General features: G+C 62.7%; 40 protein-coding genes and 1 pseudogene. 14 read left to right on the forward strand and 27 right to left on the reverse strand.

From position 1 onward, the window contains the following. A pseudogene (locus tag BBIA_RS09645) lies at positions 1-548 on the reverse strand (sugar ABC transporter permease); the annotation flags it as partial. 653 nt (positions 549-1,201) lie between these two features. Beyond that, a complete protein-coding gene (locus tag BBIA_RS09650) occupies positions 1,202-2,836 on the reverse strand; it encodes a type 2 periplasmic-binding domain-containing protein (protein ID WP_051923956.1) in 1,635 nt (544 codons plus the stop codon). 366 nt (positions 2,837-3,202) lie between these two features. Between BBIA_RS09650 and BBIA_RS09655 the strand changes: the two genes are divergently transcribed. Continuing rightward, positions 3,203-4,366: a LacI family DNA-binding transcriptional regulator gene (locus BBIA_RS09655; protein WP_033494442.1), complete on the forward strand. Its 1,164-nt coding sequence runs from the start codon at positions 3,203-3,205 to the stop codon at positions 4,364-4,366. Positions 4,367-4,391: 25 nt separating this feature from the next. Here BBIA_RS09655 and nth read toward each other — a convergent pair whose 3' ends face one another. Then, positions 4,392-5,057: an endonuclease III gene (nth, locus tag BBIA_RS09660; protein WP_033494443.1), complete on the reverse strand. Its 666-nt coding sequence runs from the start codon at positions 5,055-5,057 to the stop codon at positions 4,392-4,394. A 6-nt stretch (positions 5,058-5,063) separates the two neighbouring features. Next, positions 5,064-5,843 (reverse strand): winged helix-turn-helix transcriptional regulator, encoded by a 780-nt coding sequence (locus BBIA_RS09665; RefSeq protein ID WP_033494444.1) that lies wholly within the window; start codon positions 5,841-5,843, stop codon positions 5,064-5,066. Between the two features lie 427 nt (positions 5,844-6,270). On the opposite strand from BBIA_RS09665, the gene BBIA_RS13460 reads away from it, so the two are divergent. Genes BBIA_RS13460 through valS form a run of 3 tightly spaced genes read left to right on the forward strand, consistent with a single transcriptional unit; the run spans position 6,271 to position 11,447 of the window. Then, positions 6,271-7,038 (forward strand): hypothetical protein, encoded by a 768-nt coding sequence (locus BBIA_RS13460; RefSeq protein ID WP_152600576.1) that lies wholly within the window; start codon positions 6,271-6,273, stop codon positions 7,036-7,038. Positions 7,039-7,097: 59 nt separating this feature from the next. After that, complete coding sequence (locus BBIA_RS09675; protein WP_033494445.1) at positions 7,098-8,630, forward strand: ABC transporter substrate-binding protein; 1,533 nt, start codon at positions 7,098-7,100, stop codon at positions 8,628-8,630. Positions 8,631-8,678: 48 nt separating this feature from the next. Then, positions 8,679-11,447, forward strand: a complete 2,769-nt coding sequence (gene valS, locus BBIA_RS09680; RefSeq protein ID WP_033494446.1) for a valine--tRNA ligase — start codon at positions 8,679-8,681, stop codon at positions 11,445-11,447. A 475-nt stretch (positions 11,448-11,922) separates the two neighbouring features. Here the strand turns inward: valS and BBIA_RS09685 are convergent, their stop codons facing one another. After that, positions 11,923-13,074 carry an MFS transporter gene (locus tag BBIA_RS09685; RefSeq protein WP_033494447.1) on the reverse strand — a complete coding sequence of 384 codons (1,152 nt, stop codon included), beginning with the start codon at positions 13,072-13,074 and terminating at the stop codon, positions 11,923-11,925. Between the two features lie 174 nt (positions 13,075-13,248). Here BBIA_RS09685 and BBIA_RS09690 point away from each other — a divergent pair, with 174 nt between their 5' ends. From BBIA_RS09690 to BBIA_RS09695, 3 genes are all read left to right on the forward strand, one after another. Beyond that, positions 13,249-13,548: a hypothetical protein gene (locus tag BBIA_RS09690; RefSeq protein ID WP_156103692.1), complete on the forward strand. Its 300-nt coding sequence runs from the start codon at positions 13,249-13,251 to the stop codon at positions 13,546-13,548. A 29-nt stretch (positions 13,549-13,577) separates the two neighbouring features. Beyond that, positions 13,578-13,712, forward strand: coding sequence for a DUF2087 domain-containing protein (locus tag BBIA_RS13895; RefSeq protein WP_156103693.1), 135 nt, complete (start codon positions 13,578-13,580; stop codon positions 13,710-13,712). Between the two features lie 79 nt (positions 13,713-13,791). Further along, positions 13,792-14,244: a hypothetical protein gene (locus tag BBIA_RS09695; RefSeq protein WP_162179170.1), complete on the forward strand. Its 453-nt coding sequence runs from the start codon at positions 13,792-13,794 to the stop codon at positions 14,242-14,244. A 10-nt stretch (positions 14,245-14,254) separates the two neighbouring features. On the opposite strand, the gene BBIA_RS09700 is transcribed toward BBIA_RS09695, so the two are convergent. From BBIA_RS09700 to BBIA_RS09710, 3 genes are all read right to left on the reverse strand, one after another. Continuing rightward, positions 14,255-16,648, reverse strand: a complete 2,394-nt coding sequence (locus BBIA_RS09700) for a hypothetical protein (protein WP_051923958.1) — start codon at positions 16,646-16,648, stop codon at positions 14,255-14,257. A gap of 163 nt (positions 16,649-16,811) precedes the next feature. Next, positions 16,812-17,252 (reverse strand): chorismate mutase, encoded by a 441-nt coding sequence (locus tag BBIA_RS09705; protein ID WP_033494450.1) that lies wholly within the window; start codon positions 17,250-17,252, stop codon positions 16,812-16,814. 129 nt (positions 17,253-17,381) lie between these two features. Then, positions 17,382-17,897: an Lrp/AsnC family transcriptional regulator gene (locus BBIA_RS09710; RefSeq protein ID WP_033494497.1), complete on the reverse strand. Its 516-nt coding sequence runs from the start codon at positions 17,895-17,897 to the stop codon at positions 17,382-17,384. Positions 17,898-18,039: 142 nt separating this feature from the next. Here BBIA_RS09710 and BBIA_RS09715 point away from each other — a divergent pair, with 142 nt between their 5' ends. After that, complete coding sequence (locus BBIA_RS09715) at positions 18,040-19,416, forward strand: pyridoxal phosphate-dependent aminotransferase (protein ID WP_033494451.1); 1,377 nt, start codon at positions 18,040-18,042, stop codon at positions 19,414-19,416. A 319-nt stretch (positions 19,417-19,735) separates the two neighbouring features. Here the strand turns inward: BBIA_RS09715 and rho are convergent, their stop codons facing one another. The 8 genes from rho to BBIA_RS14540 form a co-directional block, all read right to left on the reverse strand. Continuing rightward, positions 19,736-21,853 carry a transcription termination factor Rho gene (gene rho, locus BBIA_RS09720; RefSeq protein WP_033494452.1) on the reverse strand — a complete coding sequence of 706 codons (2,118 nt, stop codon included), beginning with the start codon at positions 21,851-21,853 and terminating at the stop codon, positions 19,736-19,738. Between the two features lie 351 nt (positions 21,854-22,204). Next, positions 22,205-23,794, reverse strand: a complete 1,590-nt coding sequence (locus tag BBIA_RS09725) for an NAD(P)/FAD-dependent oxidoreductase (protein WP_033494453.1) — start codon at positions 23,792-23,794, stop codon at positions 22,205-22,207. A gap of 408 nt (positions 23,795-24,202) precedes the next feature. Then, the gene (locus BBIA_RS09730) at positions 24,203-24,517 is read right to left on the reverse strand and encodes a DUF2469 domain-containing protein (RefSeq protein WP_033494454.1); all 315 of its coding nucleotides are present in this window, start codon (positions 24,515-24,517) and stop codon (positions 24,203-24,205) included. A 9-nt stretch (positions 24,518-24,526) separates the two neighbouring features. Further along, positions 24,527-25,588, reverse strand: coding sequence for a GNAT family N-acetyltransferase (locus BBIA_RS09735; RefSeq protein ID WP_033494455.1), 1,062 nt, complete (start codon positions 25,586-25,588; stop codon positions 24,527-24,529). Positions 25,589-25,781: 193 nt separating this feature from the next. Then, positions 25,782-27,281 (reverse strand): Asp-tRNA(Asn)/Glu-tRNA(Gln) amidotransferase subunit GatB, encoded by a 1,500-nt coding sequence (gatB, locus tag BBIA_RS09740; RefSeq protein WP_033494456.1) that lies wholly within the window; start codon positions 27,279-27,281, stop codon positions 25,782-25,784. A gap of 27 nt (positions 27,282-27,308) precedes the next feature. Then, entirely contained in the window at positions 27,309-28,847 is a 1,539-nt protein-coding gene (gatA, locus tag BBIA_RS09745; RefSeq protein ID WP_033494457.1) for an Asp-tRNA(Asn)/Glu-tRNA(Gln) amidotransferase subunit GatA, read from the reverse strand. Positions 28,848-28,855: 8 nt separating this feature from the next. Further along, positions 28,856-29,155 (reverse strand): Asp-tRNA(Asn)/Glu-tRNA(Gln) amidotransferase subunit GatC, encoded by a 300-nt coding sequence (gatC, locus tag BBIA_RS09750; RefSeq protein ID WP_033494458.1) that lies wholly within the window; start codon positions 29,153-29,155, stop codon positions 28,856-28,858. Between the two features lie 174 nt (positions 29,156-29,329). Continuing rightward, a complete protein-coding gene (locus BBIA_RS14540; RefSeq protein ID WP_033494459.1) occupies positions 29,330-32,407 on the reverse strand; it encodes an HAD-IC family P-type ATPase in 3,078 nt (1,025 codons plus the stop codon). Between the two features lie 109 nt (positions 32,408-32,516). On the opposite strand from BBIA_RS14540, the gene BBIA_RS09760 reads away from it, so the two are divergent. Next, positions 32,517-33,170 (forward strand): orotate phosphoribosyltransferase, encoded by a 654-nt coding sequence (locus tag BBIA_RS09760; RefSeq protein ID WP_033494460.1) that lies wholly within the window; start codon positions 32,517-32,519, stop codon positions 33,168-33,170. 2 nt (positions 33,171-33,172) lie between these two features. Further along, positions 33,173-34,054 carry a TrmH family RNA methyltransferase gene (locus BBIA_RS09765; protein ID WP_033494461.1) on the forward strand — a complete coding sequence of 294 codons (882 nt, stop codon included), beginning with the start codon at positions 33,173-33,175 and terminating at the stop codon, positions 34,052-34,054. Positions 34,055-34,169: 115 nt separating this feature from the next. On the opposite strand, the gene clpB is transcribed toward BBIA_RS09765, so the two are convergent. Beyond that, entirely contained in the window at positions 34,170-36,827 is a 2,658-nt protein-coding gene (clpB, locus tag BBIA_RS09770; protein WP_033494462.1) for an ATP-dependent chaperone ClpB, read from the reverse strand. 370 nt (positions 36,828-37,197) lie between these two features. Here clpB and BBIA_RS09775 point away from each other — a divergent pair, with 370 nt between their 5' ends. Further along, positions 37,198-38,127, forward strand: coding sequence for an AEC family transporter (locus BBIA_RS09775; RefSeq protein ID WP_033494463.1), 930 nt, complete (start codon positions 37,198-37,200; stop codon positions 38,125-38,127). A gap of 126 nt (positions 38,128-38,253) precedes the next feature. On the opposite strand, the gene BBIA_RS09780 is transcribed toward BBIA_RS09775, so the two are convergent. Both BBIA_RS09780 and BBIA_RS09785 read right to left on the reverse strand, forming a co-directional pair. Next, positions 38,254-39,075 carry a fumarylacetoacetate hydrolase family protein gene (locus BBIA_RS09780; RefSeq protein WP_033494464.1) on the reverse strand — a complete coding sequence of 274 codons (822 nt, stop codon included), beginning with the start codon at positions 39,073-39,075 and terminating at the stop codon, positions 38,254-38,256. A 208-nt stretch (positions 39,076-39,283) separates the two neighbouring features. Continuing rightward, positions 39,284-40,183, reverse strand: a complete 900-nt coding sequence (locus tag BBIA_RS09785; RefSeq protein WP_033494465.1) for a YggS family pyridoxal phosphate-dependent enzyme — start codon at positions 40,181-40,183, stop codon at positions 39,284-39,286. 103 nt (positions 40,184-40,286) lie between these two features. On the opposite strand from BBIA_RS09785, the gene BBIA_RS09790 reads away from it, so the two are divergent. Continuing rightward, positions 40,287-41,321, forward strand: a complete 1,035-nt coding sequence (locus BBIA_RS09790) for a glycosyltransferase family 2 protein (protein WP_033494466.1) — start codon at positions 40,287-40,289, stop codon at positions 41,319-41,321. Between the two features lie 108 nt (positions 41,322-41,429). Here BBIA_RS09790 and BBIA_RS13900 read toward each other — a convergent pair whose 3' ends face one another. From BBIA_RS13900 to BBIA_RS09830, 8 genes are all read right to left on the reverse strand, one after another. Beyond that, a complete protein-coding gene (locus BBIA_RS13900) occupies positions 41,430-45,578 on the reverse strand; it encodes a glycosyltransferase (protein ID WP_081892246.1) in 4,149 nt (1,382 codons plus the stop codon). An 8-nt stretch (positions 45,579-45,586) separates the two neighbouring features. Next, a complete protein-coding gene (locus BBIA_RS09800) occupies positions 45,587-47,377 on the reverse strand; it encodes a glycosyltransferase family protein (RefSeq protein WP_033494467.1) in 1,791 nt (596 codons plus the stop codon). A 28-nt stretch (positions 47,378-47,405) separates the two neighbouring features. Beyond that, positions 47,406-48,617, reverse strand: coding sequence for an ABC transporter ATP-binding protein (locus BBIA_RS09805; protein WP_033494468.1), 1,212 nt, complete (start codon positions 48,615-48,617; stop codon positions 47,406-47,408). Between the two features lie 21 nt (positions 48,618-48,638). Further along, a complete protein-coding gene (locus BBIA_RS09810; RefSeq protein ID WP_238548490.1) occupies positions 48,639-49,457 on the reverse strand; it encodes an ABC transporter permease in 819 nt (272 codons plus the stop codon). 241 nt (positions 49,458-49,698) lie between these two features. Then, positions 49,699-50,601, reverse strand: coding sequence for a glucose-1-phosphate thymidylyltransferase RfbA (gene rfbA / locus BBIA_RS09815; protein WP_033494470.1), 903 nt, complete (start codon positions 50,599-50,601; stop codon positions 49,699-49,701). A gap of 163 nt (positions 50,602-50,764) precedes the next feature. Further along, entirely contained in the window at positions 50,765-52,213 is a 1,449-nt protein-coding gene (locus tag BBIA_RS09820; RefSeq protein ID WP_033494499.1) for a sugar nucleotide-binding protein, read from the reverse strand. Between the two features lie 152 nt (positions 52,214-52,365). Further along, complete coding sequence (rfbB, locus tag BBIA_RS09825) at positions 52,366-53,388, reverse strand: dTDP-glucose 4,6-dehydratase (protein WP_033494471.1); 1,023 nt, start codon at positions 53,386-53,388, stop codon at positions 52,366-52,368. A gap of 65 nt (positions 53,389-53,453) precedes the next feature. Beyond that, the gene (locus BBIA_RS09830) at positions 53,454-55,004 is read right to left on the reverse strand and encodes a DUF2142 domain-containing protein (RefSeq protein ID WP_081892248.1); all 1,551 of its coding nucleotides are present in this window, start codon (positions 55,002-55,004) and stop codon (positions 53,454-53,456) included. Between the two features lie 161 nt (positions 55,005-55,165). Between BBIA_RS09830 and BBIA_RS13465 the strand changes: the two genes are divergently transcribed. Together BBIA_RS13465 and BBIA_RS14600 are read left to right on the forward strand one after the other, a co-directional pair. Further along, positions 55,166-56,497, forward strand: coding sequence for a tyrosine-type recombinase/integrase (locus tag BBIA_RS13465; protein ID WP_051923959.1), 1,332 nt, complete (start codon positions 55,166-55,168; stop codon positions 56,495-56,497). Next, positions 56,494-57,468 (forward strand): Ltp family lipoprotein, encoded by a 975-nt coding sequence (locus BBIA_RS14600; RefSeq protein WP_152600578.1) that lies wholly within the window; start codon positions 56,494-56,496, stop codon positions 57,466-57,468. The genes BBIA_RS13465 and BBIA_RS14600 overlap by 4 nt, the downstream gene beginning before the upstream one ends. Positions 57,469-57,671 lie beyond the last annotated feature (203 nt).

The following is a 57,671-nucleotide window of genomic DNA, read 5'->3' on the forward strand; positions in this document are numbered from 1 at the left end:
AACAAACTCGTCCCACCAAAGAAACGACCCAAGAGTCCCGTGTTCGGCGTGAGGAAAATGTTCAGCATGGCCACGATGACGACGGTCGAGATGAAGTGGGGCATGTACGTGATCGTCTGCACAAACCCCTTCACCTTCGTGCTATGAATCTGGTTAATCAGCAAAGCCAGCACGATCGGCGCGATAAAACCAAGCACCAGAGTACCAAGACTGATCTTGATCGTGTTGATCATGACCTTGCTAAACATCGGCGACGTGAAAAACTGGTTGAAATACTTCAACCCAACCCACTGACCACCCGTGAGTCCCTTAGAAGGCACAAAATCACGAAACGCCAACTGAATACCATACATCGGGATATACGCGAAGATGAACACAAACACCATCGCCGGCAACGCCATCACCCAATGCTGCCAATAATGCTGCACATGCCACACCAACTTCCTCGGCCACGGCAAAGCCTTAAACGCAGCAGTATTATCAATCACACCGGCTGACGAGACCGCTGCCGCAGCGGCAGTGCCCCGTTCCGATACATCCTTGTTCATGGGTGTTTCCTTTCCTACCTATTCCGCGCCTCCACGCGCGGGAACGTCCGAAGCCGCCAGCGACTTCGATTGGTTTACATATGATTATGCCACTAAATGGTAGCGTTGCCATAGCGTGTTGCCAAAATTGCCACTGAAAGACGAGAAAAAACGCCGCTACCCGTTGGTAATTAAGGGTTTACTCCATACAATGCAATCGGCATGTTTGCGTTGCGCATATCGCCGCTATACCAACGATAACAGGCATCGATTGGCAACGGCAGCCTCCCCACAGCCCCCCCCCCGCAGGGAAGGCCGCGGCAAGGTCACAGTAAACCCCGCAACACGCCGTCGCAGGCATCGGCTTTCGCCATGGACGCCTGCGTCTCGAAAAAAACTCGCGATCCGCGCATATCCCACGCCGTTCAAGCCGTCCCTCCTCCGCGGAGGAAAAATCAACGAACAGCCCGACCGACAGACAGCCGCACGAACGCGCGAACAGTATGCAAAAGGCGCGAAACCACAGGCACCAACCATGATTTCGCGCCGAAAAACGAGATCGCCGATCCGTGACCACGCCCATGCCCGAGGCAAATGCCGGCGGAGCATGCCCGGCGCGACCGTGGATCGGCGATCATCGGTCACCGTTCAGAGATGAGAAAAGACGGGGCCCGTTACTTGGTGGCCTTGTCGTATGCCTTCTGCCAGATGTCGATGTTCTGCTGCAGGTTGAGCGACTTGAGGTCGTTCTGCAGCGTGTTCCACGAGGCATCGTCGGCACCGGTCTGCGCCATCTTGGCGATGACCGGCAGCACGGTGGTGAAGATCGACGAGTTGTTGTTCGCAACCGTGGTCTGGTCATCCGGCGAGAGGCGCACGTAGATCGGCATGTAGTTCTTCACCGCGGAGTCGCCTTCGCCGAGGTTCGCGTACTGCTCGGCGTACGGCTTGTCGACGGCGGACACGGAGTCGGCGCCGCGGTCGCCCTTGACGGTCACGTCGTCCGGAATCCAGCCGGCGAGACGATCCTCAAGCGTCGGGGACTTGCCCTCGTCCTGGGCCTTGTGGAACGCGTCGGTGATCTCATAGGAATGGTCGCCGGTCTTCTTGAGGTACGTGTCGAAGGAGCCCCACAGCTGCTGCACGGAGTACTTCTCGGAGTAGAAGAGGTTGATGAGCTTCAGGCAGGCGTCCTTGTTGGCCGCATTCGCGCTCATGGACATGTGGTAGTCCTCGAACTCGTTGGCACCGGAGATGCCGGAGGCGTCCCACACGGTCTTGTCGGCGGACACACCATCGGCCGACGGCACCGGAATGGCCACGTACTGCTTGTACAGGTCGGAATCGTAGCCGCCGAACGCGGTCTGATCCCAGCCGAACACGACGCCGACCTGGGCGGTGTCGCCGCCGACCTGGTTGCGGGAATCGTACTTGTCGGTGGTCACCCAGTCCTTCGGCGCGAGGCCGGACTTGGTGAGCGAGGCGAGGTAGTTGAGCACCTGGCGGAATTCATCGGTCTGCATCACGTTGCCGACCTTGCCATCCTTGACGTAGATGCCCTGCTGGGACGGGCCGGAGTTGTAGTGCGTGGCGATGCCGGTGGAGTTGAGGAACAGGAACGGGCTCCACCAGCCGGCGAGCGTATCGGTCGGCAGCGCGCGCAGGTTGATCGGGATTTCGTCGGCCTTGCCGTTGCCGTTCGGGTCCTGCGTCTTGAACGCCTCGAGCACCTTGGTCAGTTCGGACCACGTGGTCGGGGCCTTGAGGCCGAGCTTGTCGAGCCAAGTCTTGTTGATGAGCATGTGCTGGCCGGAGGCGGCGAACGCCTTGCCACGGTCGGACGGCAGGACGCGGATCGCGCCGTCGGATTCGACGAACTTCTTGGCGGTGGGCTTGGCGTCGAAGAAGGCCTTGACGTTCGGCAGCTTGTCCATGTCCTTGCTCAGGTCCTCGAACGCGCCGGTGTTCTGCGCGGTGTCGTCCGGGTTGTAGGCGCGGATGTTGAGGTCGGCGATGTCGCCGGCGGCAAGGGACGCGTTCTTCTGCTGGCCCCACGCGGTGTCGAGCGTCGGCTTCCATTCGATCTGGACGCCGGCTTCCTTGGCGATGTCCTTGGCCCACTGCATCTCCTTGATGGAGATCTGGTTGGTGTTCTGCACCACCAGGATCGTGACGATCGGCTTGCCGTCGGACGTGGTCTTGTTCGATGCGGTGCTCTGACCGCATGCGGAGAGCGTGGTGAGCAGCATCGACGCCGCTCCGGCCGCGGCCACACCCGCGAGAACCTTCTTGGCTACACCCTTGTCCATTGGTATGTTCCTTTCCTGTTTCCGACTTCATCGACTCGGAATCCGCGAGTCTGACCGTTCATCGCTTCAAACTCGCAACGCTGCGATTCTAAGCCGAGGCAAGCGCGAAGTCAACCGGGAACCATTCGGCGTGTCTACGCAAACATCGTTGCAATTCCAACGTTTTAGCAACATTACGCATACAATCGCAACGTTTTTCATCATGCAGCGATTACCCAACAGCAACGCGCGCATTGCCCAACGCAACACCAAGCTGGCCACAGCGCCCACCCAAGAATCGCAACGATTCGACTCACGCGCATTCCCGCGCTACAGTAGTGATCATTGCAATCCCGAACGGAACCGACAACTGATGATGGTGATGTCATGCCCACTCTCAAGGACGTAGCGGCCAAGGCCGGCGTTTCCCTCAGCACAGCCGGCGCGGCGATGCGCGGCGAGGACATCGTCAAGCCAGCCACCAAGGAACGCGTGCTCGCCGCAGCCAAGGAACTCGGCTACTCCCCCAACCTGTCGGCACGCTTCCTCAAAAAGGGCCGCACCGGCGCGATCGCCGTCATGGTACCGAACATCATGCACCCCTACTACACGAACCTCGTCTACGCGGTCTGCCAGGAGGCCGACAAGCACGGACTGCGCACCATCATCCAGCAGACCGGATACACGTCCGCCAGCGAAACCGACGTGCTCGAGCAGATGGCCAGCTCCACGCTGTGCGACGGGCTCATCCTCAACGCCAGCAACGTCGACGACCGGCACCTGCGCACGCTGCTCGGCAACCATCCGGCCGTGCTGCTCAACTATATGGTCGACGAGCCGCTGTTCGACAACGTGCAGCCGGCGATCACGCGCGGCGTCGACCTCGCGTTCGGCTACCTGCAGGGCCGCGGCTACCGTCACGTCGCCGTGATCGGCGCACGCGCGTTCGATCCGGACGATCCGGACATCAGCCGGCAGAACGACGGCATACAGTACGCGATGAACGCGCTGATCGACAGCGGCATGGGATATCCCGACGATTTCGTCGACTGCAACTGGTCCGTGGGAGGCGGCAAGGACGCGGCCGAAGAACTGTGCCGGCCGATCGCGCAGGACAATGCCACGCACGATGACGTCGCGCACGATGACGTCGCGCACGACGGCAACGTTGCATACGTTGCATACGACGATAACGTGCACAGCGACGCCGATGGCGGAACCGACGCACGCTCCGGCGCAACCGACCGCGTACGCCGCGTCGACCGCTACGACGCGTTCTACTGCATGAACGATCTGATCGCGTACGGACTGATCCGCGGCCTGCACGAGCACGGCATCCGCGTGCCCGACGACAAGGCCGTGTTCGGCCATGACGGCGTGATCGACGACCCGTTCACGATCCCCTCGCTGTCCACCGTAGCCGTCGACTATGCGGACATGGCGCACAAGGCCGTCGACATGCTGCTCGAGCAGATCAATCATCCGGACGGCGCGCGCAAGCCGCGCACCACATACGCCGGCTGCCGACTCGTCATCGGAGAATCCGCCTGAGTTCCATACGTCACGCCACGATGCATCACGCAACGCCCGCGCTCGGACAGGTTCCGTTGAGCGGGCAGTTCGCGCAGTCGGGCTTGCGCGCGTGGCATACGGCCCGGCCGTGCAGGATCAGCCGGTGAGACAAATCGGTCCACTCGGACGGCGGGAAGCACGCGCAGATCTCCGCCTCGACCTTAACCGGATCAGACTTGGCGATCCGCCAGTCGCTGCGCCAATGCAGCCGTCCGGTCACGCGCATGACATGCGTGTCCACGGGGAATCCGGGAATGCCGAACGCGTTGCCGAGCACCACGTTCGCGGTTTTACGTCCCACGCCCGGCAACGAAGTCAGTTCGTCCATCGTGCGCGGCACCACGCCGTCGAAATCATGGTCGAGTCCGGCGGCCAATCCGAGCAGATGCGCGGCCTTGGACCGGTAGAAGCCGAGCGGGCGGATGATGTCCTCCACGTCCTCGGGACGGGCGGCCGCCAACGACGCCGCATCCGGATACGCGGCGAACAGCGCGGGAGTGACCGTATTCACGCGCTTGTCGGTGGTTTGCGCGCTGAGCACGGTCGCGACGATCAGCTGGAACGGATTGGTGAAATTGAGCGCGCACTTCGGCGCGGGAATCTCCTCGCACAGCAGCTCGTACTCGGCGCGCATGCGTTCGAGCCGCGCACGTTTCGATTCGCGGGGCATGACAGGTCAGTCGGCGTCGCCCGACACGGATGACGTCGACGGCGAAGCAGACGAGGACGGCGCGGACTGCCCCGGAGCGGCCGCCTCAGCGTCGCCTTCCGGCGGGTCGAAACGGTAGCCGACGTTGCGCACGGTACCGATCAAATGCTCGTATTCGCCGCCAAGCTTGGCGCGCAGGCGACGAATATGCACGTCGACCGTGCGCGTGCCGCCGTAGTAGTCGTAGCCCCACACTTCCTGCAGCAGCTGCGCGCGCGTGAACACGCGGCCGGGATGCTGCACGAGGTACTTGAGCAGTTCGAATTCCTTGTACGCGAGGTCGATCGGATGGCCGTGCAGGGAGGCGGTGTAGCCGTTCGTGTCCACCACGAGGTCGCCGGAGCGGATCTGACCATCGGCCGACACCGTGCCGGACTCGCCGCCGGCCGCGTTCGAACCCGCGCCGCCCAGCGGCGAATTGCCGCGTTCGGACACGAGCCGCAGACGGCCTTCGACTTCGGCCGGGGAGGCGGTGGAGACGACCACGTCGGCGATGCCCCACGTTGAGTTGACGACCGTGAAGCCGCCTTCGGTAAGAATCAGCACGATCGGCGTAGACAGGCCGGACGCATGGATGAGCCGGCACAGGGTCTTGGCCGAAGCAAGATCGTCGCGCGCGTCGATGAACAGGATCGTATTCTCGGGCATCTTCACCAGCGAGGCCGCGTCCATCGGCAACACGCGCACGCGGTGCGACAGCAGGGCGAGGGACGGCAATACCGTCGCCGGATCTGCGGCGAACGTCATCAGCGTAAGATCCGTCACTTCATCGCCCCCTAGTGTGTTCGCGTTCACGTAAACTTACCGGTCATCGTACCGGCTTGCACGTTGGTGCTTTATTCTACGCGCACATTATGGACACAATTTGCGCCGGTTTGGCTCAAGATCGGCTTCCGAAGGCCCCGATCCCGCGGGATCGCACGTCCAGTCACGGGCCGAAACGCAGCCGGACTTGGTCATGCGCGTCGATCCGGTTCCCACGCACGCTACGGGACACTGCAGGACGGCGCGGGACCCGCCTGCGCGATAGGATGGACGCGTTAGCAACGACAACAGCCCCGTGTCCGGCCTCGGCCGCGGCGACCGCCGTCAGCCGGCAACCGCCGGTCGCGACGTGCGGGCCGCGCGTCCAGCCTGCCGGAATACGCGCGGCGACGATGGCGGGGAGCGGAACATGGCAGAGCATCAGCAGGGCCGTAACGGCGCGGATTCGCGTTCGACTGAAACGACCGGCACGGTTCCAGCTGGCGCGCACGCGCCGTTCGTCGGACGGTACGCGGCCAGCTTCGCACTGCTGCCGCTGATAGTGATGCTGGTGCTGGCGTTCGTCGGTGCCGGCACAATCGGCATGATCGTCTGGACGGCTGCGCTGATGATCACGTTCCTGATCTGCTCGCCGTTGCGTGACGGCGTTCCAGGACGCGTGATCGCGGCGATCGCCGGCGCGGCGTCGCTCTGCTTCGCCGGCAACGCCGGACTGCTGTCGTGGGCCCTGTTCGGACTGTTCGGCGAACAGGCAACGGACGTGCCGACCGCGGCGCTCAACGAGTCCGCATGGTTCGCCGGCGTGGGCGGACTGCTCGTCGCGCTCATCGTCGTCTCGTTCATCCGGCAGATGTCGCGCGCCGAACGCTCGCACCTGATCCGCGGCCTGTCGCACAGCGTGCTCGACGGCGTGGCGATGATCGCCGCCCCCGGCTGGCTGTTCCTGCTCGACTACATGGCCCTGCCCGACACGGGCGCCTCGAATACGGCCATGTTCCTGTCCGCGATCGTCGTGATCGTGCTCATCCTGGCCCTTGCCCTCGCCTCGATCTGGTGGACCATCGAAGCCGATCCGGACGAGCACGCGCACGCCCCGTGGCTCGGCATCGTCGTACTGCCCGCACTGCTCGCCGGCCCGCTCATCCCGCTCGCAACCAGCATCGTCACGCTGCTGTGATCGACGGCACCAGCCGATCACATACCCCCGAATAGACGCCCCCGGTTACACTGGTCCCCATGCACAGGCAGAAGAAGACCGCACTCCGTTCGTGGCTCGTATTCGTGGCGACCACCGTCATCCTGTCCCTCATCGCATGGCTCGGCTGGTCATGGACGGAAGGCACCATCACCCTGCCCCGCGCCACCCCGTCCAACCTGAGCACGGCCAGCCTCACCGTTGGTCTCACCGACGCGCCGCAATCGCTCGACATCCGCACCGACACCGGCGACAACGTCGAACGCGCGTTGCTCGGCAACGTGTACGAAACGCTCGTCTCGCGCGACGACAACAACAAGATCGTCGCCGGCATCGCCAAAAGCTGGACCATCTCCGACGACGGCCTCACCTACGACTTCACGCTGCACCGCGGCATGACCTTCGCCAACGGACACAAACTCGACTCCGCCGACGTCGTCTGGTCCATGCAGCAGATCGTCAAAAACAAGTATCAGGGCGCGACCGCGCTCGCTGATCTCGCGTCCGTGGCCAATCCGAGCCCGACCAAGGTCACGCTCACGCTCGCCAAACCCGACCCGACGCTGCTCCGGGCGCTCGCGGGCCGCGCCGGTATCGTCTACGACAGCGAATGGAACGGCGACTACGCGACGCAGACGGCCGGTTCCGGCCCGCTCGAAGCCACCGCGTTCGACAAAGGCGCCTCGGTCACGCTCACCCGCAACGACCATTATTGGGGCGACTTGGCCGGCGTGCAGACCGTGACACTCAAGTATTACGCGAACGGCGACGCGCTGGCGAAAGCCGCACTCAACGGCGATATCAACACGGTCTTCACGTCCGACGCGAGTGCCGTCAAACAGCTCGACGGACAGTCGTCGTGGCAGGTCAAGTCCGGCACGTCGACGACCAAGGTGATGCTCGCGCTCAACAACGACACGAATTCGATCTTCTCCGACGCGCAGGCACGTCAGGTCGTCCGGTACGCGGTCGACGCGAAAACGATCGCCGCGTCCGCCTCCGATTCGGCGGGCGAGCTCGGCGGCCCGATCGGCCCGTTGGAGCCGGGGTACGAGGATCTGACCAACCTGTTCCCGTTCGATCAGGTCAAGGCCGCGCAAATGATCGCGTTCTTCGCGACCGGCGCCGCGTTCTTCGGCACCGTCGAGCTGGTGGTGCCGACCGAATACCAGTCTCTAGGCGAGACGGTCGCCGGCTACCTGCGTTCGGTCGGCATCGACACGAACGTGCAGGCGGCAGACGCGGCGACCGTTGCACAACGGGTCAAGGACGGGCAGTACACGATGGCGCTGCTGGCAAGCGACGCGGACGCGTCCGAATTCGGCACGTCGGACAACGTGTTCCGCTACACGAACGGCACCGTGCAAGACGCGTACAAAAGCGCGATGGCGGCGACGAACGACGCCGACTACCAGTCGCGCATGAAAACGTTCGCCAAGACGGTGAGCCAAGACGCGGCGGCCGACTGGCTGTACTCGCGCAAGACGTTCACCGCGGCGGCCAAGGGCATCGACGGGCTGCCGAAGAACATGACGGACGATTATCTGCCGCTCGCCAAGGCCACGGTCAAGTAGCCGGCAGGCTCCCTCCCCTTGTCACCTAAGCCGCATAAAATCGCGCGTATGACCGAAATCATCAACGCAAATCTGACCCCATTGCCCGACAAGGTGGGCGTGGACGGTCTCGAAGACAAGTGGCGTGCCGTCTGGGACGAGCAGGGCACCTACAAGTTCAACAACACGCGCGACCGCAAGGCCGTGTATTCGATCGACACCCCGCCGCCCACCGTTTCCGGCCATCTGCACGTCGGCCACGTGTTCTCCTACACGCACACCGACGTGATCGCGCGCTACAAGCGCATGCGCGGCTATGACGTGTTCTACCCGATGGGCTGGGACGACAACGGCCTGCCGACCGAACGCCGCGTGCAGAACTACTACGGCGTGCGCGTGGACACCTCCATGCCGTACGATCCGGATTTCGTGCCGCCGTTCGAGGGCACCGACGGCAAGAAGATCGACGCCAAGGATCAGGTGCCGATTTCCCGCCGCAACTTCATCGAGCTGTGCGAGAAGCTCACCGCGCAGGACGAGAAGCAATTCGAGGCGCTGTGGCGTTCCCTCGGCCTGTCGATCGACTGGTCGCAGACCTACCACACCATCGGCGAGCACCCGCAGCGCGTGGCGCAGAAGGCGTTCCTGCGCAACCTCGCCCGCGGCGAGGCGTACCAGAAGGACGCGCCGGGCCTGTGGGACGTGACGTTCCAGACCGCCGTGGCCCAGGCCGAGCTCGAGAGTCGCGAATACCCGGGCTTCTACCACAAGGTCGCGTTCCGTTTCGAAGACGGCACGCCGATCTATATCGAGACGACCCGCCCGGAGCTGCTCGCGGCCTGCACCTCGCTGATCGCGAACCCGGACGACGACCGCTACAAGCAGTACTTCGGCCAGTACGTGTACTCGCCGCTGTTCAAGGTTCGCGTGCCGATTCTGGCGCATCCGGCCGCCGAGATGGACAAGGGCGCCGGCATCGCGATGTGCTGCACCTTCGGTGACGTGACCGACGTGCAGTGGTGGCGCGACCTGAACCTGCCGACCCGTTCGATCATCCAGCGCAACGGCCGCATCGTCATGGATACGCCGGACTGGATCGAGGATCCGGCCGGTCGCGAGATCTTCGCCGAAACCGCCGGCAAGACCACGTTCTCCGCCCGCAAGATCATCGTCGACCACCTGCGCGAGTCCGGCGATCTGGACGGCGAGCCGACGCCGACCAAGCGTATGACGAACTTCTACGAGAAGGGCGACAAGCCGCTCGAGATCGTCACCTCCCGCCAGTGGTACCTCAAGAACGGCGGCACCGACGCGGCGCTGAACTCCGAGCTCATCGAGCGCGGCCGCGAACTCAACTTCCACCCGGACTTCATGCGCGTGCGCTACGAGAACTGGGTGCACGGCCTCAACGGCGACTGGCTGATCTCCCGCCAGCGCTTCTTCGGTGTGCCGTTCCCGCTGTGGTACCCGGTCAAGGCCGACGGCTCCGCCGACTACGATCACCCGATCACGCCGAGCGAGGACATCCTGCCGATCGACCCGACCATCGACGTGCCGGCCGGCTACACGGCCGAGCAGCGCGACGTGCCCGGCGGCTTCACCGCTGAGCAGGACATCATGGATACGTGGGCGACCTCGTCGCTCACCCCGCAGATCGTGACCCACTGGGAGGAGCAGGACGAGGCGTCCAAGGCGCTGTTCAAGGCCACGTTCCCGATGGATCTGCGCCCGCAGGGACAGGACATCATCCGCACCTGGCTGTTCTCCACCGTCGACCGCGCGCACCTCGAGAACAAGTGCCTGCCGTGGGCGAACGCGACCCTGTCCGGTTGGATTCTCGACCCGGACCACAAGAAGATGTCGAAGTCCAAGGGCAACGTCGTCGTGCCGGACAAGCCGATCAAGCAGTTCGGCGCCGACGCTGTGCGTTACTGGGCCGCCGCCGCGCGACTCGGCCTTGACGCCACGTACGACGAGGGCCAGATGAAGATCGGCCGCCGTCTCGCCATCAAGCTGCTCAACGCGACCAAGTTCGCGCTGGCGATCGGCCGCGAGGACGAGAACCATCACGTGGGCTCGCCGGCCGTCGCCGCGTGGAACCCGGCCGACGTGACCGAGCCGCTCGACCGCGCCGCCATGGCCAAGATGGCGCTCGTGGTGCGCCAGGCCACCGACGCGCTCGAATCCTACGAGCATTCCAAGGCGCTCGAGGTCATCGAGAACTACTTCTGGCAGTTCTGCGACGACTACATCGAGCTCGTCAAGAACCGTGCTTACGGCACCGCCGACGCGACCGGCCACGTGCCCTCCGAGGCTGCGACCAAGTCCGCCCGCACCGCGCTGGGTCTGGGCCTTGACGCGTTCGCGCGCCTGCTCGCCCCGTACCTGCCGTACGCCACCGAAGAGGTGTGGAGCTGGATGCACGAAGGCTCCGGTTCGGTGCACCGCGCCGCATGGCCGACCCCGGACGTGTACGAGGCCGCCGCATTCAAGGTGTCTCCGGAACTGCTCGCCCACGCCGGCGAAGCGCTGGCCGCGCTGCGCGGCATCAAGTCGAAGGCCAAGGTCTCGATGAAGACGCCGATCCTGTCGGTCAGCCTCGGCGTGGCCGACGACGTGCGCGAATCCCTCGAGGGCGCGATCAACGACATCGCCGAAGCCGGTCGCGTGGTCGGCCGCATCTCCTTCGTGCGCGCCGCCGCAGCCGCCAAGGCCGCCCATGAGGCGGTCGCCGCGGCCGTCGACGCCGCCGCTGCCGCCAAGGCCGAGGCGGACGCCGCCGTCGCCGTGATCGTCGAGGACAGCGAACTCGGCGAGCCGCCGGCAAAGAAGAAGTGAGTCTCCCTTCTTCCGTAGATCGGTAATCGGCAATCAGCCTTCACAGCAAACCGCATAACGTCAAGTGGCGGTCGGGAACTCTCCCGGCCGCCACTTGACGTATCTCCCCGCGTAATGCGGGGACGTGTCTTCTACATCATGCCCTCTGGTACATCATCCCTTGTTGTACCGTCTATGCCCACAACCATCCCGTCGATCAAGAATCAAAAACGGTCGTGGGCATAGACCGTACATTTACGTGTAGTGACAAGATCCAATGGCAAGGAAATCCGCCCGATTCCACCCATTCCCGGGCATAAGCGGTACATTATGCCGCGCCGATCGTGGGCATAGACCGGTCATTTGCACGATCGTGGGCATAGACCGACCACGAACAGGCCATTTTCGGCCTCTACATGTCCCGTCCATGCCCACGATCCGTCGATTACCGGCCCGGGCAGGCCGTTTCTCTGTCAGGTCTCTGTCAGGGGCCCGGTCAGGACCGGGATTTTCCGTTTATGAGGATGTACGCCATCGGGACGAAAAACACCGGAATAGTGCACATGGCGGCCAGTTGCAGGTGGGATTGGCCCAGCAATCCGACCAACGGCTGCAATATCGCAATACACAGCGTGGCCAGCAGGGACACGACCGACATCACCGATGCGCGCTCGTCAGGATTCACCCGTGCATACACTTTGCCGCAGAACGCGTTCATCGCCATGCCATGCGCACACACGCTTACAAAGAACGCGACGATCAGCAGCGCATCGTTGCCAGTCCAAGCCGTAATCGCAATGCACGTCGCGTCGGCCAACAGATATCCCGTCAAACGCGTCGGCGTGGACGCGAACCGTCTGCCCAATCGTCCGGCCAAGGCAGTGCCGCCATTCATCGCAATCAATCCAATCAACTGCAGCCACATCGTGTCGTAATCACTGCCGAGCAGCAACGGCCACAGCATGGCGATCGACATCGCGCCAACGTCCAACGCCACGACCATCCAGCATTCAGGCACACGGATGCCGGCTGTCACAGACCGCCACATGTCGTCGAACAGCGTGCGTAACGTCACCGAACCGTCGCCGCGCGAAACCGTCATGTCGGACATACGCAGCAGTGTGACGATCGCCAGCATATATGCCGCGCCGGCACCGACCCAGATCAGCGAAGGCGTGACGGCATACAACACCGCACCGACCGCGCCACCGGCGATCACGGACAAGCCAATAGCCTCGCCCAATTCGGCAAGCTTCGTTTCCGTACGACTGCTCGACCCGGTCTTCCGTTCTCGTTCTTCCTGTTCAGCGACGTACAGGGCGGACGCGGCGCCGGTTTCCGTGGACGAACCGAATCCGGTCAGTAATTCGCCGGCCACGACCATCCAAAAATTCGACGAATCGATCAGAAAACAAACGAATCCCACCAATCGCGCGGCCGCGCCAAGCACCATGATCTTCTTGCCCGACCATTTGTCGAACAATACCGACGTCGGCAGCTCGCAGATCACCGACATGACGTCGAACAATGAATTCGCGACGGCGATCAATGCCAGCGACAACCCGGCCTGCCGAAACGCGATCACGTAATACGCCAGGAAACAGCCCTGGCCAAAATACATCAATGTGTTGTATCGCTTAGCGAGCAAATCCCCCCCCCCATCAGATACCATATCAACTGCACACTTCGCGGGAGCGAAGACAGGCAAACGTTGTCACGGCGTCTGGACAGCAGGCACCGCAACACGGCTGCGGAGGAACAAACAAGGAGAACGACAATGACCGCATGCCCAGAAACACAGGACACACTGCGAGAATGCCGCATGCTGTTGAGCGTGCTGCGGACGCCGAAGCTGCGCGGCGATCTGGCGAAGGTGCTGGCCGGGGACCCGTCGGGCGTGGTCGGTCCGTTGAGGCAGCTGAGCTGGCTGTCGGACGACGCGGAGTTTTCCGTGGCGGGTCTGGTTGAAGCGCAGAATCAGCTCAAGCAGCTCATGTCCAATCAAGGCATTCTTCTCATGAACCGCATCCATTTGTTCCCGCAGTCAGATGCAGAACGTGAGGCAATGTTGCGCGCGATCAGCGAGCGCGTGTTCGAGAATCTGGCTCTCGCACATGGCTGACCGAAGCGGAGTTGACCGCACGCTTGTCGATGCTGGTCGACGACGCCGCGGAAATCCGCCGCTATTTGATCGATCGCGGTCTGATCCTCCGTGCCGAAGACGGTTCCCGTTATTGGCGCGGCGATCTCACCGCCGAAACCGCCTCAACCGTCACAACCGCATAACGGAGTCCCTACTACGCAAGACCCCGACACGGCGGTATGATTGACACGATTATTGGGGGTTGTGATGAGCAGTGCGAGCGTGGATATCAACGATCAAGTCGACGATCTGTCGGCAGACGAGGTCATCAACGACAAACCGCTGAAGCGCGCGGTGGGGATCGGCTTCGTGCTGCTGGCGATCTCGATGTTCATGCCCGGCAAGGGCGCGCCCGGCGTAGTCCGCGAGATCGTCATGACCGCCGGCGCTTGGACCGTGATCGTACCGCTGCTGTTCGTCGCATGGCACCAGCACAAGACCAAGCGCCACTTCGGATTCTTCTTCCACATGCTGTTCCCGATCATCGGCTCGCTGATGGTGGCCGCTCGCATCGTGCTCGTGCCGATGGGCATGTCCACGATTTTTCTGAACCTGTGGTCGATCGGTGGCACGTTCCTGATTTTCCCGCTTGTCCAGCAGCTCATCGAACTGGTTTCCGGCAGCGTCGACATGGAGACCGGCGGCCGCCAAATCCGCTTCGATCAGGACATCTGACCGCCATTCGTCATGCCGATGGCGCTTCGATCACCATGACGAAACGAGCGGATGCGTTGTCGTGGCTCGTTCCGCCAAGATCGGCGAGTTTGCCGTTGTCCTGCAGCGCTTTGACCGCGGCGGCGAGCACGTCGGCGGAGTCGCCGATGGCCAGCGTTTCGCCGATATGACCGTCGCCGCCTGGAATGAGCAGCGTCGCGGAGCCCATGCCGCGCATGCCGTAGGCAACGGACGGGGTTTCGTCCAACGCTGTTGCGGTTGTTGAGGCTGATGATGCGGCGTCGGATGTACCTGTCGCGTCGGACGTGTTCGACGATGATCCCGATGCTCCAGCTGTGCCGCCGGATGAACCGGTCGCGCCCGACTTGTCCGATGTTCCGGCGGATGTTCCGCCCGTCGCTTCCGCTGAACCGTCGCCGTTCGATGCGGCATTTGCCGACGAACCGCCCGACGAGCCCGGCGAGCCGGATCCCTTGTCGGTCCCCGCTCCCCCGCCGATCGAGGCGACGCCGCCGGCGAAGTTCATCACATCGTCCTTGCTCATGGCAACGTTGTCGTCCACCAGACTGGTGATCTGTCCGGCGTCCTGTGCCTTGCGCTGTTCGACCGCGGCTTTGTGCCGGGCTTTGGCGAGCGCCTGCTGCCGCTTGGTTTCCACGGTCGCGGCAATGCTGTTGCGTGAGGCCGCCGATCGCAGCGCGGCCATGCCGGAACCCGCCGACGCCGAAGCACCGGCATTCCTCTTGCCTGAATCGTCGGCGTTGCCGGCGGCATCGTCCGAAGTGCTGTCGTCTGCATCGCGTGCATGATCGTTCACACCGTCGATCGCAGTATCGCCCGAATCGTCCCCGTTTTCGAATTCGTCCTCGTATCGCAGCAGCAGTTGCTGGATCGCCTGCGCCGCGCCCGTGTGTTCGCTGGCGGTGGCGAGCGCGCTCATCGCCGCGTCGACTTTGGCCTGATCGTCCTTGAGATCGGCGACGGATGTGAAGTCGGCGTTGGTCGCCACGATCGCCTGCTGCCGGTAAGCGGACGCTCCGGCCGACGTACCGCCGGTGAGCTCGCTCAGATGCTTGGTGTACGTGTCGGTGTATGCCATCGAGTACGGGATCATGGCCTGCGAGAGCTGCGATTGCCCGTCGCTGTAACCCTTGGATCCTTGCGATGACTCGGTTCCGGCCTGCTGTTTGAGCTCGCGGACCAGCCCGCTGGTACCTTGCTGCCGGATTCTGCGAATGATCGCATCGACTTCGTCGGCCGCTCCAGTGTGCCGATGCGCGGCGCTGACCGCGTTGACCGCGTTGGCAAGGTCGACCACGGCGGTAGCGAGCGGGGTGTCGCCGCTGAGTTCCTTGGCGGTGCCGATGAGCGCCGGCAGCTGCGTGGATGTGCCGATCGAGCCGGACAGGTGCGTGGTGTAGGAGCCAACGTATGCGGCCATGTACGCGTCGAATGCCTGCTGGTGCGCGGCGGTGCGTGCGGCGATCGTGGTTTTGGCGAGCTCGCGTTCGTGGTCGCGCAGTGCGGTAAGTTCGGTGATGAGCGCTTCGTTGCCTTGGCTGCCGGCGCCGGTAGCCGTGTCGGTGAGCGTGGATGCCTGCGTGGCGAGCGCGTTAATCTGTGCGGCGAACGTTGTCGCGTCGTTGGCCGGCACGGCGGCCAGTGTGACCGCACTCATGGAGAATCGTGTTGCGGTGAGGTGGATGCTCACGTCGAGCACGGCTTGGTTCGTTGCCGCGTCGAGATTGCCTTCGACCAGGTCTTCGACGATGCCGCCGTCGTCGGCGATGTGCCCGCCGGCCTTGCCCACGGCCGTGATGAGCGTGTCGGAACCGTGTTGTGCAACGATCGTACCGTCGTTGACGCTGATGTCGTCGGCGATATCGGACGGCACGGTAAACGCGATCATCGGCACGAGTTGCTCGGCCTGTGCGGCGATGTCGCGCGAGGCGATCGGATTGCGTTCGACGACGACGCGCACACCGACCAGTCCGCTCGCGCCGCTGACTTCCGCAGCGGTTTTCTGCGGTCCGTCCAGCGAATACGTGACGCGGACGGTCCATGGCAGCGCTTCCGCGGCCGCGTCGCTGCGGGTCACGTTCGCGCCGGAATGATCACCGGAATTTCTGCCGGAACCAACGTTCGCACCGGCGTCATCCATCAGATAGACGCCGCCGGACACGCCGGACAAACCGGACAGCAAGTTCGTCAAAGCGTTGCCACCGACCGACGGCTGCGCGACCGCGGCGAACACGTCATGGTGCAGATAGCGGCTGGCGGACCGCGTCGTTATGCCGACACTCGTCATCGCCGCGCCGGAGCCTGCGCCGATCATGGCCACGCCGGCGACGAACACGACCAGCGTGCAGCCGCATCGCGCCATCGCGCGCCCGACGTATCCCATATCGTCGCCTCCGTTCGCCCGGTCAACCAATCAATCGGCGAATCCGCGTCAATCGGAACACAAACCGACCGTCACGGCATCCGCCATATGACACTGTGTCAACTGTCTTATGTAATCAGCCGACCGGACAGCGCAGCACGCGCCGGGCCACACACCGCATGAATCAGGCGAACACGTCGAGCACGCCCGGGTCTCCCCCGGCGGCCGCGATGCGCGCGTGGCGCTTCTTCGCCTCGGTGACAACGAATTCGCGGTACATTTCGGCGATGTCCGGGTCGAGTCCGGCCGCGACCGCGATGCGGTGCAAACGTTCGATCTGATAGTCCTCGCGCTTGTAGTCGGCGGGCGCGAAGCCGGCGCGTGCCTTGAGCACGCCGACCTGCGACGTGTACTTGAACCGCTCGGCCAGCAGGGAGACGATGGCCGTGTCCACGTTGTCGATGGACTGGCGCAGCGACTTGATTTTCGCCACGATTTGCGCGGTTTCGGGATCGTCGGCCGCCGTGGCCGAGTCGATCACCGTTTCGGATTCGATGGGCTGAGTGGCGTCGGTTGCGGGCAGCCAGTCGCCGCCTTCCGACTGAGTTTCTTGCGTTTCGCTCATGGTTGCAAGCGTATCACCGGATGCGGCGTGTGCATGGTATCGCTTCCGACTTGCGGCGTGCGAACGACGACCGGCGGTCGGCGGCGGCCCATGACACCCACACAAGCCGCGTTATCCGCACGACCCGCGTCAGAAGTAGGTTTTAAGGATGACGGTGCTTTCCGTGCTCACCGGCACCGTGCGATGGATGAGGTTGAGCAGTTCCTCGAGTTTGGCCGGCGTGGCGACGCGCACGAGCAGGATGAAGCTGGGCGCGCCGGCGACAGAGTAGCAGGAGACGACGCCGTCCACGTCGCGCAGTTTGCGTGGAATATCGGCTTCGCGCGCGTAGTCGAGCGGCGTGACGGAGACGAACGCGCTGATCGGCAGGCCGCGCTGATCGTGGTCGATGACGGCGCTGTAGCCTTTGATCACGCCTCTTTTTTCGAGTTTCTGCACGCGCGACTGCACGGTGGAGACGGACAGCCCGGTCGCCTTGGCGAGCTGCGCGAGCGTGGCGTGGCCGTCGGCTTCGAGCATGTCGAGGATCGTCGCGTCCTTGGTGTCGACTCCGACCGTCGGCGCACCGGTTGCGGCGCCGTTCGCAAGCGCTCCGGCGGCTCCGGCCGTGCCGGCTGCGGCTGTGTGATCGTCCCGTTCCTTCATGCGCACCATCCTATCGCCGCTGCCGTCATATGCAACGAAATCATTATCAGAACGTTAATTTTGCGAAATATCCAGTGTTTTTCGTAATGTTTACTATATACAGTCTTTTTTATAGAAACTTTTCCGAAAGGCGGTGTTCGTTATGTTCACTCCGAAGCCGGCCCTGGCCAGCCAGGCCCACGCCATCCCCCGTTCCGGCATCCGCGACGTGTTCGACCGCGTCGAGCGCGTGCCCGATGCGATTTCGCTGTGCGTCGGCGAACCGAGCTTCACCGCCGCCCCGCACATCGTCGAAGCCGCGTGCCGCTCAATTCAGGCAGGGCACACCAAGTACACGAACGTGCTCGGCATCGAAGGGTTCCGCACGGCCGTCGCCTCGTATTCGCACCGCGTGAAGGGGCTGGAATACGATCCGGACACGGAGGTTCAGGCCGTGGATGGCGCGACGATCGGCCTGTTTCTGGCCCTGAAGGCGACGCTCGATCCGGGCGACGAAGTGATCATCCCGTCCCCGTTTTTCACGTCATACGATGCGGAGGTGATGATGTGCGGCGGCGTGCCGGTGTACGTCGCGCTCAAGCCGGAACATCAGATGCGGCTGAACGCCGACGACATCGAGGCCGCGATCACGCCGCGCACGCGCGCGGTCATCATCAACTCCCCCGGCAATCCGACCGGCGCGGTCACGCCCTCCGACGAACTCGCTCGCATTGCGGACGTATGCAAGCGGCATAATCTCTGGGCGATTTCGGACGAGGTGTATCATCCGTTCGTCTTCGGCACGGACGAAACTGACGACATCGACGCAACCGACGCGGATCGCGGTGATTCTGACGGCACGCCGGCATACGGCGGCAAGGGGCAAATCGAAAACGCCGCGGAACGGGCGGCCGCCGGCACATCATCCCGGACCGCTGTCGATCGCCCGTTCCCGTCTGCCCCGTCGATCGCCGCCACGCCCGGCATGCACGATCGCACGATCGTCGTCGAAAGCCTGTCGAAAACGTTCGCCATGACCGGCTGGCGCATCGGCTACCTGCTCGCACCCGCCGCGGTCATCGAACAGACGAGCAAAATCGCCGAACTCATGCACTCGTCGGTCAATTCGACCGCGCAGTATGCGGGCGAGGCGGCGCTGAACGGCCCGATGGAGCCGGTCGTCGCGATGCGAGAGGACTATCGCGCGAAGCGGCGAATCGTCATGGACGGACTGGCCGACTGCACGGCGGTGCGCCTGATCGAACCGGAGGGCGCGTTCTACGCGTTCGTCGATATTCGCGCCACTCGCATGGACTCCGACACGTTCGCACGCCGCCTGCTCGACGAGACGAACGTGGCCGTGGTGCCCGGCACCGCGTTCGGCGCAGAAGGCGAGGGCTTTGTCCGCCTCTCCTATGCCGGCGACGCGGACGAGCTGCGCGAGGGCGTGCGCCGTCTGGCCGAGTTCGCCATGCGCCACGGCGATCCGCTGCTCGGCCGTCACACCCCCGCCTACCATCATCTTGAAATCATGGCATAAACACCAAGGAGAGCCTTCCCCTCGCATTTTGGCGCGCAGAGATATGCGGTTTTATTGCGGCGCTTACGCGTGACATTGCACGCGTGACATTGCCGAGAGCGGAATGGAGATACTGGCCACAATGCCACGCAAATCGACCTTATAGCGTGACATTGTGGCCAGTAAATCGACTGCACCGGGGTTGATGTCACGTAAAGACACCCGCCCCCATGCATGCAGGTCAATCAGGCTCATTACGAAATAGAAAAATGGCTCCTCCCATCCTCGATCAAAGATGGAAAGAGCCATTTCAGCGTTATCAAATCAGACACACATCACATCAGTTGCCATTGACGGCGCTGGAGTTGGCCTGCTGGCTGATCGCGGCGAGGAAGTCGCGGTTGGTGGGCGACTTCTTGAGGCGCGGCACGAGCGTCTGGTAGGCCTGCTCGGGCTCGAGGCCGCCGAGCAGTCGGCGCAGGCGGTAGATGATCGGCAGCTCGTTCGGTGCGGTGAGTAGCTCCTCGCGGCGCGTGCCGGACGCGTTGATGTCGATGGCCGGAAACATGCGCTTGTCAGCCAGCTCGCGGCTCAGGCGCAGCTCCATGTTGCCGGTGCCCTTGAACTCCTCGAAGATCACCTCGTCCATCTTCGAGCCGGTTTCGACCAACGCGGACGAGATGATGGTGAGCGAGCCGCCGTTTTCGATGTTGCGGGCCGCGCCGAAGAACTTCTTCGGCGGGTACAGGGCCTGCGCGTCCACGCCGCCGGACAGGATGCGGCCGGAGGCGGGCGCCGCGATGTTGTACGCGCGGGCGAGACGGGTCATCGAGTCGAGCAGCACGACCACGTCCTGGCCGAGCTCCACGAGTCGCTTCGCGCGCTCGATCGCGAGCTCCGCGACGGTGGTGTGGTCGGAGGCCGGGCGGTCGAAGGTCGAGGAAATGACCTCGCCCTGCACGGTGCGCTCCATGTCGGTGACTTCCTCCGGGCGTTCGTCCACGAGCACGACCATCAGGTGGACTTCCGGATTGTTCGTGGCGATCGCGTTGGCGATGTTCTGCAGCGTGATCGTCTTGCCGGCCTTCGGCGGGGAGACGATCAGACCACGCTGGCCCTTGCCGATCGGCGAGACGATGTCCATGATGCGGCCAGTGAGCTTGTTCGGCGCGGTCTCCTGCTTCAAACGCTCCTGCGGGTACAGCGGAGTGAGCTTGGAGAACTGCGGACGATTCGCCGCATCCTCGACGCTCATGCCGTTGATCGAGTCGATGGACTGCAGCGGCACGAACTTCTGACGCTGGTTGCGGCGATCGTTGTCACGCGGTGCGCGGATCGAACCGTGCACGGCGTCGCCCTTGCGCAGACCGTACTTCTTGACCTGACCCATCGACACGTACACGTCGTTCGGCCCCGGCAAATAGCCGGACGTGCGCACGAACGCATACGATTCGAGCACGTCGACGATGCCCGCAACCGGCACGAGATCGTCCTGCGGCTCCTCGCGGCGCACGTCGCGCACCTCGCGGGACTCGCGCTGATCGTTGCCGTTGTCGCGATCGTCGAAATCACGATCACGACCGCGCATGCGACGCTGACGACGGTCACCGTTGCGGTCGTTGTGATCATTGCCACGCTCCGCACGATCGCCGCGGTTGCGGTTGCGACGCGTGAACTCGCGCTCGCCCGACTCGTCGTCGGCAGTATCGCCCGCGACGTTCTGCTGCGGCAGCGTGGCGAGGATGTCGTCCAGATCGCGAACGTTGTCGTCGGACGACGGCGTTTCGTTCTGTTCAAAACGACGACGCACGCGCGGCTGCTCGCCGTCGCCGGAGCCGAACTCACGACGACGACGCGCCATCGGACGATCCTCGTCGTTCTTGCGGCGGCGATCGGCACGATCCGAGCGATCAGTACGATCCGTGCCGGTCGGTTCAAGACCGAGATCGTTGAGCAGCAGCACCGACGCCTCTTCTTCGCGACGACGGCGACGGACCGTGGTTTCGGCGTCGTTCTTCACTTCCGGCAGCTCAATGGACGGCTGCTCGGAGGAACCGGACGGGGCGGCGGACACCGCGCCGGCCGGACGGGTCACGCGCGGACGGCGGGCCTTCGGCGCGGCCGGAGCATCCTGAATGTTCTGAACAGGCGCGGTCACCGGAGCCGGTTCGGACACAGTCTGCGTCGGCTCAGCCGGGGCTGCAACGGCCGCGGGAGCGGGAGAAGTCTGAACCGGGGCGAACCCGGCCACGGGAGACGCCGTCTTCGCTGCGGCCTTCTTGGTTTTCGGAGTGCGCACCGTCACACCGGCGGGCGCTTCGCCGCCGGAACGGGCGGCCTGCAATGTGGCGAGCAATTCGGGCTTGCGCATCGTCGACGTGCCACGAAGTCCCATCTGCTTGGCGAGCTCCTTGAGCTCGGGCAGCTTCATACTCTCAAGATTCTGGCTGGTTGCCACTCGTATTACCTTTCCTTGAGCAATAACGACATACGCCGTGCTTTGCACTAAGAATGATTTGCGGTCTTGCCGCTATCGAACGTCCGCTGCACGCCATGCCCGCGAACTGGTAGATACATTACATCCGCACCCCGACCAACGCAAAACGGCCCGCCGCATGGCGCGACGGGCCGTTTCACGCTTCGAAAAGCGCTGGTTTTCCTACTTTCCTCGGCTCTTCAGCTGAGAGGGTTGTCGAACGGAGATCGACTGGAGGGCGTCAAAGTCGAGGAACGTTCCAAAACTTTGACTACCCCTCAGTCATGCTGCGCATGACAGCTCCCCTGACAAGGGGAGCCAAGAGGAGAGACGCTACTTTTCCTCGTGGTAGCTTTTTTCGGTGTTGACCGACCATACGTTCTTCTTGGACGTCTTGCCGGTCTTGATGTTGTTCACCGCTTCGATGGCGGTGGCCATCGAATGGTCCATGTTGTTGTAGTGGTGCTGGCCGTTGCGGCCCACGCAGTACAGGTTGCCGAACGAGTCGAGGTATTCGACGAGCTCGTCCATCTGCGCGTAGGTGTCGAAGTAGGCCGGGTACGCCTTCTTGACCTTCTCGCGGTGCGTGTCGAGCACGTCGTCCGGGCTGGCGATGACCTTCATACGCACCATCTCGTTGATGGCGAACTTGACGCAGTCCTCCTCGCTCATGTTCCAGAAGGCGTCGCCCTCATCGCAGAAGTATTCGAGGCCGATCCACACGGTGTTGTCCACGTCCTTGACGAGGTACGGACTCCAGTTGTTGAACACCTGGATACGGCCGACCGTGTAGCCCGGATCCTGCACGTAGATCCAGCAGTCCGGCACGATCGGCGGATTGCCGAGCGTAGGAATGTTGGTCGTGTTCTTCAAGCGCAGCTTCTTGACGAGCAGGCCGACGGTCACAAAATCACGGTACGGCAGGCCGTTCGCGATGGTCGTGATGTCCTTCGGGGCCGGCTTGTCAGAGGCATCCACGGCGTTGACGAGATCCTTGATCGGCATCGACGAGATGAACTGGTCGGCGGTCAATTCGGCGCGGTTGCCTTCCGAATCCTCGTACACGACGGCGCTGATATGGCCGTGCTCCTGCTTGACCTCAACGACGTTCGCGTCGGTGATGACTTTCGCACCGTTCGCCGCGCAGCGCCTCTCCACGGTCTCCCACAGCTGGCCCGGACCGTACTTCGGGTACCAGAACTCTTCGATCAGCGAGGTTTCGACCTCTGCGTTGGAACGCTTCTTCGGGCTGAGCTTGGCAAACGCGTTCTTGAGCACGCCGAGCACGCTCAGACCCTTGACACGCTGCGCACCCCAGTCGGCGGAAATCTGCGAGGGATGACGGCCCCACAGCTTCTCCGTGTAGCCTTCGAAAAACATCGAATACAGCTTGCGACCGAAGCGGTTGATGTAGAAGTTTTCAAGATTGTCTTCGGGCAGCTTGTGGAACATGGAGGCAAGATAGCTGAAGCCGGCCTGCAGAGTCATCACGAAGCCCATCGCCTTGAACGTGGCGGGCTTGAGCGAGATCGGATAGTCGAAGAAGCGACCACCGTAGAAGATGCGCGAGACGCGGTGGCGCTTGAGCATCACCTCGTCGGTGACTTCCGGATCCGGACCGCCCGGCTCCATCTCGTGCTCGCGGCCGAGCTTTTTGTCGTCGTAGCTGGGCGCACCCTGCAGCGGAAGCACGTCCTTCCACCAGTCCATGATGCGCGTGTCCTTGGAGAAGAAACGGTGGCCGCCGATGTCCATGCGGTTGCCGTTGTGCTTGACGGTGCGGGAGATGCCGCCGAATTCGCGGGTGGCTTCGAGCACGGTCACGTCGTACTTGTCAGCGCCGCCGTCCTTGACGAACTCCCATGCCGCGGTCAGGCCCGCGGGGCCGCCGCCGATGATCACCACGGATTGTTTTTGCGTCACGTAAGTCTCCTTATAACAAAATCAGCGATAGTCTACCCCACCCGCAGGAACCGCACTCCCACTTTGTGCATTTCCTCACATTACATCCGTGGTTTGATCGCAGCTTGTTCCTCGGCTTGATCCGCAACGTTACGTCCCGGCGGGGTCCGGCGGGAGGCGGGACATGCAACGCCGGACACACTCAAGGCCGTTCGGCCAAGCCTACGGTCCGGCATTGCATGTCCCGCCTCCCGCCTCGTTCGCACAGCACGTCACGCAACATCCGATATCAACGAGGCGACGGCCGGCATATGCGTTGTCCGACCGTATGACTTGGCCGAGCGGCCCGGAGCGTGTCGGATAACGCATATGCCGGCCGTCGCCGGTCACCGCACTGACGTAACATCACTGCATTCGTATCAACAAACGTCAGTGAATATCGTCGGGGATGTCGATGTCGGTTTTCTGCACTTCCTCGACATTGACGTCCTTGAACGTGACGATACGCACGTTCTTGACGAATCGGCTGGGACGGTACACGTCCCACACCCACGCGTCGGTCAGCTGCACGTCGAAGTAGACGTCCTGTCCGGCCGAACGGACGTTGAAGTCGACCTTGTTGGCCAGATAGAACCGGCGTTCGGTTTCCACCACGTAGGTGAACAGTTTGATGACGTCGCGGTACTCCTTGTACAAGGCGAGTTCCGCGTCGGTTTCGTAGTTGTCGAGATCCTCGGCGCTCATAAGTGTGTGTCAGTCCTCTTCCGTGTCGCGCTTGCGGTTCAATCCCAGATTGCGCCACCATGCGTTCTTTGACGATTTACGTTCCGACTGTCCGTACGGCCAGTTGCTGGTTTCGTCGTTGGTCGTTTCGTTGTGCGGTTTGTCTTCGCCGTCTGCCGTGCCGACGGCTGTTCCGTTGTCCGACGCCGGCGTGACGCCGATCTTTTCGTATGCCTCGCGACGTGCCGCTTCGGCTTCGACGGTCTGTTCCGCGTCCGTCCTGCCGTCGTTGCGCCGACGCTGCTGGATCGCGACCGAATGCTCGCGCATCGCCAGCGCTTCGCGCATGCCGGGATTGTCTTCGATCACGTGCATGCCGAACGCGTCGAGCGAGCGGATCGGATCGTATTCGTCGAACAGCGTGTCGAGCACGATGAGATCCTGGTATCGGCTGTTTTCCGCGTCCCACAGCGCGTCGCGCGACGAACCGGTCTTCACGAATCCGAGCGACTGGTAGACGGACAGCGAGCGCGTGTTCTTTTCCGGCACGGCGACCCAGATGCGGTGCATGCCGAGTCCGGACGGTTCCGGCGCGAAGCCGTAGGTCATGACGCGCGGCATCATGTCGCGCGAGTAGCCGCGGCCGCGATAGTCCTTGCCGAGCAGTACCTGGATGCGGGCGGAGCGTGCCCAGCCGTCGATGTCGATGAGGAACACCATGCCGATCACGTTGTCGGTTGCCGCGGCGTCGATCTTGCCGTCGTCGTCGTGATCGGAGTCGGTGAGCACGGCCCATGCGATTGTGCGGCGCGATTCGGGATCGCCAACGCCGGATTCGGATGCGGTCTGTCCGTTCGCCCATGCGACGGAGCGGCGCACCCACGTGTGTACGACGGCGCGTTCGGCCTGAGCGTCCTTGCCGGTGATGCGCGACGCGTTGTAGTACGCGTCCAGTTCGTCCAGTCGGGGCAGATCTTCGACGGTCGCCGGGCGCAGGTGCACCATCTCGCCCTTGATCGGCGGAATGACGATCCGCGCGGGCAGTTCGCGTGACGTTTCCTGATCGAACGGCGATGCGACGTGTTCAGACATTCTCGATTCCCTCAATATAGACTGGCAGAAGTCGGTACAGAAGATATCCTACCTGCCTGACCGTTCGCTGGGAAGCATATGTGGGAATGTTCACGTCGAGTGCAAAAGCGGGCGTCGGCGCGCTTGTCCGGGTATGGAAAAAGCTCCCGGGGTTGCCCCGCGGGAGCTTTTCCGTTATGCGTTTCGGATCGCGTCAGCCCTTGATCTTGCCCATCACGATCTTGGTGACGGCCTTCGCGTCGGCCTGGCCGCGCGTCGCCTTCATCACCGCACCGATGATGACGCCCATCGGCTTCATGTTGCCGCTCTTGAGCTTCTCGACGACGTCCGGGTTCGCTTCGAACGCCGCGTCGACGGCCGCTTCGATGGCGCCCGTGTCCTCGACGATCTTGTAGCCGTGCTTGGCGACGACCTCGGCCGGGGTGCCTTCGCCGGCGAGCACGCCGGAGACGGTCTGCTTGGCCAGCTTGTCGTTGAGCTTGCCGTCGGCGATGAGCTTCTCGACCTCGGCCACGTCGGCCGGGGTGACGTTGAGCTCTTCGAGCGAGACGCCCTTCGCGTTAGCTTCGCGGCTCAGCTCGCCCAGCCACCACTTGCGCGCGCCCGCGGCGGTCGCGCCGGCCTTGACGGTGTCCTCGATCAGGTCGAGCGCGTCGGCGTTAAGGATGTCGCGCATCTGCACGTCGGTCAGATTCCATTCGGCCTTGAGACGGTTGCGGCGTTCGCGCGGCATTTCCGGCATCTGCGCTTCGATCTCGGCGATGTGCTCCTTGGTGATGTGCAGCATCACGAGATCCGGATCCGGGAAGTAGCGGTAGTCGTCCGCATCGGACTTGACGCGGCCGCCGGCCGTGGTCTGCGTGGCCTCGTCCCAGTGGCGGGTCTCCTGCAGGATCTCCTTGCCTTCGTCGAGACGCGCAGCCTGACGACGGATCTCGTACTGGATGGTCTTTTCGATGCCACGGAACGAGTTCACGTTCTTAGTTTCAGAACGGGTGCCGTACGGAGCGTCGGCGGACGGGCGCAGCGAGACGTTCACGTCGGCGCGCATGTTGCCCTGCTCCATGCGGGCGTGGGAGATGCCGAGCGCGCGCACGATGTCGCGGATGGCGCGCATGTACGCACCCGCGATTTCCGGAGCGCGGTCGCCCGCGCCTTCGATCGGCTTGGTGACAATCTCGATCAGCGGCACGCCGGCGCGGTTGTAGTCGACCAGCGAGTGGTCGGCACCTTCGATGCGGCCGTCGGCGCCGCCGACGTGCGTGTTCTTGCCGGCGTCGTCCTCGATGTGCGCGCGTTCGATCGGCACGCGGAAGACGGTGCCGTCCTCAAGCTCGACGTCGAGGTAGCCGTTGCCGTTGGTCGGCTTGTCATACTGCGAGATCTGATAGTCGCGCGGCATGTCCGGGTAGAAGTAGTTCTTGCGGGCGAACTGGCTCCACTCGGCGATTTCGCAGTGCAGGGCGAGACCCAGCTTGATCGCGTAGTCGACGGCGGTCTTGTTGACGACCGGCAGGCTGCCCGGCAGGCCGAGGCTGACCGGGGTCAGCTGCGTGTTCGGCTCGCCGCCGAAGTGGACTTCGGCCGGGCAGAACAGCTTCGTCTTGGTGCACAGCTCAACGTGCGTTTCCAGACCGAACACCACGTCATACTTCTTGGTGGCATCGGCGTACTTCATCAGTTTTTCAGCCATAGTGCTTGTTCTCTTTCTTCCGATGCCTTACTCGGCGGCGTTCAGCCACGGGGTGTTCATGGACTGCCAGATCGGGCCGCCCCAATCCTCTTCGAGCGCGGCTTCGAGCGCAGCGGCCGGCTTGTACATGACTTCGTCGCGCTGCTGTGGCGCGATGAACTGGAAGCCGACCGGCAGGCCGTTGTCGGACAGGCCGGCCGGGATCGACATGGCGGGCACGCCGGCGAGGTTCGCCGGGATGGTGGCGATGTCGTTCATGTACATGGCCAGCGGGTCGTCCATCTTCTCGCCGAACTTGAACGCGGTGGACGGGCTGGTCGGGGAGACGAGCACGTCGGCCTGCTGGAAGGCGTTGTGGAAGTCGCGGATGATGAGCGTGCGGACCTTCTGCGCGGAGCCGTACCAGGCATCGTAGTAGCCGGCGGACAGGGCGTAGGTGCCGAGGATGATGCGGCGCTTGACCTCGTCGCCGAAGCCGGCCTCGCGCGTGTAGGACATCATGTTCGCGGCGGTCTGCGGCACGCCGGCCGGCGGCATGACGCGCAGGCCGTAGCGCATGCCGTCGTAGCGGGCCAGGTTGGAGCTGACCTCGGACGGCATGATGATGTAGTACGCGCCGAGCGAGTAGCCGATGTGCGGGCAGGAGACCTCGACGACCTCGGCGCCCATCTCTTCGAGCTTCTTGACAGCTTCGTTGAAGCGGGCTTCGACGCCGGGCTGGAAGCCGTCGCCGCCGAGTTCCTTGATGAGGCCGACCTTCATGCCCTTCAGGTCGCGCTTGGCGCCTTCGCGGGCGGCGGCGACCATCGGACGCGGGCCTTCCGGAATGGAGGTCGAGTCGCGGCGATCATGGCCGCCGATGACTTCCTGCAGCAGCGCGGAGTCGAGCACGGTACGGGAGACCGGGCCGATCTGGTCGAGCGAGGAGGCCATGGCGATCGCGCCGAAGCGGGAGACGCCACCGTAGGTCGGCTTGACGCCGACGGTGCCGGTCAGGGCGCCCGGCTGGCGGATGGAGCCGCCAGTGTCGGTGCCGAGGGCGAGCGGAGCCTCGAATGCGGCGACCGCGGAGGCCGAACCGCCGCCGGAACCGCCGGGGACGCGCTCGGTATCCCACGGGTTGTGCGTGGTCTGGTAGGCGGAGTGCTCGGTGGAGGAGCCCTGCGCGAATTCGTCGAGGTTGGTCTTGCCGAGGATCGGCATGCCGGCGGCCTTGAGCTTTTCGATGACGGTGGCGTCGTACGGCGGCACCCAGCCTTCGAGGATCTTGGAGGCGGCGGTGGTTTCGATGCCCTTGGTGACGATCATGTCCTTGATGGCGATCGGCACGCCGGCCAGTTCAGGCAGCTGAGCCTTTTCGTCCGCGGACTTCGCGTCGAAGGCGTCGGCCTGCTCGCGGGCCACGTCGGCGGAAACCTTCAGGAAGGCCTTGATGCTCGGCTCGGCGGCCTCGATGACCTCGAGGTGCGCGTCGACCAGCTCGCGGCTGGAGACTTCGCCGGACTTGACCTTGGCGGCCATCTCGGCGGCGGACAGCTTGACCAATTCGTTGGTTGCTTGCGTCATGACGGTTCTCACTCCTCGCTTCCCAGGATTCGCGGCGCGACGAACATGCCAGCCTCGGTCTTCGGGCCGCCGGCGAGCGCCTCGGCCTGCGTGAGCGGGGTTTCCGGCACGTCGGGGCGCAGGTACGCTTCGAGCGGGATCGGATTGGCGGTGGGCGGCACGTCGTCGGAGGCGACTTCCTGCACCTTGTTGATGGAGTCTGCGATGACGTTCAGCTCGCCCTGCAGGCGGGTGATTTCCTCATCGGTGAGCGCGATTCGGGCCAGATCGCCCAAATGCTCGATTTCTTCGCGTGTGAATGTAGGCATGGGCCTTACTATACGAGCGGTTTGTGACACGCCGTCGCATTGCGCCCAGTCGCATTCCACGCGTCGGAAGGCGTTTCGTCAGGGGAAAAGGAAAAGGATCCGGCCCGGGATGTCGCCCGAAACCGGATCCTTGCCCACCGGGGCGCGTACGTGCATGCGCGCGCTGCCAGCGGCCTACTGCTCGAGGAAGACCTGCGGTGCCTTAGCGAAGTTCTTGGCGCAGTGCTCACCGCAGAAGTAGTAGGTTTTGCCCTCGTATTCGCGGGTGATCGCGTCCGCGTTCACGGCGACGGTCATGCCGCAGACCGGGTCGGTGGCGGTTTCGCCGTCGACGGGCGCGGCGTTCATGTGCATGTGGTGCATGTCCATGTGATGCTCCTTGCTGTTGTGATTGGTGGACATTGTAGCGTCGGAACCGTGGGACGGACCGTTCGGTTCCAAGTGCGCAAGTTCGGTGCGTTCGTCGATGATGACCCGCGGTTCGCGACCGTTAGCGCGTCCATCGGCCTGCGTTGCGGCAGCGTCGGAGGCCGGCATGGCGGAATCGCCGATGCGCACGCCGTGCAGCCGGTTCGCGTTGAGAACGAGGCACACCGAGCTCAGCGCCATCGCAAGACCCGCGATCATCGGGCTGAGCAGCCAGCCGGTGAACGGATAGAGCACGCCGGCCGCGACCGGAATGCCGATCACGTTATAGCCGAACGCCCACGCGAGATTTTCGCGAATGTTGCGCATCGTCGCGTTCGACAGGGCGATCGTTTTCAGCACGCCGCGCAGGTCGCCGTTCATGAGCGTCACGTCGGCCGACTGCATCGCCACGTCCGTGCCGGTGCCGATCGCGATGCCGAGATCGGCTTGCGCGAGCGCGGGCGCGTCGTTAATGCCGTCGCCGACCATGGCGATCAGGCCGTCCGGCACGTCGCCGATCGCCGGTGTGCGCAGCGTCGTGACCGTTGCAGCCGCGTTGGCATGATGATCGGCTGCCGTTCGTGCCGTTGCGGTCGAACCGATGCGGCTGTCGCCTGTTTGCACCGACGTTGCCGGTGCCGCCGATGATGTCGCCGTACCGGTCTCGCCGCGATCGCGCGCGATCTGCAGCTGTCGGATCCAGTACGCCTTGCCGTCGGGCTTGACCTGCGCGATCACCGTGTCGATGCCAACTTCACGCGCGACGCGCTCCGCGACGTCGGCCTTGTCGCCGGACAGCATCACCGTGCGAATGCCGGCCGCACGCAACGCGGCGACCGCCTCGCGCGAGCCATCCTTGACCGGATCGTGTTCGTAGCTCGGTTTCGCGTCACCTCCCGCGGCAGCGTCACCGTCTACCGGCGCATCGACCACGCCGCGCGTGATCGTGCCGGTCTTGTCGAACACGACCGTGCGGATGTCGCGCGCCTGCTCCAGCGCCTTTGCCGACGTGACAAGCACGCCGTTCGTCGCGCCGACTCCCATCGCGGCCGTCACTGACAGCGGGGTCGCGAGTCCCAGCGCGCACGGGCAGGCAATGATGAGCACGCTCACCGCCGTCACCAGCGCGTGCGCGAGCTTCGGCTCCGGGCCGATCGCGAACCAGATCGCGAACGTCCACACGGCCACGATCATCACTGCCGGCACGAAAATGCGCGCGATCTTGTCGGCCAGCTTCTGCACGGGCGCTTTGGTGGCCTGCGCGCGCGACACCATGGCGATGATCTGCGCGAGCACCGTGTCGCCACCGACCTGCGTGGCGCGCATGAGCAGGTCTCCCTTGAGCAGCACCGTCGCGCCGGTCAGCGACGAGTCGCCGGAAAGTTGCGGTTGCGGCGTTCCGGCAGCGGAATCGGACCGGGACATTCGATGCGCGGATTGGCTGCCGAGCTCGTGGGGCTCCGCGGCGGTCGCCGATTTGACGACGGGCTTTGATTCGCCCGTGATCATCGACTCGTCCACCGTCGCTTCGCCGGCGACGAGCTCGCCGTCGACCGGGATGCGTTCGCCGGCGCGCACGACCAGCAGGTCGCCGGTCTTGACGTCGTCGATGTCAACGTCGCGAACGTTCGCCGGATCACGCCAGTCCGCGCGCGACGCCGCGTCTGCGCCGTGTTCATCTTGATCGACCGTCGTCACCGGATCATCACCGGCTGCACCGGCCGACAGCACGTGCGCGACGCGCGGGCGCAGCTTGATCAGCGACTGCACGGCCTTGCCGGTGCCCTCGCGCGCCTTCGTTTCGAGCAGGCGTCCGACCAGCACGAGCGTGATCACCACGCCGACCGACTCGAAATACGGCTCGCGCGAGCCGGCCGGGAATAGCGACGAGGCGACGCACAGCGCGAGGCTGTACAGGTATGCGGCGAACGTTCCCAGCGTGACCAGCGAGTTCATGTCGGGCGCGCGGTGGGCGAGCGCGGGCCAGCCGACGCGGTGGATCGGCGCGCCGCAGTAGAACATGACCGGCGTGATGAGTAGCGCCTGCAACCACGGGTTCATCAGCCACATTGGCACCAGCGCGTGGCCGTTCGGCAGCAGCATGAGCATCATCGGCACGAACACGGGCAGTGTGAGCACCGTGCCGATCGCGACCAGCTTGGTCAGCTGGCGGATTTCCTTCGCACGCTCCTCAGATTCGCGCCGTTCTGCGGCCAGCGCGTCGGAAGGCGGCGTCGACGTTCCGTCGTTTCCGCCGCCGAAACCGTCGTCGGTTCCAGCCGTACCGTTTCGATCGGGGCCGGCCTGGGTTCCCGGCTCGTCACTGCGACCGGAATCCGCAGAGTCCCCAAACCTGTCATTTCGACCAGAATCCGCAGAGTCCCCCAACCTGTCATTTCGACCGGAGCGCAGCGGAGCGGAGAAATCTTCCACTTCGCCATCGCCGTGCGATTCGCCGCCGCCTCCGGTCACGCGCAGCAGTCCGTGCACCATGTTCATGCCACAGGCGAACGGGTATTCGCCGGCCGGCAGCGCAGGCAGACGCACGTCGGTGCGCTGGTTGCCGGGCAGCATCGCGTCGAGCGCGAGATCGCCGAACACGACGTGCGACGTGCACTCGCCGGTCTCCTGACGGTCGAACGTAAGCGTGATCGGCGTGCCGGCCTTCATCTCCACGACGGCCGGCGAATATCCGCCGCGCACAGTGATCGTGGCGGTCTGCACGCCGTTCTCCAACGTGCCGGCGGTCCCCCGCTGCGGCGCGAAGAAGAACCGCATGATCAGCCACGTCAGCGCGGCGGCCACCAGTATCGAGGCCGCAATAAGGAAAATGCTATACTCCATGCTCTTCTCCCGGATTCGTATGCTGATTAAATCCTAGCGACTGCGATTGCGCGGCGGGCATAAACCAATCCGTCATCGGTTGACGGCCCGAAAGGATAGGCTAGCAACCATGACCGAAGAGAAATCCTTCCGCAAGACCGGCGCTGCTTCCGCCGCCCAGCCCGCCGCATCCGCGCCCGCGGAAACCCCGTTCGCGCTGCTTGACCCGCGCGATCAGCTCAAAAGCCTGCTGAAGACCGAACTGGACGGCAAGCCGTTCTGCGAACTGTCGAAGGTGACGTTCGACCATCGCGGCGCCTCCATCGCCGGACATCTGCTGCTCGACACGCTTGAGGAGCAGGGCTATTCGGTCGACGACTTCGACGCGGTCGGCGCGCTCACCGCCGCGGCCGTGCCGCTGGTCACGTCGATGATTCTCGCGGCCGCCTCGCGCGGCGAGGATCTGGACGGCTTCGTCATGGACTTCGTGTACCCGTCCGTCAAGGGCCCGTCCATCAAGGGCAAGCGCGTGGTGCTCATCGACTCGTGGCTGTCGGAGAAGTCCTACGTGCAGACGTCGTCGCTGGTCACGCTGCGCAACGGCAACGAACTCAGCCTCGACTTCGGCATCGTCGAGCACGAGGACGCGCAGGTCGTCGCGGTCGCGTCGCTCATCGGCGGCGTCGACATGGACAAGCCGACAGTCAAGGTCGTCAATCCAGTCACCGACGAAACGCGCGAACTGCCGTTCGTCGAGGTCTACCACGAATCCGAACTGCGCTGACCATGCACACGCCCAATCCCGTCTCCCTTGCCGCCAAACTGTCCGGAGAGCCCGAATTCCGCGAGATCGGCGTCGGCCCCTGGGCGGAAACGCATCCCGGTGAGCCGCGTCCGGACGATCCCGCGTCACCGGATTTCGATGCGCGCTTTGATACGCAGCTGCTCGACGACGGCGATCGGCGCAACGTGCTCGACCGCTACCGTTACTGGACGGTCGACGCGATCAAGGCCGATCTTGACGCGCGCGGCCGGCACGACTTCGAAGTCGCCGTCGAGAACTGGACGCACGACTTCAACATCGGTTCGATGGTGCGCACGGCCAACGCGTTCACCGCGCGCCGCGTCCACATCGTCGGCCCACACAAGTGGAACCGCAAAGGCGCGCTGATGACCGAACTGTACCAGCACGTCGAAAACCATCCGTGCATCGAGGAACTCGTCGAATGCTGGCATCATCGCATCGCCGGCGAAATCGCGTACGAACGCGCGCGAGCCAAGGCCGCGGCGATCAAGGCGCATACAATCGCAACCCAATCCGGAACCGCAGCGACGTCGATCGACGATCATGCTTCCGCGGCGGCCGCGGTGGACGCCGTGCGCGAGGCGACGGCCGACATCGCCCGAGCCGACGCGCGCATCCGCGAACTTGAGGCCGCGCGCGTCATCGCACTCGACATCATCCCCGGCGCAGTACCGATCGAAACGTACCACTTCCCCAAGCGCTGCCTCATGCTGTTCGGCGCGGAAGGCCCGGGTCTGAGCCAAAAGGCGCTTGATCTGGCCGACGACGTCGTTTACATCTCGCAGTTCGGCTCCGTGCGCTCCATCAACGCGGGTGCTGCGGCGGCCGTGGCCATGCACAGCTACATCGCGCAGCATCTATAAATCGGACACATTCGCAGAGTGCGAGCATTCACGGACAGGACAAGAAAAGCCCGGAGGGGATATTCCCCTTCGGGCTTTTTGTCATGTCAGCGCGTCATTCCGCGATCCGCACCGATCAGTCAGCCTTCACGTCCTCGACGTGAACCGAACCGTCGTCGTCCGGGTCGGTCGGCATGGCGTTGAGCTCGAGGTGGTCGCCGCCGGTCTGGTCAACGAGCACCGTGTCGCCGTCGTGCACCTTGCCGGACAGCAGCATGCGGGCCAGCTGGTCGCCGACCTCGGTCTGCACCAGACGACGCAGCGGACGCGCGCCGTACGCCGGATCGTAGCCGGTGTCGGCAAGCCATTCACGCGCCGCGTCCGTGACGTCGAGACGGATACGGCGGTCGGTGAGGCGGGACGCGACCTGCGCGACCTGGATGTTCACGATGCCGCCCAGCTCCTCGCGGGTGAGCGGATGGAACATGACGATCTCGTCGAGGCGGTTCAGGAACTCCGGCTTGAAGTTCATGTGCACCGCGTCCATCACGGCCTTCTTCTTGGCTTCCGCGTCCATGTCCTGATTGACGAGGAACTGCGAGCCCAAGTTGGAGGTCATGATGAGGATCGTGTTCTTGAAGTCCACGGTCCGGCCCTGACCGTCGGTCAGACGGCCGTCGTCAAGCACCTGCAGCAACACGTCGAACACTTCCGGATTGGCCTTCTCGACCTCGTCGAACAGCACCACCGAGTACGGGCGACGACGCACGGCCTCGGTGAGCTGGCCGCCCTCCTCGTAGCCGACGTAGCCCGGCGCGGCGCCGATCAGACGCGACACGGAGGCCTTCTCCATGTACTCGCTCATATCGATGCGCACCATGGCCTTCTCGTCGTCGAACAGGAAGTCGGCCAATGCCTTCGCAAGCTCAGTCTTGCCCACGCCAGTGGGGCCGAGGAACAGGAACGAGCCGGTCGGACGGTTCGGGTCGGAGATGCCGGCACGCGAGCGGCGCACCGCGTCAGAGACGGCCTGAATGGCTTCCTTCTGGCCGATCACGCGCTTGCCGAGGTACTCCTCCATGTGCAGGAGCTTCTCGTTTTCGCCCTGCATGAGGCGGCCGACGGGGATGCCGGTCCATTCGGAGACGATGCCGGCCACCGAATCGGCGTCGACATGGTCCGGGACCATCGGTTCAGGCTTGTTACCGTTGCCGTTTGCAGTGTCTTCGGCGTCAGCCTTCTCGGCCGCGTCGAGCTGCTTCTGGATCGCCGGAATCTCGCCGTACAGGATACGGCTCGCTTCGGCCAAGTTGCCCTCGCGGGTGAACTTGTCGGCCTTCACGCGCAGCGCGTCCATCTGGGCGCGCAGGTCGCCGACCTTGTTGTGGCCGGCCTTCTCCGCATCCCAGCGGGCCTTCAAACCGGCGAGCTTCTCGCGCGCGTCGGCCATCTCGGCCTGCAGCTTCTCGAGACGCTCCTTGCTTGCCGGATCCTCGGCCTTCTTGAGCTGCATCTCCTCCATCTCGTAGCGCGTCACCTTACGCTGGAGTTCATCGATCTCCTCAGGCGAGGAGTCGAGCTCCATACGCAGATGCGCAGCCGCCTCGTCGACCAGATCGATGGCCTTGTCAGGCAGCTGACGGCCGGAAATGTACCGGTTGGACAGCGTCGCGGCCGCGACCAGCGCGTCGTCGCCGATCGTCACCTTGTGGTGCGCCTCGTAACGCTGCTTAAGGCCACGCAGGATCGCGATCGTGTCCTCGACACTCGGCTCGCCGACGTACACCTGCTGGAAACGACGTTCAAGCGCCGGGTCCTTTTCAATGTTCTCGCGGTATTCGTCGAGAGTGGTCGCGCCGATCAGACGCAGCTCGCCGCGGGCCAGCATCGGCTTCAACATATTGCCGGCGTCCATCGAACCTTCGGCAGCACCCGCACCGACGATCGTGTGAATCTCGTCGATAAACGTGATGATCTCGCCATTCGCGCTCTTGATCTCGTTGAGGACGGCCTTCAGACGTTCCTCGAACTCGCCACGGTACTTGGAGCCGGCCACCATCGACCCAAGGTCGAGGGAGATCAGCTTCTTGTTCTGCAACGTGGTCGGTACATCGCCGGCGACGATGCGCTGCGCGAGGCCCTCGACGACGGCGGTCTTGCCGACGCCCGGCTCGCCGATCAGCACCGGGTTGTTCTTGGTACGACGAGAAAGAATCTGGATGACGCGGCGGATCTCCTGATCACGGCCGATCACCGGGTCGAGCTTGCCTTCCTTCGCGGCGGCGGTCAGATCGGTCGAATACTTCTCGAGCGCCTTGTACGAGCCTTCCGCGTCCGGGCTGGTGACCTTCGCGCCGCCGCGGATGCCGGGGACGGCTTTGCGCAGGACCTCCGGGGTCACGCCGTTCTGGCGGAGGATGTCGGCCGACTGGTTCGGCGCGCTTGCTGCGATGCCGATGAGCAGGTGCTCGGTGGAGACGTATTCGTCGCCCATCGCCTGCATCTCCTTCTCGGCCTGCGCGAGCGCGGCGGTCAGCTGGCGGCTGGCCTGCGGCTGCGACGTGGTGGAGCCGCTTGCGCTCGGCAGCGCGACGAGCGCGTTGCGCACGGCCGCGCCGATGGCCTGCGGGTTGCCGCCCGCGGCCTGAATGAGTCCCTGAATGACGCCGTTCTCCTGACGCAGGAGCGCGTCCATGACGTGCAGGGTCTCGACCTGCGCGTTGCCCGCGGCCGACGCGCTCTGGATCGCGTCGCCGATCACCTGCTGGGCCATGGTGGTGAACTTCTGTTCCATATCAACCTCCCAATAAGTCTTCAATCCGCGACCGCGCCAGCCGGACGGACCGTCGTCCCACCCATGACATCGGGCGAGCCGGCAGCGTCCGCGACCGCACGATCACGGGTCATACGTTCGTTGTCTGATACGCTCAACCGTTCCGCAACCCATTCTATTCCCAAAACTTGAGTCCAATCCACTCAAGTTTGGAAACCGTTCACAAAACGGCTATCAGCAAGGCCACCCAGCAAGACCCGCCGACAAGCGGTAACACGGACGCGCCTAGACTGGCACACCGGAAGGCGAACGCGAGACCCCGGAACCGCAACCGGCATCCGGTAATCCCGCCGCAACCAAGAGCGAAACCAAGAGAAACCCCGAGAAGAACATGATTTTCCAAGCCGGCTCGCTGCTGCTCGTCATCATCGGCGCGTACGCGCTCAAACATCTGCACGTCTTCGGCGACCGCGACTACAAGGTGGCGCAGGGACTCGTCTTCAACCTGACCCTGCCGTGCGCGATCATCCTGTCGTTCGCCACCAACAAGCACGACATGAAAATGCTGTGGATCGTGCTGTTCGGCTTCTTTGCCTGCGCGATCCCGCTGTTCATCGTCTACTTCGGCTCGCGCGGCGACGAACGCAACTACCGCGCGTTCCAAATGCTCAACGCGTCCGGGCTCAACCTCGGCGCGTTCTGCCTGCCGGTCGTCCAGACGTTCATGGGCGCGTCGGCCGGCCTGCCGATCATCATGCTCGACATCGGCAACGCGACCGTCGCCACGGCCGGCTCGCTGACGATCACACGCACGCTGCTCGGCATGGACGACAGCTTCAGGTCCCTGCCAATGATCCTGCGTCTGCGCAACATCGCGCGCGACTTTCTGAGCTCGATCAGCTTCGACATCTACATGCTGATGCTCGTGTTCATGTTCCTGCACATCACGATCCCGCAGCCGATCGTCACTCTCATCACGCCATTCGCCAACGCGAACGCGTTCTGCACGATGGCGATGATCGGACTCATGATGGAAGTGCCAGACAATCGCAAGGACAAGGTCGAACTGGCGAAGGTGATCGCGTGGCGAGCCGTGTTCGGAGTGGTCATCGCGGTCGCCGCGTGGACGTTGCTGCCGTTCGACGAGCGGATCCGCGAGATCATCGTGCTCGGTTCGTTCGCGCCGATCACGATCTTCTCGACCAAGTTCACCGACTCGCTCACCGGCAACGCGAAACTCGCCGGGTTCTCGCTCACCGTCACGGCCGTACTCAGCCTGATCGTCATGACCGTGCTGCACGCGCTGCTGCCCGTGGCGTAAGTTTCTCATGCACTTGGCTCCCCTTGTCAGGGGAGCTGTCATGCGCAGGCATGACTGAGGGGTAGTCGGAAGGTTATATGCTTGCCCTTCCGACTACCCCTCAGTCTCACTGCAGTTGCAAAGCGATCATCCCTGCACGACCACATTGCGCAGGTCGCCGATGCCTTCGACGTGGACGATCGGCTCGTCGCCGGGACGCAGCGTGCCGGACGCGTTCGGCGTGCCGGTGAGGATCACGTCGCCCGGCAGCAGCGTGGAGAAGCTGGAAATCGCGGCGATCTGCTCGGGGATGCCGTGGATCAGGTTCGCGGTCGTACCGCTCGCCAGCGGCACGTCCTCGCCGTTGAGCGTGAACGAGATCTTCGCGTCGCGCCAGTTGAGGTCGTCACGCGCGACGATCCACGGGCCGAGCGGGCAGGACGTGTCGAAGCCCTTCGCGCGCGTCCACATCGGATCCATGCCCTGCAGATCGCGCAGCGTCACGTCGTTAACGCACGTGAAGCCGAGCACGTAGTCCATGGCCTTTTCGACCGGCACGTTCTTGGCGATGCGGCCCATGACCACGGCCACTTCCGGCTCGAAGTTCATGTCGTGGCTGCACGGCGGGATGACGATCGGATCGTCCGGGCCGATCACCGACGTGGACGGCTTGGTGAAGATCACCATGTCCTCCGGCGCGTGGGCGATCTCGGAATGGCCGGCCTCGTGCATGAACTGGGCGTGCGCCTCGTAGTTCTTGGCCAGACCGAACACCTTGGACGGCAGCACGGGCGCGAGCAGACGCACGCCGTCGGCGTCCAGCGCGTAGCGGTTGCCGGTCGGTTCGACGGCGCCCGCGCCGAGCGGATAGCCGTTGAGCTCGATCAGATAGTCCTTGTGATCGGTCGGGTCGTTCTGGACGAACGCGTAGCGGGGAGTGCCCTTGAGCGAAAATCGTGCAATTCTCATACCCCACAGTGTAGTCGTAACGCGAGCGTCCGCCGTGCGCACGGCAACGTTCGCACGATCACGGCCGCGCAGTCGCAGCCGCTCAGTCGCAGCCATCCAGTCACAGCCGCACGGTCACGACTGCACGATCACAGCTGCACAGTCATCCGTGCGACCGCCGCGTCCGTCATCAACGGCACCGACGCGACCGCCGAGCACAACGGATGCGTCAGATGAACGCGCGTTCGCCGAACACGCCGGTGCCGACGCGCACGATCGTCGCGCCTTCCGCGATGGCGAGCGCAAGATCATGCGTCATGCCCATCGACAGTTCGGCACAATGCTCGGTGCCGGGCGCGCCCGCGTCGAGGATCTGGTCGCGCGTCTTGCGCAGGTGCGCGAAGCAGCGGCGGATCGTCGTCTCGTCGTCGACGTGCGCGCCGATCGTCATGAGTCCCTGCAGTTCGAGTCCGGCGAGCGTGCCGATGCGCTGCGCGAGCAGGATCGCATGCGCCGGATCGCAGCCGGATTTCGACGCTTCGCCCGATTCGTTGACTTCGAGCAGCACGCCGACGGTGATGCCGCGCGCGACTGCCCGACGGGAGATTTTTTCGGCCTCGTCGATCGAGTCGACGGATTCGATCGTGTCGACGACGGGCAGGACCTTGCCGATTTTGTTGCTTTGCAGCTGGCCGATGAGATGGAACGGGATGTGCGCAGACGCGGCAGTTGCGGTCGGCGCGGCCGACGTTGCCGCGGTATTGTTCGCGGCGGTCGCGGCGGTCGTAGCGTTCGCGGAGTTCGCGACGGACGGACCGGCTTCCGCCGCGCCGAGCGCGAACCCGCGTTCCGCGCACAGCCGCGTCAGCCCGGCGGCCTTGACGGCGACCTCCTGCGGCCGGTTCTCGCCGATCATGCGAATGCCCGCGTCGATCGCGGCCATGATTTCGCCGACGTCGCGCGTCTTGGTCGCCGCAAGCAGCTTCACGGATCCGGCCGCGCGTCCGGCGGCAGACTCGGCCTGAGCAACCTCGTCCATCACGCGATGCACGCCGTCCGTGATCTCCTGCGCGCGTGCCGCGTCGATCGTCTCGTTCGCCAAATCCTTGTGATCCATGTAAGCCGTCATGTCGCCCCTCTTTCGTAACGCTCCCATCGTAGTAGGCGGTGCAGAAGCTATGCTGAAAGAGTCCACACCAAACCGCACAACAGAAAAGTCCGAAGGAAGTCCCATGCCAGCGCAGCCGTCCCCTCTCGTGTCCGTCATCGTGCCGGTGTACAACGCGGAACGCTACCTGCCGTACTGCGTGGATTCGATCCTCGGCCAAAGCCACGCGAATCTCGACGTGATCCTCGTCGACGACGGCGCGACCGACCGCTCCCCCACGATCTGCGACGACTATGCGGCGCGAGACCCGCGTGTCACCGTCATCCACCAGACGAACGGCGGCATCGCCAAAGCGCAGAACGCCGGCCTGGACGCGGCCCGCGGCGCGTACGTCGCATTCGCTGACAACGACGACATCCTCGACCGGCGCAACATCGAACTGCTGCTGCACGCGATCGAATCGACCGGCGCGGACATGAGCAAGGCACGATGGCGCCAGTTCGGTGTCTCCCAGCTCAACGACGTAACCGCCGAAGCGCGGCGCGGCGCGGACGATCCGAGCACGATCACCGTGTTCCGCGACCCGCTGCGCGCCTACCAGACCGTGTTCTGCAAGACCCTGCGCCTGCTCGGCGACCGGCTCGGCCGACGCACCGAAGCGCGCTACTTCAACGAGGCGAACTGGTGCCGCCTGTACCGGCGCGAACTGTGGGACGGCGTGCGCTTCCCCGAAGGCATGTACGCGCAGGACGTGATGGTGGCCGGCAGGCTCTACGAGCGCATGGGCAAGGTCGCCGACATCGACGCGACACTGTATTTCTGGCTGCAGTCCGCCGGTTCGGTCACGCACCGCGAGCGCAGCGCCGCGTTCTACCACGACAACGTGGAGGCCGGCATCGTGAACTTCCGCCTCGCGCTCGCCGCGGGCGTCACTCCGGCCCGCAGCTACTACACGATGGTCGAGCAGCTGGGCGAGGCTGCACATGCGTCGGGCGCGGACGAGCCGGAGGCCCGCCGGATCTGCGAGGGCGATGCCCGCCGCGTGCGCGAGCTTATCGCCGAGCTCTCCCCGGCTCAGCGCTTCGCATGCGCGGCCCGCTATTGCATCCGACTTGCCGAAAAGCACGTGTATGATCTCAAGGTCAAGAACATGCGCTAAGCAACGGCATACGCAAATATGCAACGGGCCGTGACGACGCAGCGATCCAGTACTGCGTCGTCACGGCCCGTTTCCCGTTTTTACCTGCCGGTTTTGTCCGTCAAGCCGTCAGGCCTTGCGAATGCCCATGTCGCCCCCAACCCGTGTCAGGTTCGGGTTGTAGTACGGGTCGTTGTCGATGATCGCCGCGTACTTGTCGCGCATTTTCTGGGATTCGCGTTCGAGGCGCTCAGCCTTCTTCTGGTCCTTCACGTCGTAGCCGCGCGTGACGGATTCGAAATGGTACAGTTCGGCCTGATGCGCAAGCACGTTGTCCTTGCCGAGCAGGTCGTGCACTCGAATGCACAGGTCGACGTCGTTGTATGCCACGTCGAACGACTCGTCGAAGCCGTTCACGGCCCAAAAATCGTCCGCCTTGATCATGCAGCAGGCCGCAGTGACCGCGTAGTAGTTCGCGTTTTCCATGAGTCGGCCGTATCGTCCGATCCAGTTGCGCGGAGTGCCGACGAGTACGTGGCCCGCCACGCCGCCGAGGCCGAGTACCACGCCGGCGTGCTGGATGCGGTTGTTCGGATAGCTCAGCTTCGCGCCGACCATGCCGACGCGGTCGAACTGGCACAGGCTCACCATGACGCTCATCCAATCGGGCGCGATCACCTTCGTGTCGTCGTTCAGGAACAGCAGGTACTTGCCGTTCGCCTTCTTGGCCGCCAGATTGTTGATGCGAGAGAAGTTGAACGGAATGTCGATGCTTTCGACGCGGATCGGATGCGCTTCGCCGGCCCTGCGCTTGAGCTGCTCGTACAGATCGAACATCTTCGGGTTGGTGCTGCCGTTGTCCGCGATGACGATCTCGTAGTTCGGATACGTGGTCTTGTCGAGGATGGACGTGACGCAGCGTTCGATGTTGTCGTAGCCGTTCTTGGTCGGGATGATCACGGACACGAGCGCCGGCTCGGCGATGTCGTAGTCGACGTCGTAGATGCCGTTGAGTTCGGACGTGACGACCTTGCCGGCGATGCCGCGACGTTCCAACGCCGATTCGAGCGCCTTGCGACCTGCGACGAACGCGTAGTTCTTGGAATGCGGGTCGGATGCGGTGGACGTGGCCAGCATGCGCCAGTGGTACAGCACCTTGGCGATGTGCCGAATACGCGTCTTGTCGGTTTTCTCAGTGAAGCGCAGCACGAGATCATAATCCTGCGCACCCTCGTAGCCGGGTCGGAATCCGCCGATCTCCTCGACGATGGAACGCCGGTACACGCCCAAGTGGCTGATGTAGTTGGTGCTCATCAGCAGGTCGGGCGACCAGTCCGGCTTGTACGTCGGATCGCTGCGGTGGCCATGATCGTCGATCTTGTCCTCGTCGGAGTAGATGAGGTCCACGTCGGGATGCTCGTTGACGCATTTGGCGACCTCGTACAGGGCGAACGGCGGCAATTCGTCATCGTTGTCCATGAGCACCACGTAGTCGCCGGTCGCGATTTCCAGCGCCGAATTGGTCGCGCGCGAAATGTGGCCGTTCTTCTCGCGGAACGTGACCTTGATGCGCGGATCGGCTTCGGCAAGCTGCTTGAGCAACGGGCGCACGCGCTGGTCGGTGGAGCAGTCGTCGGCCAGGCACAGCTCCCAGTTGGTGTAGTACTGCTGCTGCACGGATTCGACGCAGCGCTTGAGCCACTGCGGTTCGACGTTGTACACGGGCACGACGATGGACAGCAGCGGCTTGTGCGTGAATCCGTTGATGTCGGCGCGCACTGCGGTTTCGTCGTAGTTCTCGGTCGCCGCGATGTGATCAAGGTAGGCTTTGCGTTCCTGCTGCGGGCGGATGTAGCGGTCGCGTACGAGCTGCAGGATGGCCTTGCGGTCGCGAGCGGCGCGGAAGGCGGCGCGGGCCAGCTTGTAGATCGGAGAGCGTTTCTTGACCTGAGCCACTTTCACGCTGTCGTCGAGCGGAATCGTCTTGCTGTCCGCGGAGGCGTCCAGCGCAAGTTCTGGCTTGTCACCCGGCTTGACGGTGCAGGTAATGTCGAAGCCGACCTGCGTTTTTTCGGGGATCATGAGCATGTGGCTGACGTCGAAGCGCACCGAACGGATGATGTCCGCGTCGATGTCCTTGCCGTTGACCCGCACGGCGACGCCGACTTCGTCGTTGCTGTTGAGGTCGGCCGCCCAGCCGCGCACGGTCAGCGTGTCTTCGCCGTCGCCGTGTTCGCGGGTCAGTTCGTCGATCGAATACGTGATGCCGGACGCGGGGGCGGCGTTCTCGTCGTCGTGTTTGCTCGGCGGGTAGTATGCGGCCGCGAACGGATCGGCGAGCTGCTTGTGCGCGGAGCAGTAGTCGCGAATGTCATGCTGCGCGATGTCGAGTGGCTGCTTGTGCGAGTCGCGGAACAGCGCATACGGATCGAACAGCGCGGTGCGACCGTTGGCGGCGCGCAGTCGCACGCAGTAGTCGATGCCGCGCAACCCGCCGGCCAGGGACCGGTCGAATCCGCCGAGTTCGAGGAAGTCGGCGGCGCGCGTGGCGAGGCAGTCTTCGGTGGCGGAGAAAACGTCGCGCGGCAGCACGGTGCGGAAGTAGTAGCCGATGCCGGTGTCGAGGTCGCCGCGGGCCTCGAACGGGTCGCCGGAGCGCAGCGCGCGCAGCGTGACGCCCACGTTGACGATGCGCTGCTGCGGCGTGACGACCTTGCCGGTCACGACGCCGATGGTCGGGTCGGCGAAGAAGTTGAGCATTTCCTTCAACCAGCTGCCATTGTCCGGCTGGATGCCGTTGAGGAACACGACGTATTCGGCGTTGCTCTGCTTGAGGTACGCCGTCACGTCGGTTGTGGACGCGTTGATGAAGTCGCACTGCGGATAGTCGGTGGTGCGCTTGACGCGTTCGGCGCCGTCGGCCGAATAGCCGGCCATGATGATGCCGACGCGGGGCGAGTCGGCGTGCGCGAAGTCGCTTTTGTACGTGCCGAGATTGTCGAGCATGGTCACCTTGGCGGTGATGCCGCGGCGCTCGTACGCGGCTTCGAGCGCACGGCGGCCGGCCTCGTACGCGTACATTTTGCTGCGCGGATTACCGGCCACCGACGTGGCGATGGTGCGCCAATGGTAGAGCATCTGCGGGATGTGCGCGACGCGCCTGGCCTGTTCGGTGGCGCGAAGCACGAAGTCGTAGTCCTGGCTGCCGTTGAATTCGGAGCGCAAGGGGCCGACCTTGTCGAGCAGCTCGTGGGAGACCACGGTGAAGTGGGTGATGTAGTTGTGGCCGAGCAGTAGGTGCGGAGACCAGTCGGGCTTGAAGAACGGGTCGAAGCGTTGGCCTTCTTCGGAGATCTTGTCCTCGTCGGTGTAGAAGAAGTCGGTTTCCGGGTGGCGGTTGAGTTCCTTGACGATCTCGTGCAGGGCCTGCGGGGCGAGTTCGTCGTCGTTGTCCATGAAGCCGATGAGATCGCCGGTCGCCAGTGCGATAGCCGAATTGGTTGCTTCGGAGATGCGCCCGTTTTCGGTGCGGAACGTGACTTTGATGCGCTTGTCGGCGGCGGCCAGCTCTTCGAGCACCGGACGCACATGCGCGGCGCTGGAATGGTCGTCGGCGATGCACAGTTCCCAGTTGGAGTACCACTGCTGCTGCACGGATTCAACGAACCGGCGCAGCCAGCGTTCTTCGACGTTGTACACGGGCACGACGATGGACACGAGCGGTTTGACGGTGAAGTCGCGCTGTTCGGCGGCGGCTTGGGCCGCGGTGCCGCGTTCGTTGTCCTTGATCCACTGGCTGTAATAGTCGACGGGCGGGTGGATGCGGTCGTTGATTTTCTGCGCGGCCTTGCGCCAGCCTTCGGCAGTGAGCAGCTGCGCGGCGATGCGGATGAGACGACGTTCGGCGTCTTCCTTCTTCTGACGTTCGAAGGAATCGCTGATGGCCGTCAGGTCGAGCGTCTGCGTCACGTCGCCCGCGGATTCGCGGAAGATGATGTCGAACGTCGTGTCCGTTTTCGGCACGTGCAGTTCGAAGCCGATGCCGTTCTCGTCGTCGAAGTCGAACTGTCGTGCCACGTCCTGCCTTGGCAGCGGCGTGATCGTGCCGTTCGTACCCTCGGGCAGCACGATTTCAAGCGCCTGTTTGCGCACCAGGTCCAGGGACCAGCCGCGCAGCACCCATTCCTCGGTGCGCGCACCGTCTGCCTCCGTGCGGAAATCTGTGGCGCAGCTTTCCACTTCGGCGCGGTAGCTGTAGTTGTCCAGAATGACGTACATACCTACTCCTACTTACTCTTCTTGACGCTGCGAATCGCGGCGCGCAGCCGCTCTCCGAGCTTCCACCATTTCGATTCCTCAATGTCGCGTATGTGCCGTTCGGCAAGCTCGGCGTGCCGTTCGGCTTCGGCCAGCCGGCTCTGCAGTAACGCCCGATCCTCTGCCTGCCTGGCGTCCCGTTGGCGCAGCCGATCGAGCATACGGTCCACGATCTGCCCTGATGAGGTCATGCTCAGCACCGTGGCGTGCACGGTCACAGTTCCCGTCCGTCCCGGCGGCAGCGTCAGCAGAATCTGCGGGTCACCGGAAAGGAACACGTACTCGTCATCCGTCTCATGGAACGCATTCGATTCGACCCGGCACAGCGCACGGTCGACGCCTTCGATCGCAAAGCCGCTGACCGTGCAGGGGCGTTCGCCGTAGTCGATGCGGATATGGCCGGCGCTGTCGGGGCCGATCTCGAACGAGACCTGCCTGGTGAGCGGCAGGGATTGCGTGAGCCCGCTCGCGTGGAATACCCCGTCATCCGACGAAAAGACCTGCACGTGCTGCGCGTAGAAGTCCCGGTCGGGTTTGACGTTCTCCCGCCGTTCAACGGTGAAGTCGGCGTAGGTGCGCTGCGCCTGGGCCAGATACTCGACCATGTCGGCTGTCAGGGCAGGCCGCTCGTACGCCTCGGTTTCGATGCGCGCGAACAGGCGGTCCATCACCGGCACGATGCCGTACCGGTTCACGAAGTCGGCGCGATGCGCACGCTGCCATGCACAGGCCCGATCGTAGCCGTTGGCGATATCGTCGGCCAATACGGCCGCGTCCACGACGCGCACGCCGGCGGCCTGGTTGCGGGCCTCGGTCAGATAGCGCGAATACGGTTTCATACGGCCGGAGAAGTTGTAATGATCCGCGGTTTCGAGATTGTCGTCGTTCAGATAGCCCGGACCGCCGAAATGGTCGTACACGTATACCGGAATGCCCGCGACCAGACAGTACTGCACGGTTTTGCCGATCGTGATCACGCAGTCGTAGCGCGACAGCAGATCGACCGACGTGATGCGCGAACCGCCCTCGATGCCGGCGACCTCACGCAGATAGTCGACCCGGCAACCGCGCGCGGCCAGTTCGTCCGCCGCGGCGACCACTTCGCCGGGAGCATGGTTCGACACGACAAGAACGCGACGGGGGCCGGCATGGCCGTCGTCGCGCGTCTCACCACCGTCGGCATCGGCCGGATCATGGTCGGCGTATTCAGACGGCGCGGGATTCGGATACACCATCACGCGATCGTCGTCCGGCGGCAAAAACGCGGACTGCGACTCCATCGTCTCCGCCGAATTGAACACGCTCATCGATGCAACCGCCGGCTCCAAGCCGCGCAGGTACGGAAACTCCATGTACAGCTCGCGGAACGGAGACATGTGCGAGAACACGAAACGGCATCGCGATCGCTCCCCCGCCGTGGCCGACGCATCGGCTCCACCGGCGCTTCGGCCAAGATCACGGATCACCGACTCGGGCAGCACCTCGTGCTGCACCCAGATCACGTCGAAATCAGCGACGTGCAGACCATCGGCGGCGGGATCGGACCGCAGCACCACGCGGAATCCCTCGGACCCGACGATCGAGCGCATGGGATCGTCGGCCTGCCACGCGAACAGCGTCACGTCCGCACCCTGGCTGCGGAAGAAGCGCGCCAGTTCAACCGCCTGCACTTCGCTGCCGCCGATGTTCGCCAGCACGCTCTGCGTGATCAGGACGCGCCGCGCGGCGAACGAGCCCCGCTCTCGAGTCAACGATCCCATCGGTATCTCCCGTCTGCCGCCGACCTGCTCAGTCCACGGTGATGTTCACATGCGGGTGGGTGAGCACCTGATTGTAGAACCGGTCCTTCTTCACGCCGAACTTGTACACGTTCTCCTGCTTGAGCAGCAGCTCGTAGCCGGATGCGGCGGCGATGTTGATGTGATAGTCGCCGTACGGCAGCACGTTCTCGATCTCGAAGCGCACCTGATGCCTGCCCTTGGAGAACGTCATGTGCTCGTCCTTGACCTTCGTGGACGTGGCGACCGAAACGCGGCCCTCCTGGTCGATCAGGTTGATCGCGAAGACGCCGTCCTTGATGTCGCGCTCGCATTCGATGTTCGCGGTGACGACGAAGTCCTCGTTGATGTCGATGAGCTGCTGCTCCTTGCCGTCGATGGTGACGTTGATGGAGTCGAACTTGATGCCGTTGCCGGTCTCGAGCTCGACCTTCTTGTTGTCTTCGACGACGGCCTGCTGCTGCTTTTCGAGGAACATGTTCGAGTATGCGTTGGCGACCTCGTCGGGCTTGCCCATCTTGGTGATCTTGCCGTCTTGGATGAGCATGGCCTTGTTGCAGTACTTGCGCACGTCGCCCATGGAATGGGTGACGAGGATGATGGTCTTCTTCTCGCGCTTGGCTTCGAAGAAGTAGTCCTGGCACTTCTTCTGGAACGCCTCGTCGCCGACGGCGAGCACCTCATCGAGCACGAGGATGTCGCCCTTCGACTTGATGGCCACGGAGAACGCGAGGCGCACCTGCATGCCGGACGAGTAGTTCTTGAGCTTCTGCTCCATGAAGTCCTCGAGTTCGGCGAAGGAGACGATATCGTCGTACATAGCGTCGATTTCCTCGTGGCTGAAGCCGAGCATCGCGCCGTTCAGGTAGATGTTCTCGCGGCCGGTGAGCTCGGGATTGAAGCCGACGCCAAGTTCGATGAACGGCACGAGCTTGCCGTTGACCTGCACGCTGCCGGAGTTCGGGGTGTAGATCTGGGAGATGATCTTCAGCAGCGTGGACTTGCCGGAACCGTTCTTGCCGACGATGCCGAAGAAGTCGCCCTTGTTGACCTCAAAGGAGATGCCTTTGAGCACGTGCTGCATCTTGTAGCCGGTGGTGCCGCGCACGAGGCTGAACAGGGCGCTTTTGAGCGTGCTCGTGCGTTCGGTGGGCAGTCGGAAGTCCTTGGTGACGTCGGTGACGCGCAGGGCGACGTTGTCAGGCAGAGTGTTGTTCGGCATGATGGCTGTTGCTCCTTTCCGTCACACCAGTTCGGCGAAGTTCTTGGCTTTGATGGTGAAGAAGTGCAGACCGCCGATGAAGATCAGCACGCACAGCGCTACCGGCACCAGACCGACCCAATGATGCCCGTAGGCCTGCCAGATCGTCGGGTTTTCCGGCGCGATGAGCACGTGGCGCGCGTCCTGGATGATCTGCGCCACCGGGTTGAGGTACATGAGCTTGGACACGTTCGCTCCGGCCCGCGTGGTGACCAGCGAGATCGGGTAGATGATCGGGGTGGCGTAGAAGCCGGCCTGCATGACGACCTCCCAGATCGGGTTGAGGTCGCGGAAGTCGACGAACAGCGCGCCGAGGAAGAACGCTACGCCGGTGGACAGGATCGCCAGCTCGAGGAAGATCGGCACCATCAGGAACGCCTCCCAGCGCAGGTGCACGCCGTTGATGAGCGAGAAGATGAGCACGACGACGAAGTTGATGCCGAAGTTGATGAGCGCGCTGGCGACGGCGGACAGCGTCACCGCGTAGCGGGAGAAGCTGATCTTGCGCATGAGGTCGCCGTGATTGACGACCGACAGCATGCCGCCGGTCGTGGCTTCGTTGAAGAAGTTCCACATGATGATGCCGAGCAGCAGGCCGACAGAGAAGTGCGGCACGTCCGCGCCGAACTTGAGGAACCGCACGAACACCATGTACATGATGGTGAACAGCATGAGCGGTTTCAGAATCGACCACAGGTAGCCGAGGGCCGACTGCTGGTAGCGGAGCTTGAAGTCGGTGCTGACCATGGCCTTGAGCAGCAGGCGGTTCTTCCGCGTGAAGATCTCCATAATGTTATTCACAGGCACAACTCCTCATTGCACGATAAACCCGTATATCCTACCAACTCAAGCTGATATTCCCTGCGGGTTCACACATTCAACACATGCGTATCAGTTCTTGACCGGTCTTGTGGTCCGTCTTTGGATTCGGTTCAATTACCTTGTCGGATGTCGATCGTCATGGCTTTATGGTTCCCGGCTCCTCGTGGCAGAGGAGCCGTCACGTCGCACTCGTATCGCATCCGGTAAGGCACCGATTTTGTCAGTCTTCGCGGCGGGGTTTGACGATGAACTTGCCGTTGGCGACGTCTTTGAGGTGTTTGCCGTACGGGCTCTTACCGTACTTGTCCGCCGCGACCATGAGCTCGTCGCGCGTGATCCAACCATTCTCGAACGCGATCTCCTCCGCCACCGCGATCGGCAGGCCCTGCGCGCGCTGGACCGTGCGCACGAACTCGCCCGCCTCGTACAGACTATCCATCGTGCCCGTGTCCAGCCACGCGTACCCCCGGCCCAGGGTCTGAACGTTCAAGGACCCGTCCTCCAAATACATGCGATTCAGATCCGTGATCTCCAACTCACCACGAGCCGACGGCTTCACTTGCTTCGCGTAGTCGACCACACGCTCGTCATAGAAGTACAAACCCGTCACCGCATAATTACTCGCCGGATGCTCCGGCTTCTCCACAATACTCACGGCCTTGTTATCCTCGTCGAACTCGACCACGCCGTAACGCTCCGGATCATCCACATAATAGCCAAACACCGTCGCACCACCACGCGACGCCTGCGCGACCGCGTTACGCAACGTACGCCCCAAACCATTACCGTAGAAGATGTTGTCACCCAACACCAAAGCACACGGCTCGCCCGCAATAAACTCCTCACCAAGCAAAAACGCCTGAGCCAGACCATCCGGGCTCGGCTGCACCTTATACGAGAACGTGACACCATACTGCGAGCCGTCACCCAACAAACGCTCGAAATTCGGCAAATCCTTCGGCGTCGAAATGATCAGAATGTCACGAATACCCGCCATCATCAACACGCTCAACGGGTAATAAATCATCGGCTTGTCATACACCGGCAGCAACTGCTTCGACGTCACCGTCGTCAACGGATACAACCGCGTACCCGAACCACCCGCCAAAATAATACCCTTCATACCAGCAGCACCGCCTTCCCGCGACAAAACGAACAACACTTACGTGAACAACCACCAGCATAACCACACACCAGCAAATACACGAAACCGCACGGCACACGCCATGCGGTTTCGCGCTGCGACACACGCCACCAACCACAACACGACCAGCGGCAACACTCGCTTACTTGGCGAGCTCCCTGTCGATATACGCGGCGAGGTTTTCCTCCCAATCAGCAGGCGTATAACCAGCCCGCTCGATCTTGCTCAAGTCAAGCGCACTGTGGACCGGACGCGGGGACACCGGATTCTTCGCATTCGCGAAATACTCAGCAGTCGAGATCGGCTTAACCTTATCCCCATTACCGTTTGTCTTGTTGAACACGGCAGCAGCGATCTGAGCCCAGTTCTTCACCGCACCGGAACCGGTCAGGTTGTAGGTACCGTACGGCGCGTGGCTGTCGAGCAGGTGGAAGATCGTCTCAGCCATATCCTTCGTGAACGTCAAACGACCAAACTGATCGTCGACCACGGTCACCTGGTTTAATGCGTCGTTCTCGTCCGCCACACGGTTGGAGAGCATCATCATCGTCTTAACGAAGTTGTGACCTTCGCCAATCACCCAGCTGGAGCGCAGGATATAGTGCTCGGGCGCGTTTGCCACGGCGATATCGCCGGCGGCCTTGGTCTGACCATACACACCCAACGGCGCGAAATTCTCGGTCTCCGTATGCTGTTCGACCGTGCCGTCAAACACGTAGTCGGAGCTGACGTGCACGAGCGTAATGTGGTGATCCTTGGCAACGCGAGCCAACAAGGCCGGTCCCTGCGCGTTCGCCTTCCATGCGATCGGGCGACCTTCAGCAGTTTCAGCCTTGTCAACAGCCGTGTACGCGCCAGCGTTGATGATCGTGCCATACAGGCTCCAATCATACTTGTCGTACGCGGCCGGATCAGAGAAGTCGAATTCGTCGATATCGGTGTATTCGAAGCCCTGCAGATTGTGTGCTTCCGCGTACGCGCGGATTGCGTGGCCCAACTGGCCGTTGCAGCCGGTCACCAGCGTGCGCTTCGGAGCCATCGGCTTAGCGTCCTTGAGCATCGGGTGGTGCAGGTCAGCCTCAGAACGCTCGGATTCCTCCAACGGAATCGGCCACTGAATGTTCAACTCCGGGTCCGCGAGGTTCACGAACGTGTACGTCTTCTTCTGCTCGAGACTCCAGTGCGCGTTCACCAAATACGTGTACACGGTGCCGTCTTCGAGCGCCTGGAAACTATTACCCACACCACGCGGCACATAAATCGCCTTCGACGGGTCCAAACGCGTCGTAAACACCTGACCGAAAGTGTCACCCGGACGCAAATCAACCCACGCACCAAAAATCGAACCAGCAGCAATGCTGATGTACTTGTCCCACGGCTCCGCGTGAATACCACGCGTCACACCCTTCGTGGCGTTGAAGCTGATGTTGTTCTGCACCGGGCCGAAATCAGGCAAACCCAACGCAGTCATCTTCGCACGCTGCCAATTCTCCTTAAACCAACCACGATTATCACCATGCACCGGCAGATCGAACACCAACAATCCCGGAATATTCGTCTTAGTGACCTTCAGTTCCTTCTCAAAATCCATATCTTTTTCGTCCTTGTCGCTCATCGATATACATTGCCGCTTTCCTACGGCAACCGTCTCCGCCACTAACAACCAAGCGCGGCCACGCGCAGCATGATTGAGGGAGAGAACCCACGATCTACCTTTCGCGTACTCTCTCCCTCAGTCGAAGATCACTGGCCCTGAGCCTTGTACTTGGCTTCGGTCGCGGCCTTGGCCGGCTCCCACCACGCACGGTTCTCGGTGTACCAGGCGATCGTCTGCTCCAAACCCTTCTGGAAATCAGTATGCACCGGCTTCCAACCAAGTTCGGTCTGCAGCTTGGTCGAGTCGATCGCGTAACGACGATCGTGGCCCGGACGATCCTTCACCCAATCAAAATCATCAGGATCCTTGCCCATCACGGTCAGGATGTCGCGCAGCACGGTCAGATTATTCCGCTCACCATTCGCACCAATCAGATACGTCTCGCCGATACGACCCTTCGTCAGAATCGTCCACACACCAGTAGAATGATCATCCGTGTGGATCCAATCACGCACATTCGAACCGTTACCATACAGTTTCGGCTTCAAACCATCCAGAATGTTCGTGATCTGACGCGGAATGAACTTCTCCACATGCTGGTACGGACCATAATTGTTCGAACAGTTCGAAATCGTCGCACGAATACCGAACGTGCGATGCCAGGCGCGCACGAGCAGATCGGAGCTGGCCTTCGTGGAGCTGTACGGCGAGGACGGATGATACGGGGTCTCCTCAGTGAACTTCGCCGGATCATCCAACGCGAGATCACCGTACACCTCATCGGTACTCACGTGATGGTAGCGCACATCGTACTTGCGGCAAGCCTCGAGCAGACGGAACGTGCCCTCAACGTTGGTCTTGAGGAACGGCTCCGGGTTGGCAATCGAGTTGTCGTTGTGCGATTCGGCCGCATAGTGCACGATCGCATCATGCCCGGGCACGATCTTGTCAAGCAGCTCCGCATCGCAAATGTTGCCATGCACGAAATCAACACGATCACCAAGAATCGCCTTGATGTTCTCGAGGTTACCCGCGTAGGTCAATGCATCCAGCACGGTGATGTGCACGTCAGGATGATTGTTGTACACGTAATGAACGAAATTCGAACCAATGAACCCACAGCCACCGGTCACAATGATGTTATGAGGAGTAAACACTTCTTCAGCCATAGCCCCACATGATACCGGGAGGTAGGGGCATCCGGGCGGCTTAGGAGTCACGGCACGGAAGACGCTCAGAATACCATGAACAGGCTCAGACCGTAGTAAAAGTGCATCAGATTGGAGAACATCACCATCATCAGCACCAACCATATGATCAGCGCAACCGTAAACACAGGAACCCCAGATTCGGCCAGTGCAGACGACTCGTATCGTTCATCCACTTCCGGCTGCCGAGGCGGCGGGATCAAAGCCACGATCGCAAGCAGCAGGGGCACCAGTATCGGCAGGAAGTACCGTGCCTGCACGCCGCTGATCAGCGCATTGCCCGGCACATCCCAGTACATGTACAAGGCCGTCGCCACCAACACCGAACAGATCACGAACAGGCCGATGCACGCGCCGCACAGGCACAGTCGCTTGCGCCACGAGTATCGGGCAAAATCCCGCACGGCGGTACACACGGCGATAAGCAACAGCAGCACCGCCAGCCAGCTCGCGCGCCACCGAACGGACTGATCCATGACCGCATTGTAGGAATTGACGTTCAGCACGTCCATTCCGGCGGCAAGCGTCAGCAGCATCTTGCAATAGCGCCAAGGATGCGACAGCACGAAAGCCTTCTGCGCGTCGGGATCCGTGGCCCGCGCAAACATAAGACCGCTGTTCACGGAATCGACCGCAGCATACCATAGTAGAAAACAGGCCGCTCCCACAGCCATTGACACTCCCCACACGGCAGCAACCCGGCACGTGCGCATGTTGCGGTTCAGCAGCGGAACCAGCAGCAACAACACGATAAGAGGAAAATACGTCATTTTCACGAATCCGAGCAGCACTCCCAACACGCCGGTGAAGATGAGTTCACGCCATGTCGCAGGCTTGTCGCATAGCGACAATCTCAACACGGCAGCGACGAACAGCACGCATACCGCGATGGTCATGGTGTCCGCCGTCACGCAGGAATTGACCACCAAGATACTCGGCAATAAACCAACTGCAGCAAACAACCATTTACCGACGGGAGTCATGGCAATAGCCGCAGACCACGCAAGGCAATAGAGCAGCACGCCGCCGATTCGCGCCGCAACAACTCTCCATTGCACGCTTCGTGTGGCAACGGATGCGATTTTATAGCCGATTATTTGAGGCATATATAGGAATGGCGAATTGGTAACGGTATTGGAGAATACTGCGGCTTGTTTTTGGCCGCTTACCGTATCTTCGGGGCGTTGCTCATCGACCCAAAACGGAAAGGCGAAATGCTTGTCGCCCTGTACGCGAAGCCTCCAATAATTGGTGGATACATACTGCTTGAATCCGGAATCAATATAGCCACCCTGATCGGTCAGGGTTTTCTCCGACGTATCCTCCGTATACGCATGCCCAATGGTTCGGTCGAGCGAATCCCACGATTCCGTAACGGTTTCGGAAAGCAACTGCCCATCGCCGATCTGCTGCATCCGGTACAGGTGCGTAGGTTCATCGGGGCCTGCGGCAACCGGCGTCAGGATGGCAAGACAGAGCATAACCGCAACGGAAAGCACCAAAAACAGCCATTGCGGGGTCCTGAACATACGACTGGCCGAGGCACGGCGATGGCACGGTTCAGCTCCTTCAACCATACGGTTCAGTGTAGCCTCGTCCAGGCCTCAATCGGACTGATCAGGGCATTGCTCGCTCTCACCGAACCGACACTCTGCACCGATTGCGGAGGACAGCTCTTGGCGTCATCGTGTCCCTATCGTGTGCGAAAACGCACCGATACGGCGACCAAGGAGGGTATATGCCGAATGTATGGATAGACGATCTCTGGTTGAAAACCGACCATGGAACCCCGCCCACGCCCGAGGCGAAACGTGCGCTGGCGAACGCGCACGACCCGTTCAAGGCGAAAGTGGACGAGCGTTGGAGAACCACGCGATACGGAAACGGCAAACGTTGGCGGTGCCGCTGGTACGTGACGTCCGACGGCGAACGCCGGCAGCGGTCCAAATCGTTCGCCAAATGGGCTGATGCGGAGGCGTTCCGCACGTCGCTCGAAGACGATATCCGTCAGGACAAGTACGTGGATCCACGCGCGTCGCTGCGACTGTTCCGCAACGTGGCCGAACAGTGGCTACGATCGAAGAACAATCTGACCGACGGCGTGCGCGCAAAATACGAGTGCGAGCTGCGGTTCTACGTGAATCCGAAATGGGGCGACGTATCGTTGCGTTCGATCGACGAGGACGCGGTGGCGCAGTGGATCGCCGATCTTGCCGCGGGCAGCTATCCGACCGGAGGACCGGCCGGTCGCGCAGTGAAACCGCTCTCCCCCAGATCGATCAAAAGCATCGTCAAGGTCGTGTTCGCGGGCGTGTTCGATTATGCGATCGCGCAACGGTATCTGCTGCGCAATCCGGCACGCGACGCGTCCGTGCCGCGGCCGCAGCATCAGGACCTCGTGTATCTGGACATCGGTCAGATCGAACAGCTCGCCGCCGCGGCGGAACGCGTCGGTCGTCCGGTCGACGCGCTGATCGTGCGATTCCAGAGTTACGTCGGCACGCGCATCAACGAAACGTTCGCATTGCAGGTGAACGATCTGGACTTGCAGACCGGGCACGCGCGCATACGGCGAACGTGGAAGAACAGCGCGAAACGACAACAGATCGGGCCGCCGAAGTCCGGACGGCCGCGAACGGTTGCGATTCCGAAGTTTCTGATTCCGGCACTGGCCGAGCTGGTCGAGGGCCAGTCGGGCACGGCGTTCGTGTTTCGCGGCGCGCGCGGAGCGCACATCAACGACCACAACTGGAGGCGGAGAATCTGGCGGCCGGCCGTGAAACAGGCGGATCTGCAGGATATGCCGCATCTGACGCCACACACGCTGCGGCATTCGTACGCGGCGATCGCGATCCGCGCCGGCGCGGACATCAAGGCATTGCAGCAGCAGATGGGGCACGCGTCCGCCAGTCTGACGCTCGACGTGTACGGGTTCATGTTCGACAACCGTTTGCAGGAAGTCGCCAATGCCGTCGACAGCGAACGCGCGTCGGCGCTGCAAAGCAGCGCGAATTCCAGTACAATTATGTGCGTTGATGATTCTACGGCGAATCTCGACGAGCAAGTATGAAGAAGGTTGATATGAATAAATTATCGGAGAAAATTCGCAAGTATTGTGCCATAGGCATTACCACGGCAATGCTGTCGGCAGGCATTGCCGTCACGACTCCTTCAACCGCGTTTGCGGCAAGTCAGGGCGCGCAGGAAATGTACCGTCTGTACAACCCCAATTCCGGTGAGCATTTCTATACGGCTTCAGAAAAAGAACGAGATAATCTGGATTATCAAGGCTGGCGCTATGAGGGCATCGGATGGATCGCGCCGATCAAATCCAATACGCCCGTGTACCGTCTGTACAATGCAAACGCAGGCGATCATCATTACACGATGAACGCCGGCGAGCGCGACAGCTTGGTGCGTTCCGGCTGGCGATACGAAGGCATCGGCTGGTATTCCGACGATTCGAAGTCCGTACCGCTGTACCGCCAGTACAATCCGCACGCGCGAGCCGGTGCACACAATTACACCACGTCGGCTTCCGAACGTGATTCGCTGATTCGCTCGGGCTGGCGAAACGAAAGCGTGGGCTGGTATGGTTTGCGCGCCACCACGTCGCAGATCAATGCCTTGAAAAAGGCAAAAAGCTATCTATCGTTTTCTGCTTTCTCCTACAAGGAGCTGATCGGGCAGCTTGAATACAACAAATTCTCGACGGCGGATGCAACATGGGCCGTCGACAGGTGCGGTGCCAACTGGAACGAACAGGCTGTAAAGAAGGCGAAATCTTATCTCAGTTTCAGTGCCTTCTCGTATAACGAGCTTGTGGAACAACTTGAATACAACAAGTTCACTCACGAACAAGCCGTATACGGCGTCAATCAGACTAAAACAAACTGGAATGAGCAGGCCGTAAAGAAAGCCCAATCATATCTTAAATACATGTCCTTCTCCCGCGATGAATTGATTGAACAACTTGAATACAACCAGTTCACGCACGAGCAGGCAGTATACGGCGTCGATCATTCCGGAGCAAATTGGTAGACGCTCCAATACTGATCTTGCCGCAATATACTAGTTAAATATCTGGGGTTATTCATTCTCGATATCGGGAATGAATAACCCCAGATATTTTTCATACATGAACTTACACCTTGTTCTAACTCCCGCAAGCAACCAATAGATACTCTCCCCTCCCCACTGTGATTACTCCACCGAGGTCCATCCTCCCACCCGACAGCTCATCT

Source organism: Bifidobacterium biavatii DSM 23969, from assembly GCF_000741165.1.
Taxonomy (GTDB): Bacteria; Actinomycetota; Actinomycetes; order Actinomycetales; family Bifidobacteriaceae; genus Bifidobacterium; species Bifidobacterium biavatii.

Bases quoted from the DNA above. Each gene is read 5' to 3' on its own strand.
- BBIA_RS09650 (WP_051923956.1), bottom strand. From the start codon at position 2,836: ATGGACAAGGGTGTAGCCAAGAAGGTTCTCGCGGGTGTGGCCGCGGCC.
- BBIA_RS09655 (WP_033494442.1), top strand. From the start codon at position 3,203: ATGCCCACTCTCAAGGACGTAGCGGCCAAGGCCGGCGTTTCCCTCAGC.
- nth (WP_033494443.1), bottom strand. From the start codon at position 5,057: ATGCCCCGCGAATCGAAACGTGCGCGGCTCGAACGCATGCGCGCCGAG.
- BBIA_RS09665 (WP_033494444.1), bottom strand. From the start codon at position 5,843: ATGACGTTCGCCGCAGATCCGGCGACGGTATTGCCGTCCCTCGCCCTG.
- BBIA_RS13460 (WP_152600576.1), top strand. From the start codon at position 6,271: ATGGCAGAGCATCAGCAGGGCCGTAACGGCGCGGATTCGCGTTCGACT.
- BBIA_RS09675 (WP_033494445.1), top strand. From the start codon at position 7,098: ATGCACAGGCAGAAGAAGACCGCACTCCGTTCGTGGCTCGTATTCGTG.
- valS (WP_033494446.1), top strand. From the start codon at position 8,679: ATGACCGAAATCATCAACGCAAATCTGACCCCATTGCCCGACAAGGTG.
- BBIA_RS09690 (WP_156103692.1), top strand. From the start codon at position 13,249: ATGCTGTTGAGCGTGCTGCGGACGCCGAAGCTGCGCGGCGATCTGGCG.
- BBIA_RS13895 (WP_156103693.1), top strand. From the start codon at position 13,578: ATGCTGGTCGACGACGCCGCGGAAATCCGCCGCTATTTGATCGATCGC.
- BBIA_RS09700 (WP_051923958.1), bottom strand. From the start codon at position 16,648: ATGGGATACGTCGGGCGCGCGATGGCGCGATGCGGCTGCACGCTGGTC.
- BBIA_RS09705 (WP_033494450.1), bottom strand. From the start codon at position 17,252: ATGAGCGAAACGCAAGAAACTCAGTCGGAAGGCGGCGACTGGCTGCCC.
- BBIA_RS09710 (WP_033494497.1), bottom strand. From the start codon at position 17,897: ATGAAGGAACGGGACGATCACACAGCCGCAGCCGGCACGGCCGGAGCC.
- BBIA_RS09715 (WP_033494451.1), top strand. From the start codon at position 18,040: ATGTTCACTCCGAAGCCGGCCCTGGCCAGCCAGGCCCACGCCATCCCC.
- BBIA_RS09730 (WP_033494454.1), bottom strand. From the start codon at position 24,517: ATGAGCGCCGAGGATCTCGACAACTACGAAACCGACGCGGAACTCGCC.
- BBIA_RS09735 (WP_033494455.1), bottom strand. From the start codon at position 25,588: ATGTCTGAACACGTCGCATCGCCGTTCGATCAGGAAACGTCACGCGAA.
- gatB (WP_033494456.1), bottom strand. From the start codon at position 27,281: ATGGCTGAAAAACTGATGAAGTACGCCGATGCCACCAAGAAGTATGAC.
- gatA (WP_033494457.1), bottom strand. From the start codon at position 28,847: ATGACGCAAGCAACCAACGAATTGGTCAAGCTGTCCGCCGCCGAGATG.
- gatC (WP_033494458.1), bottom strand. From the start codon at position 29,155: ATGCCTACATTCACACGCGAAGAAATCGAGCATTTGGGCGATCTGGCC.
- BBIA_RS14540 (WP_033494459.1), bottom strand. From the start codon at position 32,407: ATGGAGTATAGCATTTTCCTTATTGCGGCCTCGATACTGGTGGCCGCC.
- BBIA_RS09760 (WP_033494460.1), top strand. From the start codon at position 32,517: ATGACCGAAGAGAAATCCTTCCGCAAGACCGGCGCTGCTTCCGCCGCC.
- BBIA_RS09765 (WP_033494461.1), top strand. From the start codon at position 33,173: ATGCACACGCCCAATCCCGTCTCCCTTGCCGCCAAACTGTCCGGAGAG.
- clpB (WP_033494462.1), bottom strand. From the start codon at position 36,827: ATGGAACAGAAGTTCACCACCATGGCCCAGCAGGTGATCGGCGACGCG.
- BBIA_RS09775 (WP_033494463.1), top strand. From the start codon at position 37,198: ATGATTTTCCAAGCCGGCTCGCTGCTGCTCGTCATCATCGGCGCGTAC.
- BBIA_RS09780 (WP_033494464.1), bottom strand. From the start codon at position 39,075: ATGAGAATTGCACGATTTTCGCTCAAGGGCACTCCCCGCTACGCGTTC.
- BBIA_RS09785 (WP_033494465.1), bottom strand. From the start codon at position 40,183: ATGACGGCTTACATGGATCACAAGGATTTGGCGAACGAGACGATCGAC.
- BBIA_RS09790 (WP_033494466.1), top strand. From the start codon at position 40,287: ATGCCAGCGCAGCCGTCCCCTCTCGTGTCCGTCATCGTGCCGGTGTAC.
- BBIA_RS13900 (WP_081892246.1), bottom strand. From the start codon at position 45,578: ATGTACGTCATTCTGGACAACTACAGCTACCGCGCCGAAGTGGAAAGC.
- BBIA_RS09800 (WP_033494467.1), bottom strand. From the start codon at position 47,377: ATGGGATCGTTGACTCGAGAGCGGGGCTCGTTCGCCGCGCGGCGCGTC.
- BBIA_RS09805 (WP_033494468.1), bottom strand. From the start codon at position 48,617: ATGCCGAACAACACTCTGCCTGACAACGTCGCCCTGCGCGTCACCGAC.
- rfbA (WP_033494470.1), bottom strand. From the start codon at position 50,601: ATGAAGGGTATTATTTTGGCGGGTGGTTCGGGTACGCGGTTGTATCCG.
- BBIA_RS09820 (WP_033494499.1), bottom strand. From the start codon at position 52,213: ATGGATTTTGAGAAGGAACTGAAGGTCACTAAGACGAATATTCCGGGA.
- rfbB (WP_033494471.1), bottom strand. From the start codon at position 53,388: ATGGCTGAAGAAGTGTTTACTCCTCATAACATCATTGTGACCGGTGGC.
- BBIA_RS09830 (WP_081892248.1), bottom strand. From the start codon at position 55,004: ATGGTTGAAGGAGCTGAACCGTGCCATCGCCGTGCCTCGGCCAGTCGT.
- BBIA_RS13465 (WP_051923959.1), top strand. From the start codon at position 55,166: ATGCCGAATGTATGGATAGACGATCTCTGGTTGAAAACCGACCATGGA.
- BBIA_RS14600 (WP_152600578.1), top strand. From the start codon at position 56,494: ATGAAGAAGGTTGATATGAATAAATTATCGGAGAAAATTCGCAAGTAT.